The sequence below is a fragment of the Streptomyces sp. NPDC020807 genome (assembly GCF_040641575.1).
Taxonomy (GTDB): domain Bacteria; phylum Actinomycetota; class Actinomycetes; order Streptomycetales; family Streptomycetaceae; genus Streptomyces.
Genome location: NZ_JBFADU010000017.1, coordinates 113499 through 160011, shown reverse-complemented (window position 1 = coordinate 160011; position 46513 = coordinate 113499). Strand labels below are relative to the sequence as shown.

Annotated in this window: 41 protein-coding genes (1 of these 41 running past the window's edge); 18 read left to right on the top strand and 23 right to left on the bottom strand. The window is 72.4% G+C overall.

Features of this window, described 5'->3' with window-relative positions:
• Nucleotides 1-220: 220 nt before the first annotated feature.
• Nucleotides 221-1303, bottom strand: a complete 1083-nt coding sequence (locus AB0G79_RS23675; protein WP_360809529.1) for an NDP-sugar synthase — start codon at nt 1301-1303, stop codon at nt 221-223.
• Nucleotides 1304-1424: 121 nt separating this feature from the next.
• The gene (locus AB0G79_RS23670; protein ID WP_360809527.1) at nt 1425-2909 is read right to left on the bottom strand and encodes a peptidoglycan recognition protein; all 1485 of its coding nucleotides are present in this window, start codon (nt 2907-2909) and stop codon (nt 1425-1427) included.
• Between the two features lie 135 nt (nt 2910-3044).
• Between AB0G79_RS23670 and AB0G79_RS23665 the strand changes: the two genes are divergently transcribed.
• From AB0G79_RS23665 to AB0G79_RS23650, 4 genes are all read left to right on the top strand, one after another.
• Nucleotides 3045-3797 carry a TIGR03089 family protein gene (locus AB0G79_RS23665; protein WP_360809525.1) on the top strand — a complete coding sequence of 251 codons (753 nt, stop codon included), beginning with the start codon at nt 3045-3047 and terminating at the stop codon, nt 3795-3797.
• 177 nt (nt 3798-3974) lie between these two features.
• Nucleotides 3975-5174: an LCP family protein gene (locus AB0G79_RS23660; RefSeq protein WP_360809523.1), complete on the top strand. Its 1200-nt coding sequence runs from the start codon at nt 3975-3977 to the stop codon at nt 5172-5174.
• A 254-nt stretch (nt 5175-5428) separates the two neighbouring features.
• Nucleotides 5429-7222 (top strand): LCP family protein, encoded by a 1794-nt coding sequence (locus AB0G79_RS23655; RefSeq protein ID WP_360809521.1) that lies wholly within the window; start codon nt 5429-5431, stop codon nt 7220-7222.
• A 50-nt stretch (nt 7223-7272) separates the two neighbouring features.
• Nucleotides 7273-9054 carry an LCP family protein gene (locus AB0G79_RS23650; protein WP_360809519.1) on the top strand — a complete coding sequence of 594 codons (1782 nt, stop codon included), beginning with the start codon at nt 7273-7275 and terminating at the stop codon, nt 9052-9054.
• Nucleotides 9055-9138: 84 nt separating this feature from the next.
• Here AB0G79_RS23650 and AB0G79_RS23645 read toward each other — a convergent pair whose 3' ends face one another.
• A complete protein-coding gene (locus AB0G79_RS23645; RefSeq protein WP_360809517.1) occupies nt 9139-10179 on the bottom strand; it encodes a glycosyltransferase family 2 protein in 1041 nt (346 codons plus the stop codon).
• A 225-nt stretch (nt 10180-10404) separates the two neighbouring features.
• Here AB0G79_RS23645 and AB0G79_RS23640 point away from each other — a divergent pair, with 225 nt between their 5' ends.
• Nucleotides 10405-11784: an LCP family protein gene (locus AB0G79_RS23640; RefSeq protein ID WP_360809560.1), complete on the top strand. Its 1380-nt coding sequence runs from the start codon at nt 10405-10407 to the stop codon at nt 11782-11784.
• A 60-nt stretch (nt 11785-11844) separates the two neighbouring features.
• Here AB0G79_RS23640 and AB0G79_RS23635 read toward each other — a convergent pair whose 3' ends face one another.
• The gene (locus AB0G79_RS23635) at nt 11845-12378 is read right to left on the bottom strand and encodes an acyl-CoA thioesterase (RefSeq protein ID WP_360809515.1); all 534 of its coding nucleotides are present in this window, start codon (nt 12376-12378) and stop codon (nt 11845-11847) included.
• Nucleotides 12379-12497: 119 nt separating this feature from the next.
• Between AB0G79_RS23635 and AB0G79_RS23630 the strand changes: the two genes are divergently transcribed.
• Both AB0G79_RS23630 and AB0G79_RS23625 read left to right on the top strand, forming a co-directional pair.
• Nucleotides 12498-13838, top strand: coding sequence for an LCP family protein (locus tag AB0G79_RS23630; RefSeq protein WP_360809513.1), 1341 nt, complete (start codon nt 12498-12500; stop codon nt 13836-13838).
• A gap of 79 nt (nt 13839-13917) precedes the next feature.
• Nucleotides 13918-15243 carry a UDP-glucose/GDP-mannose dehydrogenase family protein gene (locus tag AB0G79_RS23625; RefSeq protein WP_360809511.1) on the top strand — a complete coding sequence of 442 codons (1326 nt, stop codon included), beginning with the start codon at nt 13918-13920 and terminating at the stop codon, nt 15241-15243.
• A 63-nt stretch (nt 15244-15306) separates the two neighbouring features.
• On the opposite strand, the gene AB0G79_RS23620 is transcribed toward AB0G79_RS23625, so the two are convergent.
• The 4 genes from AB0G79_RS23620 to AB0G79_RS23605 all read right to left on the bottom strand — a co-directional run bounded on the left by AB0G79_RS23620 (nt 15307) and on the right by AB0G79_RS23605 (nt 19316).
• A complete protein-coding gene (locus AB0G79_RS23620) occupies nt 15307-16281 on the bottom strand; it encodes a membrane dipeptidase (protein WP_360809509.1) in 975 nt (324 codons plus the stop codon).
• A gap of 145 nt (nt 16282-16426) precedes the next feature.
• Complete coding sequence (locus tag AB0G79_RS23615) at nt 16427-17641, bottom strand: dipeptidase (protein WP_360809507.1); 1215 nt, start codon at nt 17639-17641, stop codon at nt 16427-16429.
• Nucleotides 17638-18135 (bottom strand): 5-(carboxyamino)imidazole ribonucleotide mutase, encoded by a 498-nt coding sequence (gene purE, locus AB0G79_RS23610; protein ID WP_360809558.1) that lies wholly within the window; start codon nt 18133-18135, stop codon nt 17638-17640. The genes AB0G79_RS23615 and purE overlap by 4 nt, the downstream gene beginning before the upstream one ends.
• Nucleotides 18136-18176: 41 nt before the next feature.
• Nucleotides 18177-19316, bottom strand: coding sequence for a 5-(carboxyamino)imidazole ribonucleotide synthase (locus tag AB0G79_RS23605; protein ID WP_360809505.1), 1140 nt, complete (start codon nt 19314-19316; stop codon nt 18177-18179).
• A gap of 186 nt (nt 19317-19502) precedes the next feature.
• On the opposite strand from AB0G79_RS23605, the gene AB0G79_RS23600 reads away from it, so the two are divergent.
• On the top strand, nt 19503-20030 hold the full coding sequence (locus AB0G79_RS23600) for a GtrA family protein (RefSeq protein ID WP_360809503.1): 528 nt from the start codon (nt 19503-19505) through the stop codon (nt 20028-20030).
• A 109-nt stretch (nt 20031-20139) separates the two neighbouring features.
• Here the strand turns inward: AB0G79_RS23600 and AB0G79_RS23595 are convergent, their stop codons facing one another.
• Together AB0G79_RS23595 and AB0G79_RS23590 are read right to left on the bottom strand one after the other, a co-directional pair.
• Nucleotides 20140-21405: an ATP-binding protein gene (locus tag AB0G79_RS23595; RefSeq protein ID WP_360809501.1), complete on the bottom strand. Its 1266-nt coding sequence runs from the start codon at nt 21403-21405 to the stop codon at nt 20140-20142.
• 44 nt (nt 21406-21449) lie between these two features.
• On the bottom strand, nt 21450-22127 hold the full coding sequence (locus AB0G79_RS23590; RefSeq protein WP_360809499.1) for a response regulator transcription factor: 678 nt from the start codon (nt 22125-22127) through the stop codon (nt 21450-21452).
• Between the two features lie 460 nt (nt 22128-22587).
• Here AB0G79_RS23590 and AB0G79_RS23585 point away from each other — a divergent pair, with 460 nt between their 5' ends.
• Nucleotides 22588-24114: an oligopeptide:H+ symporter gene (locus AB0G79_RS23585; RefSeq protein ID WP_360809497.1), complete on the top strand. Its 1527-nt coding sequence runs from the start codon at nt 22588-22590 to the stop codon at nt 24112-24114.
• Between the two features lie 69 nt (nt 24115-24183).
• Here AB0G79_RS23585 and AB0G79_RS23580 read toward each other — a convergent pair whose 3' ends face one another.
• The 6 genes from AB0G79_RS23580 to AB0G79_RS23555 all read right to left on the bottom strand — a co-directional run bounded on the left by AB0G79_RS23580 (nt 24184) and on the right by AB0G79_RS23555 (nt 29585).
• The gene (locus AB0G79_RS23580) at nt 24184-25755 is read right to left on the bottom strand and encodes a hypothetical protein (protein WP_360809495.1); all 1572 of its coding nucleotides are present in this window, start codon (nt 25753-25755) and stop codon (nt 24184-24186) included.
• Between the two features lie 14 nt (nt 25756-25769).
• Nucleotides 25770-26843, bottom strand: a complete 1074-nt coding sequence (locus AB0G79_RS23575; RefSeq protein ID WP_360809556.1) for a hypothetical protein — start codon at nt 26841-26843, stop codon at nt 25770-25772.
• Between the two features lie 92 nt (nt 26844-26935).
• Nucleotides 26936-27802 carry a hypothetical protein gene (locus AB0G79_RS23570; protein WP_360809493.1) on the bottom strand — a complete coding sequence of 289 codons (867 nt, stop codon included), beginning with the start codon at nt 27800-27802 and terminating at the stop codon, nt 26936-26938.
• Nucleotides 27802-28542 (bottom strand): peptidase, encoded by a 741-nt coding sequence (locus tag AB0G79_RS23565; protein ID WP_360809554.1) that lies wholly within the window; start codon nt 28540-28542, stop codon nt 27802-27804. Before AB0G79_RS23565 ends, AB0G79_RS23570 begins: the two co-directional genes overlap by 1 nt.
• Before the next feature lie 119 nt (nt 28543-28661).
• On the bottom strand, nt 28662-29081 hold the full coding sequence (locus AB0G79_RS23560) for an ATP-binding protein (protein ID WP_360809491.1): 420 nt from the start codon (nt 29079-29081) through the stop codon (nt 28662-28664).
• A 129-nt stretch (nt 29082-29210) separates the two neighbouring features.
• Nucleotides 29211-29585 carry an STAS domain-containing protein gene (locus AB0G79_RS23555; RefSeq protein ID WP_360809489.1) on the bottom strand — a complete coding sequence of 125 codons (375 nt, stop codon included), beginning with the start codon at nt 29583-29585 and terminating at the stop codon, nt 29211-29213.
• 249 nt (nt 29586-29834) lie between these two features.
• On the opposite strand from AB0G79_RS23555, the gene AB0G79_RS23550 reads away from it, so the two are divergent.
• Complete coding sequence (locus AB0G79_RS23550; protein WP_360809487.1) at nt 29835-30719, top strand: RNA polymerase sigma factor SigF; 885 nt, start codon at nt 29835-29837, stop codon at nt 30717-30719.
• A 37-nt stretch (nt 30720-30756) separates the two neighbouring features.
• Here the strand turns inward: AB0G79_RS23550 and AB0G79_RS23545 are convergent, their stop codons facing one another.
• On the bottom strand, nt 30757-31470 hold the full coding sequence (locus AB0G79_RS23545) for a hypothetical protein (RefSeq protein WP_360809485.1): 714 nt from the start codon (nt 31468-31470) through the stop codon (nt 30757-30759).
• A 222-nt stretch (nt 31471-31692) separates the two neighbouring features.
• Between AB0G79_RS23545 and AB0G79_RS23540 the strand changes: the two genes are divergently transcribed.
• Both AB0G79_RS23540 and AB0G79_RS23535 read left to right on the top strand, forming a co-directional pair.
• Complete coding sequence (locus tag AB0G79_RS23540; protein WP_360809483.1) at nt 31693-33279, top strand: phospholipase A2; 1587 nt, start codon at nt 31693-31695, stop codon at nt 33277-33279.
• A 111-nt stretch (nt 33280-33390) separates the two neighbouring features.
• Complete coding sequence (locus AB0G79_RS23535) at nt 33391-35421, top strand: S8 family serine peptidase (protein ID WP_360809481.1); 2031 nt, start codon at nt 33391-33393, stop codon at nt 35419-35421.
• 60 nt (nt 35422-35481) lie between these two features.
• Here AB0G79_RS23535 and hutI read toward each other — a convergent pair whose 3' ends face one another.
• The 4 genes from hutI to hutU all read right to left on the bottom strand — a co-directional run bounded on the left by hutI (nt 35482) and on the right by hutU (nt 41055).
• On the bottom strand, nt 35482-36729 hold the full coding sequence (gene hutI / locus AB0G79_RS23530) for an imidazolonepropionase (RefSeq protein ID WP_360809479.1): 1248 nt from the start codon (nt 36727-36729) through the stop codon (nt 35482-35484).
• Nucleotides 36730-36743: 14 nt separating this feature from the next.
• Nucleotides 36744-38084 carry a formimidoylglutamate deiminase gene (locus AB0G79_RS23525; RefSeq protein WP_360809478.1) on the bottom strand — a complete coding sequence of 447 codons (1341 nt, stop codon included), beginning with the start codon at nt 38082-38084 and terminating at the stop codon, nt 36744-36746.
• Nucleotides 38075-39301, bottom strand: a complete 1227-nt coding sequence (locus AB0G79_RS23520; protein WP_360809552.1) for an allantoate amidohydrolase — start codon at nt 39299-39301, stop codon at nt 38075-38077. Before AB0G79_RS23520 ends, AB0G79_RS23525 begins: the two co-directional genes overlap by 10 nt.
• Before the next feature lie 89 nt (nt 39302-39390).
• Nucleotides 39391-41055 carry a urocanate hydratase gene (hutU, locus tag AB0G79_RS23515; RefSeq protein WP_360809476.1) on the bottom strand — a complete coding sequence of 555 codons (1665 nt, stop codon included), beginning with the start codon at nt 41053-41055 and terminating at the stop codon, nt 39391-39393.
• Between the two features lie 105 nt (nt 41056-41160).
• Between hutU and AB0G79_RS23510 the strand changes: the two genes are divergently transcribed.
• From AB0G79_RS23510 to AB0G79_RS23485, 6 genes are all read left to right on the top strand, one after another.
• Nucleotides 41161-42486: a diaminopimelate decarboxylase gene (locus AB0G79_RS23510; protein WP_360809474.1), complete on the top strand. Its 1326-nt coding sequence runs from the start codon at nt 41161-41163 to the stop codon at nt 42484-42486.
• Nucleotides 42487-42518: 32 nt separating this feature from the next.
• Nucleotides 42519-43001 carry an SRPBCC family protein gene (locus AB0G79_RS23505; protein ID WP_360809472.1) on the top strand — a complete coding sequence of 161 codons (483 nt, stop codon included), beginning with the start codon at nt 42519-42521 and terminating at the stop codon, nt 42999-43001.
• A 140-nt stretch (nt 43002-43141) separates the two neighbouring features.
• Nucleotides 43142-43528 carry a hypothetical protein gene (locus AB0G79_RS23500; protein WP_360809470.1) on the top strand — a complete coding sequence of 129 codons (387 nt, stop codon included), beginning with the start codon at nt 43142-43144 and terminating at the stop codon, nt 43526-43528.
• A 68-nt stretch (nt 43529-43596) separates the two neighbouring features.
• Entirely contained in the window at nt 43597-44346 is a 750-nt protein-coding gene (locus AB0G79_RS23495; protein WP_360809550.1) for a transcriptional regulator, read from the top strand.
• A 41-nt stretch (nt 44347-44387) separates the two neighbouring features.
• Nucleotides 44388-44777 carry a roadblock/LC7 domain-containing protein gene (locus AB0G79_RS23490; RefSeq protein WP_360809468.1) on the top strand — a complete coding sequence of 130 codons (390 nt, stop codon included), beginning with the start codon at nt 44388-44390 and terminating at the stop codon, nt 44775-44777.
• A 55-nt stretch (nt 44778-44832) separates the two neighbouring features.
• Nucleotides 44833-45204: a hypothetical protein gene (locus AB0G79_RS23485; RefSeq protein ID WP_360809466.1), complete on the top strand. Its 372-nt coding sequence runs from the start codon at nt 44833-44835 to the stop codon at nt 45202-45204.
• A 44-nt stretch (nt 45205-45248) separates the two neighbouring features.
• Here the strand turns inward: AB0G79_RS23485 and AB0G79_RS23480 are convergent, their stop codons facing one another.
• Both AB0G79_RS23480 and AB0G79_RS23475 read right to left on the bottom strand, forming a co-directional pair.
• A complete protein-coding gene (locus tag AB0G79_RS23480; protein WP_360809464.1) occupies nt 45249-46085 on the bottom strand; it encodes a MurR/RpiR family transcriptional regulator in 837 nt (278 codons plus the stop codon).
• A gap of 359 nt (nt 46086-46444) precedes the next feature.
• Nucleotides 46445-46513: the 3' portion of a cystathionine beta-synthase gene (locus AB0G79_RS23475; RefSeq protein WP_360809462.1), read on the bottom strand. 1314 nt of this gene lie beyond the right edge of the window; 69 of the gene's 1383 nt are visible here — the last part of the coding sequence; the start codon falls outside the window, past its right edge; the stop codon is at nt 46445-46447.

The following is a 46513-nucleotide window of genomic DNA, read 5'->3' as shown; positions in this document are numbered from 1 at the left end:
GGGGGGGGGGGGGGGGGGGGGGGGGGGGGGGGGGGGGGGGGGGGGGGTGGGGGGGGGGGGGGGGGGGGGGGGGGGGGGGGGCGCCTGCGGCGGGCCTTCTCCCCCACCCCGCCCCTTCCCGGAACCGGGGCTCTGCCCCGGACCCCGCGCCTCAAACGCCGGCGGGGCTGGAATTCGCGCCCCGCGCCTCAGACGCCGGCGGGGCTGGGGGTGTGCCCTGTTACTGGTCCGAGGAGAAGCGGACCGAGCCGGCCGGGAGGGTCGCGTCGCACCAGATGCGGACGCCGTCCCGGAGTTCGTTGTCCTCGCCCACCCGGGCGCCGTCGCCTATGACCGCGCCGGTGAGGACCGTGCGCGCGCCGATGTGGGCTCCCGCGCCGACCAGCGAGTCGGTGATCACCGCGCCCGGTTCCACCACCGCGCCCGCCAGGATCGTCGAGCCCGTCACGCGGGCGCCCGCGCCGATCACCGCGTCCGCGCCCACGACCGTACCGCCCGTGAGCTTGGCGTCCGGGGAGACGCGGGCCGTCGGGAGGACCAGGCGGTCGCCGCAGCGGCCCGGGACCGCCGGGGAGGGGGCCCGGCCCAGGACCAGGTCCGCGGAGCCCCGTACGAAGGCCTGCGGAGTGCCCAGGTCCAGCCAGTAGGTGGAGTCGACCATGCCCTGGAGGTGGGCTCCGGAGGAGAGGAGGTCGGGGAAGGTCTCGCGTTCGACGGAGACGGGGCGGCCCGTCGGGATCTCGTCGATGACCGAGCGGCGGAAGACGTACGCGCCCGCGTTGATCTGGTCCGTGACGATCTCCTCCGGCGTCTGGGGCTTCTCCAGGAAGGCCGTCACCCGGCCCGTGGCGTCGGTGGGGACCAGGCCGAAGGCCCTCGGGTCCTCGACGCGGGTGAGGTGGAGGGAGACGTCCGCGCCCGTGCTGGAGTGGGTCTCCACCAGCGCCTCGATGTCCAGGCCCGTCAGGATGTCGCCGTTGAAGATCAGGACCGGCTCGTCGGGGCCCGAGTGGAGGCGCGAGGCGACGTTGCGTATCGCGCCTCCGGTGCCGAGGGGCTCCTCCTCGGTGACGTACTCGATGCTCAGGCCCAGGTCGGAGCCGTCGCCGAAGTGCGGTTCGAAGACCTCCGCCAGGTACGAGGTGGCGAGCACGATGTGCTCGACCCCCGCGGCGCGGGCACGGGCGAGCTGGTGCGTCAGGAAGGGGACGCCCGCCGCCGGGACCATGGGCTTCGGCGTGTTGACCGTGAGGGGTCGCAGCCGCGTGCCCTTGCCACCGACCAGGAGGATCGCTTCTGTCACCTTGTCGTCTCTGCTTCCTGTACGAGGCTTCGGGGCCGGTCCGCTCGCCCGCCCTCGGTCGTCCGTGCGATATGACCGGTCAGTTTATGCGGACGGTTGCCCGGACGACCCCATCAGCCCGTCAGCGCCTCCCCTGGTACTTCGCCGAGCTCGTCCTCGCCGTGCTCAGCTTGTTGTAGAGGCGGGCGCCGGGGCACTCCGTGGCGAATCCGTCACGGTGCCCCGCGATCGTACGGAATTTGACCGACTTGCCCTTCGCGTAGAGGTTTCCGCCGCCGGAGACGAGGGTCGTCGTGCCCTTCGGGTTCACTCCGTGCAGCCCGAGCTTCCACGCGGTCAGCTTGGCCACCGCCGTGACGGCCGCCGCCGGCGGGGCCGACTTGCTGTACGTGCCGAGGACCGCGATCCCCATGCTGTTGGTGTTGAAGCCGAGCGTGTGCGCGCCGAGGACCGGCTTCGCGACGCCGCCCGCCCGGCCCTCGTAGATGTTTCCGCACTTGTCGACGGCGAAGTTGTAGCCGAAGTCCCGCCACCCGCTGCTCTTCACGTGGTAGCGGTAGATCCCGCGCAGGACGGAGGGGGCCTGGCGGCAGGTGTAGTTGTTGCCGGTCGCGCTGTGGTGGACGAAGGCCGCCTTGATCGTCTTCGTGTAGACGAAGCCCTTCTCCCGCAGCTTCTCGTCCGCTCCCCAGCCCTTGCGCGTGATGATCTTGGGGCGCGGGCCGATGTACGGCTTCGCCTGCGCGGTGATCTTCTGGAGCGGGGCCAGGGTCGGCGCCTGGGCCACCGCCTCGGCCGGGGGCCGGGCCACCGGCTCGGCCGGGGCCTTCTCGCGCACCCGCACCGGCGGTCTGGCCGGGGTGCCGTCCTCCGTCGCCTGCTTCGACAGGGCCGGGATCCAGGCCCCGCCGAACTCCGCCCGGTCCGCGTGGGCCGCGCTCGCCGCCGCGCGGGTGGTGGCGGAAGCAGTGGTGGCGGTGGCGGCGGTGGTGGCCGTAGTGGCGGCGGCGGTGGCCCGGCGCTCCGCGCCGCCCGGGTCGACCAGTTCGAGCCGCAGCCCCTCGGGGAGCGTCTCCTCCCCTCGTACCCGGATCTCCACGCCGTCCGAGTCGCCGACCCACAGCGGCGCCGTCGCACCCTTCGTCGGTCCGTCGGCTCCCCCGGCCGCCTCCGCCGTCTCCGGGTCAGCGCCGTGTTCGTCGTTGTGGGTCTCGACGTCCTGCCAGTCCGACCAGGCCTCGCCGCCGGTCGCCCGCGTACGGACCTGGACCGTGCCGTGGAGGGCGGCCGCCGGGTCGTCCCAGACGACCCCGACGAGGGAGAACGGGCTGACGTCCCGTCGGGCCAGACCCCGGTCGCCCGCGCCCGTCCCCTCGACGCCCTCGACGCCGCCGCCGAAGGCGCGTACGGAACCGCGCAGGGGTGCGAGCGGCAGCGACTGCGTGGACCCGGGCAGCAGTTCGGGCCCCGGTGGCAGCGCGGCCGCCGGTGGCGCCGCGGCGAGCTCCGTCGGCACCGAGGCCGCCGCGGGCGCGGCGAGGGAGACCGGGAGGGCGAGCACCGCCGCACAGGTGACGGCGATCGAGGAGGCGAGTGAGGCACGCATGGGCCGATCGTGCGGATCGCGGGGCGGTTCCGCGCGCCGGGATCCGTCGAGGAAACTGACGGTCCGTCGGTCCGATCGGAGGACGACGGCACCGTACGGGGGAACCCGCGCAAGCGCCCGCGTACGCTGTCCGGCGTGAACGCCAGCGACCGCACCCCCGCCGACCTGCTGCGATCCGCGCTCGCCGCGGACCCCGCCCGCCCCTTGGTCACTTTCTACGACGACGCCACCGGTGAGCGCGTGGAATTGTCCGTCGCCACCTTCGCCAATTGGGTGGCCAAGACGGCGAACCTGCTCCAGGGCGAACTGTCCGCCGCCCCCGGCGACCGGCTCGCCCTGCTGCTGCCCGCGCACTGGCAGAGCGCCGTCTGGCTGCTCGCCTGCGCCTCCGTCGGGGTGACGGCGGAGATCGGCGGCGATCCGGGCGACGCCGACCTGGTCGTCGCCGGACCCGACACGCTGGAGGCCGGTCTCGCCTGCTCCGGTGAGCGGATCGCGCTCTCCCTGGCGCCGCTGGGCCGCCGCTTCCCCGCCGCACCCGCCGGGTACGCGGACTACGCGGTCGAGGTGCCGAGCCAGGGCGACCGGTTCGCGCCGTTCGTGCCGGTCGATCCCGAGGCGCCCGCCCTCGTCGTCGACGGTACGGAACGCAGCGGCGCGCAGCTCGTCGAGCAGGCCCGCGTGGAGGCGGCGACGCTCGGGCTCGCACCCGGCTCCCGGCTGCTGTCCGGGCTCGGGTACGACGGGTGGGAGGGGCTCGCGGCCGGTCTGTACGCGCCGCTCGCGGCCGGCGGCTCGGTGGTGCTGTGCCGGAACCTGGGCGAGCTCTCGCCCGAGGGGCTGGAGAAGCGGGTGGAGAGCGAGCGGGTGACGCACACCGTTCTCTGACGCCCGTGCACTGACACCCCCCCTGTCCGCTGCCGCTGCCGCGCTTCTCCGATCTCTGCCCCCGTTCGGCGTAGCACCGCGCCGAGTCCCCGGGTCCCCGCGCCGAGTCCGGTACATGATCGGCGCGGGGGGAGTACCTCCTTCCGCACCAGCCCGCCTCGAAGGACGGACCCAGACGTGACGGCAGCGAAGGACGCGGCGCCCGAGGAGCCGACGGAGCCGGCCGGGCCGACGGGGCCGAGCGGGACGGCCCCGCGGCACTGGCGGCGGTGGCTGCGGTGGGGGTGCCTCGGGGTCTCGGTCGTCGTCCTGGTCGCGGCGGCGGTCGGCTGGTGGTTCTACCGCAAGCTCGACGGCAACATCACCACGGACACGACGGCCGCCGACGAGCTCCAGCGGTACGAGAAGGAGCGCCCGACCGCGGGCGCGACGGCCGCGCAGAACATCCTGCTGATCGGTTCCGACACCCGTACCGGCGAGGGCAACCGCAAGTACGGCAAGGACAAGGGCACCCAGCGGTCCGACACGACGATCCTGCTGCACCTGTCGGCCGGGCGGTCGAGCGCGACGGCCGTCTCCCTCCCCCGCGACCTGATGGTGACGATCCCGTCCTGCCGCAAGCCCGACGGGACGCGGACGCGGGAGCAGTTCGCGCAGTTCAACTGGGCCTTCGAGTTCGGCGGCACGGCCTGCACGATCCGCACCGTCGAGAAGCTGACCGGGATCCGCGTCGACCACCACATGGTGATCGACTTCCGGGGGTTCAAGAAGATGGTCGACGCCGTGGACGGGGTGGAGGTCTGCCTCAAGGAGCCCGTCGACGACCGCGACGCCAAGCTGAAGCTGCCCGCCGGCCGCCAGACCCTCCGCGGCGAGCAGGCGCTCGGCTTCGTACGGGCCCGCAAGTCGATCGGCGACGGCAGCGACACCGAACGCATGGACCGCCAGCAGCAGTTCCTCGGAGCGCTCGTCAACAAGGTGCAGAGCGACGGGGTGCTGCTCAACCCGACCAAGCTCTACCCGGTCCTGGACGCGGCGACCAAGGCGATCACCACCGACCCCGGTCTCGACTCCCTGCGGGACCTGTACGACCTCGCGCGCACGATGCGGGCCATCCCCACGGAGAAGGTGCAGTTCCTGACCGTGCCGCGGCGCCCGTACACGTACGACCCGAATCGGGACGAACTGGTACAACCGGCGGCCAGTCAACTCTTCGCGCAGCTGCGGCAGGACAAGCCGGTCGCGGTCACACCGCACACCGCGGAGGACAAGGCCGGCGGTACCGACGGGAAGCCCGACGACGCGGACACCCCCGTGCCCTCCGCGACGCCCACCTTCACGGGCCGGAACGCGGCCGAAGGGGTCTGCGCGCCGTAACTCCTCGAATGCCCCGGGTAAAGGGCGCCCCAAGGGCGAGGCAGGGACCGATGAGGTTTGGGCAAATTGCCCGGTTGTAAGAGGCGTGGAATTTGTCACTCACGTCGCTCCACGCTGAACTGGGCGGATAGTGTGACGCGATCCGGTGCACCCCGACCGTGTGGTCGTCGCACTCACCAAGGATCGAACGACGAGAGAGCGGCGCCCTTCGGGGGAGGCGCCTCGCGTGGCACCGACGGAGGACTCGAGTAACCGTGGACGCGCACAGCCGTGGACGGGCGGACGAGATCGACCCCGCCGACCAGTGGGTTCTCAACCCGCAGACCGGCAACTACGAACTGCGACTGGACCACTCCGCAGGGCAGTCGGGGCAGCTGTCGGGGGCGTCGGCCGGGCAGACCGTCGGACAGCCCGCCGGACAGTCGGTCGGACAGACGCAGCCCCTGCGGCAGGTGGGGGCCCCGTCCGGCGCTCCCGGGGCCGGCACGGCCACCGAGGCGCCGGTGCCCGGCCAGCGCCGCCGCCGCGTCTCCGAGCCCGGCGACACCGCGCCGCAGCCGCCCGCGAGCCGCCGTCGGCCGAAGGCCGGCGCGTCCCGCAAGAAGAAGGTGCTGCTGTGGACCGGCGGCACGATGGCCTTCGTCCTGGTGGGCGGGGCCGTCGGCGCGTACGCCATATACAGCGAGCTCGACGGCAACATCGGCAGCGTCGACGTCGGTAACGCGGCCGTGCAGACGCCCGGCATGGACGGGCCGCTGAACATCCTCATCATCGGCAACGACGTCCGCACCGGCGCCGGGAACGAGAGCTACGGCAACAAGAGCAACGTCACCGGCCACGCCGACACGACCCTGCTCATGCACGTCTCCGACGACCGCACCAACGCGACGGTCCTGAGCATCCCCCGTGACCTCAAGACCGAGATCCCGGACTGCCCGACGAAGCAGGGCGACACGACGAAGGTCATCCCCGGCTCGGTCGGGAAGACCCGGTTCAACGAGTCCTTCGGCGTGGACGGGCGCGACCCCGGCTGCACCATGCGCACGGTCACGCAGATGACCGGGCTCGGCATCAACCACTTCATGATGGTCGACTTCAACGCGGTCAAGACGCTGTCGGCGGCCGTCGGCGGCGTCGAGGTGTGCCTCAACAAGCCCATCCGCGACAAGAAGTACTCCAAGCTCAACCTGGACGCGGGCACGCACAAGCTCCAGGGCGAGGAGGCGCTGGCCTTCCTGCGCAACCGGCACGGTCTCGGCAACGAGAGCGACCTCGACCGCATCAAGATGCAGCAGCAGTTCGTCGCGTCGATGATGCGGCAGCTGAAGGAAGACACCCTGAACAGCCCGACGCAGCTGCTGGACGTCGCCAAGGCCGCGACCGAGGCGCTCACGGTGGACAGCGGGATCGCCAGCGCGCTGAAGCTGACGAGCCTGGCCAAGGAGATCGGGAAGGTCGACCTCAAGAACATCACCTTCATGACCGTTCCCGTCGTCGACAACCCCGACGAGCCGCCGAACAAGCGGGCGACCGTCGTGCTCGACCCGGCCAAGGCGCCGCAGGTCTTCTCGATGATCCAGGACGACGTCTCCTTCACCGAGGTGAAGCGCAAGGAGAAGGACGAGAAGAAGGCCAAGTCGCAGGCGCAGGCGAAGCTCCTCGAAGGGCCGCGGGCCGCCGCCGCCGCCGTCCGCGTCGACGTCTACAACGGCAGCGGGATCCAGGGGGCGGCCCAGTCGACCATCAACTGGCTGCAGAACACGCAGGGCGTGACCCTCTCGACCAACAAGAGCAACGCCCCCGAGAAGGCGGCGAAGACCACACTGACCTACGCACCGAACCAGGCCGATCAGGCCCGCAAGCTCGCGGACATGATGGGTCTGGCGGCCACGGCCCTCAAGCCTGGCACCACGGCGGCCGGGGAGCGCGAGCCCATGCAGCTCGTCCTCGGCGCCGACTTCAAGGGCGCGGGGGTGCCCGTCAAGACGCCGGCGAAGGCGCCGGACGTCGACAAGGTACAAGCGGACAAGAAGGTGTGCGCCAGTTGACCCGGCAGGGGCGACGCTCGGCGTACCGCTGACTGACGAGGGGACCTGGGGTGGGACAGAACGGCGTACGTGGGGAGGGAACGCGCGGAAGCGTTCCGCAGCCGCATGACCTGGGCTGGGACGACGACCTGTACGGGGCGGGCGAGGCGACGGGAGCGGGGGGCCGCGGTACGTCCACGGCGAGCGTGCCCGCGCCGGCGTCCGGCGCCACGCGCGCCGAGCGCCGCCGCGGTGCCTCGCAGGGCGGGGGGACGAACGGAGGCGGCCCCGAGGCTCCTTCGGGCCACCGCCGGGGCGGCGGCTCGCGCCGCCGGCCGAAGAGCGGCAGGCAGAAGGCGCTGAAGTGGGCGGCGATCGGCACGGCCACGCTCATAGTCGGGACGGCCGGCGCCGGTTACCTGTACTACGAGCACCTCAACGGCAACATCCGCAGCGGGGGGCGCGCGGGTGGCGAGAGCGGCGTGCAGAAGGCCGCGCCGAACGCGCTCGGCGACACCCCGCTGAACATCCTGCTCATAGGCTCCGACAGCCGGGCGGACGAGAAGAACATCGCCCTCGGCGGCGGCCGGAACGACAAGGACCGCAAGCCCCTCGCCGACGTGCAGATGCTGCTCCACGTCTCGGCGGACCGGCAGAACGCCTCCCTCATCTCGATCCCGCGCGACACGGTGGTCCGCATACCCGAGTGCAAGGACAAGGACGGCACGTCGTACCCGGCCACCGACAACCGGCCCATCAACGAGTCGCTCCAGCGCGGCGGCCCCGGCTGCACCCTCACCACCTGGGAGACCCTGACCGGGGTCTACATCGACCACTGGCTGATGGTCGACTTCGCCGGTGTGGTGGCCATGGCGGACGAGGTCGGCGGCGTCCCCGTCTGCGTCAAGACGGGTGTGTACGACAAGTCGACCAAGAAGCAGAAGGGCGGCTCCGGGCTCAAGCTGCCGAAGGGCACGACCGAGGTCAAGGGCGTGCAGGCGCTCCAGTGGCTGCGCACCCGGCACGCGTTCGGCAGCGACCAGAACCGTGCCAAGGCCCAGCACATGTACCTGAACGGCATGCTGAAGAAGCTCCAGTCGCGGAACGCCTGGACCGACACCGCCCAGCTGACGGGTCTGGCCGAGACCGCCACGAGGGCCCTCCAGGTCTCCGACGACCTGGACACCGTGGCGAAGCTCTTCGACCTGTCGATGCAGCTGAAGAACGTGAAGGTCGACCGGCTGACGACCGCCACGGTCCCGACGGACCCCTACCCGCCGAACGCCGCGGCGTGGCTCCAGCTGCGCACCTCCGCCGCCGACAAGATGTGGGCGATGCTCCGCGACGACGTCGCGATGGACAAGAACGGCGACAAGGGCCCGGCCAAGCCGAAGCCGACGGCCTCCACGACGCCCAAGCCGAAGCCGAAGGCCGCCGATCCCGGCTCCTTCGCCGTGACCGTCGTCAACGGCACCAACGGCGACGGCCAGCCGGCCGTCGAGGGCCGGGCCCGCGGCATGGCCGACGCCCTCAAGGCGAAGGGCTTCACGCAGGCCGCCTCCTCGCAGGATTCCGGGAGCCGCAAGGACACGGTCGTCACCTACCCGAAGGCGGACGCCGAGCAGGGCAAGGCGAACGCGCTCTCCGTGACGAAGGCGCTCGGGCTGCCCGACTCGGCCGCGCGGGCCGACGCCAAGGCGACGGGCATCACCCTGATCGTCGGCTCCGACTGGCGCGAGGGCACCGTCTACACGAAGCCCAAGCCGGCCACCGGTGACCTTCCGGACGGCGCCGACGACAAGACGTCCTGCATGGACATCTACTCCGTCTACCGCTGGGACGGCGTGAGCTGACCCCCCCTCCTCCGTACGCGGCGACGGCCGGGCCCCGGAAAGGGGGCCCGGCCGTCGCCGTACGCGAAGGAGTCGAGGGGTCTCTCAGACCGTCTCGGTCTCGCCCTGCCGGATCGCCGGGCGGCGGCTCGCGATGACCTTCTTCGCGAGGGAGCGGGGGCTGGTGAGGAAGCCGTAGCCCCAGGACATGTGCATCGTCGCGAGGGCCACCGGGATCTGGAGGCGGGCCTTCAGGGAGAGGCCCTTGCCGGCGGGGAGGGAGCCGGCGGTGATGGCGGCGAGGTAGCCGGCCGGGATCACGAAGCCGAGGGGGGTGAGGGTCGCGCCGGCCACGAGGCCCGCGGCGATCGCGCAGACCGCCGTCGGCGGGGCCAGGTAGCGGAGGTTGATGGAGCCCTGGTGGTAGCGGGCCACCACGTGCCGCCAGCGGCCGTAGTCCTTGTACTGCTTCGCCAGCGCCTTCACCGAGGGGCGCGGGCGGTACTGGACGCGGAGCTCCGGCGAGAACCAGATGAGGCCGCCGGCCTCGCGGATGCGGAAGTTCAGCTCCCAGTCCTGGGCGCGGATGAACTCCACGTTGTAGCCGTCCTGCCGCTCCAGCGCCTCGCGGCGGAAGACGCCGAGGTAGACCGTCTCCGCCGGGCCGGCCTCGCCGCCCGTGTGGAAGGCCGCGTTGCCGACGCCGATCCTGGAGGTCATCGCGGCGGCGACCGCGTCCTCCCAGGCGTTCTCGCCCTCGGCGTGCATGATGCCGCCGACGTTCATCGCGCCCGTCTCCTCCAGGAGACGGACGGCCGTCGCGATGTAGTTCGGGGAGAGCATGCCGTGTCCGTCGACGCGGACCACGATCGGGTGCCGGGAGGCCTTGATCGCCGCGTTGAGGGCGGCGGGGGTGCGGCCGGTGGGGTTCGGCACCGTGTGGACGCGGACGCGGGGGTCGGACGCGGTCTCGCGTACGAGCTCGGCGGCGATCTCGTCCGTGCGGTCCGTGGACGGACCGAGGGCGATCACCACCTCCATCTCGCCGTCGTACTCCTGCTCCAGGATGTGGCGGACCGAGTCGCGCAGGTGCCGCTCCTCATTGAGGACCGGCATGATCACAGAAACGGGGGGCATGGCGTTCATTGCCCGCCACGTTACCGCGAACGGGGGACAGCGGTGCGCGCCGCATGGGTGGTGGGCCCTTCCGCTGATCGTATGGGCCTACCGTGCTCACGGTCCCCGTCGTCCCGCCCGCGGAGGTGTCCGTCCGTGCCCACACCGCCCCGCACGCCCCGCCCCCTCCACACCGCTCAGCGGCGCCGGCCCGCCCGGCCCGTGCCGGTGCGCCGGCGGCGGCCCCGGTGGGGCATGCGGATGGCGACCGCGCTGTCCGTCGTCGTCCTCGCGGCGGGCGGGATCGGGCACGCGGTGGTGACCGGGCTCGACACCGGGATCACCCGGGTCGACCCCTTCAAGGACATGAAGAACCGCCCGCAGGCCGGGCACGGCATGAACGTCCTCGTCGTCGGCACCGACGGCCGTGACCGGATCACGCAGGAGGAGAAGGAGAAGTACCGGCTCGGCGGCGCCCCCTGCCACTGCACCGACACCGTGATGCTCGTCCACATCTCGGAGGACCGGGAGCGGGCCAGCGTCGTCAGCCTGCCCCGGGACTCGTACGCCGAGATGCCCGAGCACGTCGACGTGAACAGCGGCAGGAAGCACCGGTCCCACCCCGTGAAGCTGAACGCCGCCTATGCCGAGGGCGGGCCCTCGCTGACCGTGCGGACCGTCGAGTCCATGACCGGCGTCAAGATCGACCACTACGTGGAGGTCGACTTCACCAGCTTCATGCGGACCGTCGACGCGGTGGGCGGGGTGCAGATCTGTACGACCCGGCCGCTGAAGGACTCGTACACCGGGCTCGACCTGGCCGCCGGCACGCACGACCTGGACGGCGGGGCCGCCCTGCAGTACGTGCGCTCCCGGCACATCGACGGGGCCGCGGACATCGGGCGCATGCAGCGGCAGCAGCGGTTCCTGGCCGCGCTGATCGACCGGGCGACGAGCGGCGGAGTGCTCCTCAACCCCGTGCGGTTCCGGGGGATGGCCACGGCCATGCTCGGGTCCGTGCGGGCCGACGAGGGGTTCGGTACGGATCAGATGCTGGCGCTCGCCAAGGCGATGCGGGGCTTCACCCCGGCCTCGTCGGAGTTCGTCTCCGTGCCGATCGGCGACATGAGCTTCCCCGTGAAGGGGATCGGGTCGACCGTGAAGTGGGACGCGGCGAAGGCGCAGAAGCTGTTCCAGGCGCTGCGGGAGGACCGGCCGCTCTCCCCGCAGAAGCCCGCGGCGAAGAGCTCCGCGCCGAGGACCGTCGTCGTGGACGTGCCGCCCAAGACCATCCGCGTCCAGGTCCACAACGGGACCAGGACCGACGGGCTCGGCAGGAAGGTGGACGACGCCCTGCGCGCCACCGGCTTCGACACGACCAGGGAGCCGATGACGGGTGCCGGGCAGGAGCACGCGCGGACGGTCGTCGAGTACGACCCGCGCTGGGACCGCTCGGCGAAGTCCCTGGCCGCGGCCCTGCCGGGGTCGGAGCTGCGGGCGGTGGCCGGGCGGGGCGGGACGCTGCGGGTGATCGTGGGCGGGGACTACCGGGGCGTGACGCCGGTCCGGGCCGAGGAGGCGCCCCGGGGCGGACCGTTCGAGGCGGTCACCGGGGACCAGGTGGTCTGCCCGTAGCCCCGTACGAGTCCGCTGGTAGCCCCGTACGTATCCGCTGGTGGCCCCGTACGAAACCGGTCAGTCCTCGTAGCCCTCGGCCGCCCGGCGTTCGCGGAGGTCCTTGATGGCCTGGCGGCGGGCGAGGCGGTGGGTGCGGCGGATCTGGGCCTCCTGGTGGCGGCGCTTGTCCTGTTCCGTCTCGGGGACGACCTGGGGGACCCGGCGGGGCTTGCCGTCGGCATCCACCGCCGCGAAGACCAGGTACGCCGAGCCGACCTGCGTCGCCGGGGTCGTGTCGTTCCAGCGCTCCGCCATGACCCGGACGCCGACCTCCATCGAGGAGCGGCCCGTCCAGTTCACCTGCGCCTTCACGTGCAGCAGGTCCCCGACGCGTACGGGCTCCAGGAAGGCCATCTCGTCCATCGAGGCGGTCACGGCCGGGCCTCCCGAGTGGCGGCCCGCCACCGCGCCCGCCGCGTCGTCGACCAGCTTCATGATCACGCCACCGTGCACCGTACCCAGGAGGTTGGTGTCGTGGCTGGTCATGATGTGGCTGAGAGTCGTGCGGGAGGCCGAGGTGGGCTTGCCCGGGATATCGCCCTGTTCTGTCATGCCCTCCACCATATGCCCGGTCGCGGGCCTGTCCGGTTTGCATCAGCTTGGCAACAGGACCGATGTGATTTTCCACCCGGCCTGTCCTGGGGAAACCCCGGACGGGCACACTGGTCCGCATGAATGACTGGCCCGAAGACGGCGGATACGGCCGCGGCAACGCGAACTCCCAGCCCGAGGGTGCCCGCCGGATGCCCCACGTGCAGCGCCCCCAGCAGCGCCCGCAGCAGCAGCCTCCCCAGTACGGCGACCAGGGGTACGGCCGGCAGCAGTACGGGCAGGGCCAGGGGCGGCAGCAGTACGGCCAGGGCCAGCAGTACGGCCAGGACCAGTCGTACAACCCGAACTTCACGCAGGCCCAGGGCTCCGGCTACGACTCCGGCTACAACACCGGGCAGGTCTACGGCGGCCAGCAGGGCGGCGGTCACGGCGGCGGCTCCGAGCCCGGCTACGCGCCGCAGGGCCCCCGCCGCCCCGCGCCGGACTGGCGCAAGCGCGCCAAGATCGGCTCCATCGTCCTCGTCGTCGGCGTCCTCGCCTGGGGCATCGGCACCTACGCGTGGGCGAGCTCACAGATGCGGAACGAGGTCGACCTCTCCAAGGTCATCGAGCGGCCCTCCGAGGGCGACTGCACGACGTACCTGATCGTCGGCTCGGACAGCCGCGAGGGCATGTCCTCCGAGGAGAAGAAGAAGCTGCACACCGGCTCCGCCGCCGGCAAGCGGACCGACTCGATGATGATCCTCGCGGCCTGCTCCAGCGGGAACACGATGATCTCGCTCCCCCGCGACTCCTGGGTGACGATCCCCTCCTTCGTCGGCTCCGAGTCGGGCAAGCAGTACCCGGCCCGCGGCGGCTCCAAGCTGAACGCCGCGTACGCCATGGACGGCCCCGAACTGCTCGTGCGGACCGTCGAGTTCAACACCGGCCTGCGCATCGACCACTACGCGGAGATCGGCTTCGCCGGCTTCGCGAACATCGTGGACTCGCTCGGCGGCGTCGAGCTCAACATCGAGAAGGGGTTCAAGGACAAGAACTCCGGCGCGAACTTCGAGGCCGGCACGCAGACCCTCAACGGCGAGCAGGCCCTGGCCTTCGTCCGTACCCGGTACGCCTTCGCCGAGTCCGACCTCCAGCGGACGAAGAACCAGCAGAAGTTCCTCTCCGCCCTGGCCAACCAGGCGGCGACCCCGGGCACGATCCTCAACCCGTTCACGCTGTACCCGGTGCTCGGCGCCGGTCTGGACACGCTGATCGTGGACAAGGACATGTCGCTGTACGACCTGGGCCAGATGTTCTTCGCCATGAAGAGCGTCCAGGGCGGCGACGGCAAGTCCATGAACATGCCGATCGCGGGCAGCGCTCCGCAGGGCTCGCTCTCCTGGGACATGCCGAAGGTGAAGCAGCTGGTCGAGCAGATCCGGAACGACGAGAAGGTCACCGTCGAGTCGAACCGCTGATCCGCCGCCCGGCTCGGGGTCGGCGCCCCGCCCGACTATGCTCGGGCAGGCATTCCGCCCGACCTCCCTGGAGTCCCGCATGGCCCTCAAGATCACCGTGATCGGCACCGGCTACCTCGGCGCCACCCACGCCGCGGCCATGGCGGAGCTGGGCTTCGAGGTGCTCGGGTTCGACATCGTGCCCGAGAAGATCGAGCTGCTGTCCTCCGGACGCGTCCCGATGTACGAGCCGGGTCTGGAGGAGCTGCTCGCGAAGCACGTCGCCGGCATCGAGGGGTCGACCGGCCGGCTGCGCTTCACCACCTCCTGGGAGGAGGTCGGCGCCTTCGGCGACGTGCACTTCGTCTGCGTCAACACCCCCCAGAAGCACGGCGAGTACGCCTGCGACATGAGCTACGTCGACGCCGCCTTCTCCTCCCTCGCCGAGGTCGTCCGCGAGGGCGCCCTCGTCGTCGGCAAGTCGACCGTCCCGGTCGGCTCGGCCGAGCGGCTGGCGACCCTGCTGCCCGCGGGCGTCGACCTCGCCTGGAACCCGGAGTTCCTGCGGGAGGGCTTCGCCGTGCAGGACACCCTGCACCCGGACCGGCTCGTGGTCGGCGTGCGCGAGGAGCGCGCCGAGCGGCTGCTGCGCGAGGTGTACGCCGTACCCGTCGCCGAGGGCTCGCCGTTCGTCGTGACCGACTTCCCGACGGCCGAGCTGGTGAAGACCGCCGCCAACTCCTTCCTCGCCACCAAGATCTCCTTCATCAACGCGATGGCCGAGGTCTGCGAGGCCGCCGGCGGCGACGTCGCCAAGCTGGCCGAGGCGATCGGCTACGACGAGCGGATCGGCAGCAAGTTCCTGCGGGCCGGCATCGGCTTCGGCGGCGGCTGCCTGCCCAAGGACATCCGCGCCTTCATGGCCCGCGCGGGCGAGCTCGGCGCCGACCAGGCGCTGACCTTCCTCCGCGAGATCGACTCGATCAACATGCGGCGGCGCGGCCAGATGGTCGAGATGGCCCGCGAGGTCCTCGGCGGGAGCTCCTTCCTCGGCCGCCGGGTCGCCGTCCTCGGCGCCACCTTCAAGCCGGACTCGGACGACGTCCGCGACTCCCCCGCGCTGAACGTGGCCGGCCAGATACACCTCCAGGGCGGCCAGGTCACGGTCTACGACCCCAAGGGCATGGAGAACGCCCGGCGCCTCTTCCCGACCCTCGGGTACGCGGACACCGCCGTCGAGGCGGTGCGCGGCGCGGACGTCGTGCTGCACCTCACCGAGTGGCGCGAGTTCCGCGAGCTCGACCCGGCGGAGCTCGCCCCGGTCGTCGCCTCGCCGGTGATCCTCGACGGGCGCAACGCCCTGGACGGGGCGCTGTGGCGGAAGGCCGGGTGGACGTACCGGGCCATGGGCCGCCCGCGCGCCTGAGACGGGTCGTGACGGAGGGAGGGGGCCGCTCGTGAAGAGCGGCCCCCTCCCTCCGTCGTACCGTCAGGCCGCGGCCGGACGGATGCGGTTCGCCCGCGCCAGGAACTCCGTCTCGCGCAGCGCCCGGGTGGCGTTGGCGTGGGCGAGGCCGACCAGGTCACGGGCCGGCCAGCCCCTGCGGAGCAGCTCGGCGAAGAGCGGCGCGTAGCCGGCGGCCCGTGCGGTGGTGTGCGAGATGCCCGTACAGCCCGGGCCCGCCTCCGTCCGCACGCGGTCGAGGACGTCGGCCGCCTCGGCCGGGTCCCCGGTGACCGTGACCATGAGGACGGCGCCGTTCTCGCCGAGCAGTCCGAGGACGTCGTCCGGCAGGTGCTCCGGCGTCGCCCTGGTCAGCAGGGCCGGGGCCCGGGTGACGGCGAGGGCGCGGCGGACCGTGTCCTGGTCGGCTCCCGAGAGGTCCACGGCCAGGCCGAGCCGGTTCATCTCGCGTATCGCCTCGCGGGCGAAGCGGTCGAAGCGCGGGAGGTTCACGGCCCGGACGCCGAGTGCGTGGTACGCCCGCAGGGTGGCCGCCGAGCCGCCGAGGGCGGGCCAGCCGACCGGGCCGAGCAGGGCGGCGACCCGGCCGCAGTTCCCGGCGTGGGCCATCTCCGAGGTCGTGTGGACCAGCCGCAGGTCCTCGGGGCAGGCGGCGACGAGGGCGCGGATCGTGTCGATCCGGCGCAGGGTGCCGATGACCCCCTCGTCGGCGTCCACGTGGAGGGACCAGAACTGTGCCCCGGCCTCCGGCGCCCGGGCGGGTGGCAGGTCCTCGGGGTCGAGGGACGGCGGCAGATCGGTGTGGCCCTCGACGACGGGCTGCGCGGCCAGCAGGGCGCGGGCGCGGGTCAGTTCGTCGAGCGGAGGCGGGGTGTCGAGCGGGGGCGGGATGCCGGGGGCTTCCCGGGGGTCGGCCGGGGCGACGGCGACGGGGCGATCGAGCGCGCCGACGGCGGCGGGGGCGGCAGAGAGGGGGGGATGATCGTCGAGATCTGCCATGGTCTTACTCCGAACTCGGTGATGCAGTACCGCCCCGCCGAGAGCGGCGGGGCAGTACCGTCCACCGTGCCAGCGGCCGGGGGCCGGGGCGCGGTGGAGTCGACCGTTCGGGTGACGGCTCCGTTACGGAGGGTCCGCGGACGATCTACGCGTCGAGGACGTCGATCGTCGCGTTCGACGGGGCCGTACGGCTCCGCAGGTCACGGGAGACCGCCTCCGCGTCGCCGAGGACGCGGACCGCGTTGGACCAGGTCAGCTTGGCGAGGTCGGGGCGGGACCAGCCGCGGTGCAGGAGCTCCGCGATCAGGTTCGGGTAGCCGGCGACGTCGTCGAGCCCGGCCGGGGAGAAGGCCGTGCCGTCGTAGTCGCCGCCGATGCCGATGTGGTCGACGCCGGCGACCTCGCGCATGTGGTCGAGGTGGTCGGCGACCGTGGCGACGGTGGCGATCGGGCGCGGGTTCTCCGCCTCGAAGGCGCGGTGCAGCCTCATCGCCTCGGCGGTGGTGTCGAGGTGGTCGAAGCCGTGCGCCCGGAGGTTGTCGTCCGCCCGTGCCGTCCACTCGACGGCGGCGGGGAGGATGAACTTCGGCACGAAGGTCGCCATCGCGACGCCGCCGTTGGCGGGCAGCCGCTCCAGGACGTCGTCCGGGATGTTCCGCGGGTGGTCGCAGACCGCGCGGGACGAGGAGTGCGAGAAGATCACCGGCGCGGTCGTGGCGTCGAGCGCGTCCCGCATGGTGGTGGCGGCGACGTGCGAGAGGTCGACGAGCATGCCGCAGCGGTTCATCTCGCGGACGACCTCGCGGCCGAAGGCCGAGAGTCCGCCGACGCCGGGCTCGTCGGTGGCCGAGTCCGCCCAGTCGTTGTTGTCGTTGTGCGTGAGCGTCATGTAGCGGACGCCCAGGGCGTGGAACGCCCGCAGGGTGGCGAGGGAGTTGTTGATCGAGTGGCCGCCCTCGGCGCCCTTGAGCGAGGCGATGCGGCCCTGGCCGCGGGCCGCCTCCATGTCGGCCGCCGTCAGCGCGGGGGCGAGCTCGGAGCCGTACCGCTCCAGGAGCTGGTCGACGATGTCGATCTGTTCCAGGGTGGCGCTGACCGCGTTGTCGCCGGTGAGGGCGCAGGGCACGTACACCGACCAGAACTGGGCGCCGACCGCGCCGGCCCGGAGCCGGGCGAGGTCGGTGTGGAGCACGCCGGTCTGGTCCGCGCCGATGTCGAGGCGGTCCAGGTCGTAGCGGACGTGCTGGCGCAGGGCCCACGGGAGGTCGTTGTGGCCGTCGACGACGGGGTGGCCCGCGAGCAGCTCGCGGGCCTCCTCCAGACGGTCCGCCGCCGCCGTGCCCAGCCGGCCCGTGCTCACTTGGCGAAGCCGAACGACTCGGCGCCCTCGACCTTCGCGCGCAGGCGCTTGCCCTTCTCGGTCGCCTGGGCGTTGAGGTCCTGGAGGAACTCGTCCATACGGGCGAGGAGTTCGGGGTCGTGCGCGGCGAGCATGCGGACCGCGAGCAGGCCCGCGTTCCGCGCGCCGGCGACGGAGACCGTCGCGACCGGGATGCCGGCCGGCATCTGCACGATCGAGTAGAGCGAGTCGACTCCGTCGAGGTACTTCAGCGGCACGGGGACGCCGATGACCGGGAGCGGGGTGACCGAGGCGAGCATGCCGGGCAGGTGGGCGGCGCCGCCCGCGCCCGCGATGATCGCCTTGAGCCCGCGGCCCGCCGCCTGCTCGCCGTACGCGATCATCTCGCGCGGCATCCGGTGCGCGGAGACGACGTCGACCTCGTAGGGGATCTCGAACTCGTCGAGGGCCTGGGCCGCGGCCTCCATGACGGGCCAGTCGGAGTCGGAGCCCATGACGATGCCGACGACGGGCTCGGTGGCGTTGCTCGTGCTGCTCACTCGGTGATCGTTCCTCGCAGGTATCCGGCGGCGTGGTTGGCGCGCTCCAGCACGTCGTCCAGGTCGTCGCCGTAGGTGTTGACGTGGCCCACCTTGCGGCCGGGCTTCACGTCCTTGCCATACATGTGGATCTTGAGCTGCGGGTCCCGTGCCATGCAGTGCAGGTACGCGGAGTACATGTCCGGGTAGTCGCCGCCCAGGACATTGCACATCACGGTCCACCGGGCGCGCGGGCGCGGATCGCCGAGGGGGAGGTCGAGGACCGCGCGGACGTGGTTGGCGAACTGCGAGGTGATCGCGCCGTCCTGGGTCCAGTGCCCGGAGTTGTGCGGGCGCATCGCCAGCTCGTTGACGAGGATGCGGCCGTCCGTGGTCTGGAACAGCTCCACGGCGAGGTGGCCGACGACGCCGAGCTCCTTGGCGATGCGGAGCGCCAGCTCCTGCGCCTGCCCGGCGAGCTCCTCGTCGAGGTCGGGCGCGGGCGCGATCACCGTGTCGCAGACGCCGTCGACCTGGCGGGACTCCACGACGGGGTAGGCGACGGCCTGGCCGTGCGGGGAGCGGACGATGTTCGCCGCGAGCTCGCGGACGAAGTCGACCTTCTCCTCGGCGAGGACGGGGACGCCGGCGCGGAACGGGTCGTGCGCGTCCTCGGGCGTGCGGACGAACCAGACGCCCTTGCCGTCGTAGCCGCCGCGCACGGTCTTGAGGATGATCGGGTACCCGCCGACCTCGGCCGCGAAGGCGTCCGCGTCGGCCGCGTCGGCGACGATGCGGTGCCGGGGGCTGGGCGCGCCGATCTCGTCGAGCTTCGCGCGCATGACCCCCTTGTCCTGCGCGTGCACGAGCGCGTCCGGCCCCGGGCGGACGGGGATGCCGTCCGCTTCGAGGGCCCGCAGGTGCTCCGTGGGGACGTGCTCGTGATCGAAGGTGATCACGTCGCAGCCGCGCGCGAAGTCACGCAGCGTGTCCAGGTCGCGATAGTCGCCGATGACGACCTCGCTCACCACCTGGGCCGCCGAGTCCTGCGGGGTGTCACTGAGCAGCTTGAACTTGATACCGAGGGGAATGCCCGCCTCGTGGGTCATGCGGGCGAGCTGACCGCCGCCGACCATACCGACTACCGGGAACGTCACCCTCTTAGGGTATCCGCACCATCGGGGAACACTCGTCCGGCTGTGGTTTGGCACAAGACAACGGAGGCGGTGGCGGGGTTTCCCCATGGTTTACGAGGTACCCGGGCGGGTGACAGGGGGGCTGGTTAGCATGGTTGGGTTGACGTCGCCCGGACGTCACCCATCCGGACGGGACGACCCACCACCATGAGCGAACCCGGTGCGCTGCGCACGCGACTGAACGGGCTTTTCCGTGAGGTCGCCAAGTTCGGGGCAGTGGGGGCTGTCGGTGTCCTGGTCGACCTCGGGGTGTTCAACCTCGTGCGGCACTTCACGGAGCTGCCGGTCGTGCGCGCGAGCATCGTCGCCACGCTGGTCGCGATCGTCTTCAACTACGTCGGGTTCCGGTACTTCACGTACCGCGACCGGGACAAGAGCGGCCGCGGCAAGGAGATGTCGCTGTTCCTGCTGTTCAGCCTGATCGGCCTGGTGATCCAGAACGGTCTGCTGTACGCGGCGACGTACGGTCTCGGTCTCGACGGGCCGCTGGCGAGCAACTTCTTCAAGTTCTTCGGCATCGGCATCGCGACCCTGTTCCGCTTCTGGTCGTACCGCACCTGGGTCTTCCGCACCGCACCCGTGCCGGAGGCCGTACAGGCCGCCGAATCGTTCCTTGAGCAGCCGCCCCGGCAGGCGACGCGGGCCGCGGTCGACCGCCAGCCCGACCCGGTCTGATCCGGCTCGAACCCGTCTGATCCGGCTCGAACCCGTCTGATCCGGCTCGAACCCGTCTGATCCGGCTCGAACCCGTCTGATCCGGCTCGAACCCGTCTGGTCCGGAGCCTCAGCGCACGGGCCGTTCCCGCTCCGTCACTCCCCTGACCTCGCGGCTCAGGAAGAGCGCGAAGACCGGCGGCTGCTGCTGGAGCAGTTCCAGGCGCCCGCCGTCCGCCTCCGCGAGGTCGCGGGCGACCGCGAGGCCGATGCCGGTGGAGCTGCGGCCGCTCACCGCCCGTTCGAAGATCCGCGCGCCGAGGTCGGCCGGGACGCCCGGGCCCTCGTCGGTGACCTCGATCACCGACTGGTTGCCGGTGACCCGGGTCCGTACCGCGACCGTGCCGCCGCCGTGCATGAGCGAGTTCTCGATCAGGGCGGCCAGCACCTGGGCGACCGCGCCCGGGGTGCCGACGGCCCGCATGCCCTGCTTGCCGGAGCGGACGATGGCGCGGCCCGCGCTGCGGTAGGCCGGGCGCCACTCCTCCAGCTGCTGCTTGACGACCTCGTCGAGGTCGAAGGCGACGGCGGAGCCCGTCCGGGGGTCGCGGGAGTTCGTGAGGAGCCGCTCGACGACGTCGGTGAGCCGCTCGACCTGCGTGAGCGCGATCGTCGCCTCCTCCTTGACCGTCTCCAGGTCGTCGGCGAGCGCGACCTCCTCCAGGCGCATGGAGAGCGCGGTCAGGGGCGTACGGAGCTGGTGGGAGGCGTCGGCGGCGAGGCGGCGCTCGGCGGTGAGCATCCGGCCGATGCGCTCGGCGGAGGCGTCGAGGACGTCGGCGACGCGGTCGAGCTCGGGGACCCCGTACCGCTTGTGCCGGGGCCGGGGGTCTCCGGAGCCGAGCCGTTCGGCGGTCTCCGCGAGGTCGGTGAGCGGCGAGGCCAGCTTGTCCGCCTGGCGTACGGCGAGGAGCACGGCGGCGACGACGGCGAGGAGCGCCACGGCGCCGATGATCAGGAGGGTGCGGCCGACCTCGGCCATGATCGCGGAGCGGGGCTCCTCGACGATCACCGTCTCGCCGCGCTCGCCGACGGCCTCGCCGCTGATGACCTCGCCGGTGGGGCGGGTGCCGATCTCGATCGGGTCCCGGCCGGGGATCATGATGCGCGCGTACCGCTTGGCGCCGCTCTGCTCGGCGAGGATGTCCGGGTTGACCGGCTCCCCGCCGATGAGGCGGCTGTCCACGATGGAGACGATCCGCACCGCCTCCGAGTCCACGCTCTCCCGGGCGCTGCTGGAGATCGTGCGGGTCTCCACGATGACGAGGGAGACGCCGAAGACGGCGATGACGACGAGCACCACGGCGAGCGTGGAGTTGATCAGGCGGCGGCGCATGGTGGGGGACCTACCGGCAAGTGGGGGGGCGGAGGAAGAGGGGCTCAGCTCTTCTCGAAGCGGAAGCCGACTCCCCGCACGGTGGCGATGTAGCGGGGGTTGGCGGCGTCGTCCCCGAGCTTCTTGCGGAGCCAGGAGATGTGCATGTCGAGGGTCTTGGTGGAGGACCACCAGGTGGTGTCCCAGACCTCGCGCATCAGCTGGTCGCGGGTGACGACCCGGCCGGCGTCCCGGACGAGGACCCGGAGCAGGTCGAACTCCTTCGCCGTGAGCTGGAGCTCCTCGTCGCCCATCCACGCGCGGTGCGACTCGACGTCGATCCGCACGCCGTGGGTGGAGGGGGCGACGACCGGCTCGGTGGAGCCGCGCCGGAGGAGGGCCCGGACGCGGGCGAGGAGTTCGGCGAGACGGAAGGGCTTGGTGACGTAGTCGTCGGCGCCCGCGTCGAGTCCGACGACCGTGTCGACCTCGTCGGCCCGGGCGGTCAGGACCAGGATCGGGACCGTGTGGCCTTCGGCGCGCAGCCGCCGGGCGACCTCCAGGCCGTCCATGCCGGGCAGGCCCAGGTCGAGGACGACCAGGTCCACCCCGCCCTGGAGGCCGGTGTCGAGGGCGGTGGGGCCGTCCTCGCGGACCTCGACCTCGTATCCCTCTCTCCGCAGGGCGCGGGCCAGCGGCTCCGAGATGGATGCGTCGTCCTCGGCGAGCAGTACACGGGTCATGGGGTGATGGTAGTCCGCACGGGTGGCGGGCCGGGGCGGGTTCCCCGGCGGCGGCGCCCGGGGCACCGCCTCCGCCGCGGACTGCCGGGTGACCCCTGGGGATCTTGTGGGCATCCTGCTCATGACCTTCGAATGCCCTTCCGTGGTTGCGTTGTTACCTGTGATCCATCTCTCAAGTCCTTCCATATCCGGCACTGTCGTGTCGTATGGTGTCGAGACGTCTGTAGCGGTAATCGGGGACCTATGGCCTGCTTCGTGCGCCGAGGTCCTCTTTCTGCGTGAGGTCGGCATCGCCGAACCTTGAAGACGGTGAACGACCTGTGGGCCGGGTTCCGGGACGCGATGACGCGATTCCCGGGGCGTGGATCCCGGTGGAGTCCGACGGCTCCTCCGGTGCCGGCCTCCCCCACCGGGCGCATCACGCTCACAAGGCGAGCGTCCCGACAGAGCAAGGATCGACATGGCGTCCAGCCTGACGACGGCTTCGACCGGAACCCCTGGGTCCGGTTCTGAGAAGACGTTCTTCGGCCACCCCCGTGGTCTGGCCACCCTCTTCATGACCGAGATGTGGGAGCGCTTCTCCTACTACGGCATGCGGGCCCTTCTGGTGCTCTACCTGGTCTCCGGCGGCGCGGACGCGGCCACCGGCACCCAGGGCGGCGGCCTGGCGATGACCGCGGCCACGGCCACGGCGATCTACTCCGTGTACGTGTCGATGGTCTACCTCATGGCCATGCCCGGCGGCTGGTTCGGCGACCGCGTCTGGGGCGCCCGCAAGACCGTCGCCATCGCCGGTTTCGTGATCATGGCGGGTCACTTCTCGCTCGCGATCCCCGGCCAGGCGATGTTCTTCGTCGGTCTCGCGCTCGTCGCGGCCGGCTCCGGTCTCCTCAAGGCCAACATCTCCACGATGGTCGGCCACCTCTACGACGGCCCGGACGACCCGCGCCGTGACGGTGGCTTCACGCTCTTCTACATCGGCATCAACCTCGGTGCCTTCGTCGCGCCCTTCGTCGTCGGCACCGTCGGCGAGAAGGTCAACTGGCACCTCGGCTTCGCGCTCGCCGCGGTCGGCATGGGCCTCGGTCTCCTCCAGTTCCTCCTGGGCACCAAGAACCTCAGCCCGAAGAGCAACGTCGTCCCGAACCCGCTCTCCCCGGCCGAGCGCAAGAGCATCCTGGTCAAGGTCTCGCTCGTCGCCGTCCTCGCCGCCGCCTTCTACGGCGTCGTCGTGGCCCTGGGCATGTACACCCTGAACTGGGCGCTCGTCCCGATCACCCTCGCGGGTCTGATCATCCCGGTCGCCGTTCTCGTCCGCATCAAGCGCGACAAGGACCTCGACAAGACCGAGCAGTCGAAGATGACCGGCTACATCTGGTTCTTCGTCGCCGCCGCCGTCTTCTGGATGATCTACGACCAGGGTGGCTCGACCCTGTCGCTCTTCGCCGACGGCAAGACCGCCGACACCGTCTTCGGCTTCGGCTTCCCGGCCACCTGGTACCAGTCGCTGAACCCGCTCTTCGTGATGGCGCTCGCGCCGGTCTTCGCGTGGCTGTGGCTGTGGCTCGCCCGCAAGAACCAGGAGCCGAACACCATCGTGAAGTTCGCGATGGGCCTGGTCCTCGTCGGCGCGTCCTTCTTCGTCTTCATCGTCCCGATGAACATGGCCGGCGACGGCACGAAGGTCTCCCCGATGTGGCTGGTCTCGATCTACATGATCCAGACCATCGGTGAGCTGTGCCTCTCCCCGGTCGGCCTCTCGGTCACCACGAAGATGGCGCCGCAGAAGTACGCCTCCCAGATGATGGGCGTCTGGTTCCTCGCCGTCACCGCCGGTGACTGCACGACCGGTCTGCTCTCCCTCGCCGGTGTCGACCTCAACGGCACAGGGATCATCGCGATGGAAGCCGGCTTGGCGGTCCTCGCGGGCTTCGCGGTCTTCATGTACCGCAAGAAGGTCCAGTCGCTCATGGGCAGCGTCCACTGACGCCCGTGTGACACGCGCGAAGGCCGCCGCACCGGTTCGGTGCGGCGGCCTTCGCCGTTTCCGCGGCCCTTACCGCCGCAGGCGCGCCCACGGGGTGAAGGTGAACACCGCGCCGCCGAGCAGGATGACCGTGCCCGCGACGAGGGCGAGGGCGCGCAGGGCGCCGTCACCGCCGGAGCTGCCGGTCTCGGCGAGGTTCCCGCCGGTGTCGGAGGACCCGCCGGAGCCGGTGGTGCCGCCCGAGCCGGTGGTGCTGCCCTGGGTGGTCGTGGAGCCGGTCGTGGTGGCGCCGGTCGTGCCGCCCGCCTGCTTGCTCGTGTCGAGCGTCAGGGAGACGGGGGCTGTGCCCTTGACGGTGCAGGGGACCTTGAGCTCCTGCCCCGCGAGGTTGACCGTGATGGTCAGGGTCCCGGGTGAGAGCGTCGCCTTCCCGGTCGCGCCGGGGCGGTACGTCCCCGTCATGTCCTCCAGGTTGACCGGGGCGCCCGTCTTGAGCGCGGTGCCGTTGGGCTTGCCCGTGACCGTGACCGTGCCGCTGTCCGCCCCGCCGACCGTGATCGCCATCGAGGGCGTGAGGGCGCCCTTGTCGAGGTCGGCCGGGCTGTCCATGACGCCCTTGCCGGTCTTCACGGTGAGGTCGTAGACACCGCCGTTCTTCTTGGCGTTGATCGTCACCTTGGACTTGATGTCGCCCGAGGTGCCCATCGTGCAGCCGTAGGTGACGACGACCTCCTTGCCCGGGAAGTCGGTCCGGCCGCCGCTGCCGCCGCCGGTCGCGGTGCCGCCCGCGGTGGCCGTGGAGCCGCCTCCGGAGGTGCTCGTGGCGCTCCCCGAGCTGCTCGTCGACCCGCCCGTGCTGCCCGTGCCGGTCGCCGAGCCGCCGGACGTCGTGGTGGTGCTGCTCGCCGAGCCGCCGGAGGTGGTGGTCGTGCTGCTGCCCGCCGAGCCGCCGGACGTCGTCGTGCTCGTACCGCCCGAGGTCGTGCTCGTACCCCCCGACGTGGTCGTCGTGCTCGTACCGCCCGAGGTCGTCGTCGTACCGCCCGAGGTCGTCGTACCGCCCGAGGTCGTCGTACCGCCCGAGGTCGTCGTGCCGCCCGAGGTCGAGCCCGTGCCGTCCGTGACCTTGATCTTCGCGGCGACCGGGACCTGCTCCTTCGGCGTGCACTTCGTGTCCGTCGAGATCGGCCAGTTGACGTTGATGTTGTACGCCCCTGGCGTCAGGGTGACCTCGCCCGCCTTGGTCAGCTTCACCTTGCCGCGCATCTCGGACAGCGGCATCGGGCTGTTCTTCGGCACAGGCGGGTTCTTGCGCGGCCCCACCATCTCGACGGTGCCGCTCGCCGCGCCGCCCAGCGTCACGACGCCGGTCGGCTGCACGCTGTCCGCCTTGAGGTCGAGCTTGTCGGGGTTCTTCGACGCGCCCTGGATCATCTTCCAGACGACCTCGACCTCGTCGCCGACCTTCGCCTCCGCCGGCGCCGTGAGCTCCACCTTCGTCGTGCCCTCGATGGGCGGAAGCTGGGCGATCGGCGGCGGGACGCACTCCGTCTTGTACGAGACCTCGGCGGCCTGCGCGGGGCCGGCGGCATACAGGATTCCCGCGCCGCCGAGCATCAGCGCGACGCCGGCCGCGCTCATCCTCCGTTGCGTACTCACGCCTGTCCTTTCGTCGTCGGGCTGCTGCTCTCTGGCGCTGACGGTGCGGAGTCAGGGCTGAACCACGGCAGGACCGTGGTCGGTTCGCCGTCCGGGTCCGCCGGGACTCCCCCGGCCGCCGGGGCGGCGGCGGGAAGGGCGGACACGGACGGACGTGCACGGGTCCGTGCACGGGTACGGGTGGAGGTGCGGGCACGGGTACGAGTGCGGGCACGCGTGCGCGTACGGGCGCCGGTCGCGGGTCTGACCCGGTCCACGACGGCCATGCCGATGCGGAACAGGGCGGCCGGGACGACCACGGCGAGCAGCAGCCAGAAGAGCGTCACGCCCCAGGGCCTGCCGACCCCCCACGGCTGCTCGACCAGGACCTTGCCCGCGTAGCGGACGGAGACCTGGTAGTCGCCGTGGGCGCCCGCGGAGAGTTCGGCGGGGAGCCGGACGAGCGCCTTCTTGCCGGGGGCGATCGTGCCGGTCCACTGGCGTTCCTCGTACTGCGGCGCGAAGACGCCGTGGCTCGTGCCGACCTCGAAGACCGGGTCCTTGACGGGCGCCGAGCCGAGGTTGCCGACGGTGAAGACGATCTCCCGGCGCGGGGGCGCGCCGAACCAGACGAGGAGGCCGCTGGAGCCGTCGAGCCGGACGGCGGCGAGGACGGCGAGGCGGCCGTTGCCGGAGACCTCGGGGAGGGGGGCGGTGGGGTGCCCGGCGACCACGAAGGCCTTGTCGACGGCGTCCTGCTGGCCGGTGAGTCCGGCGACGTGCACCACGCACGGACAGGGCTTGGGCGGTTCGGAGACGGGGAGCTTCGCGCTGAAGCCGCCCCGGGAGTCGACCGTGGCGGCCCGTCCGTCGCCGTTGGCGCAGGCGTTGGTGCCGCCGATGACGCCGGCCTCGGGGGTCGCCTGGCCGCAGACCAGGAGCATCAGGAGCGCGCCGGGCTTCCAGCCGCTGCCGCTGACGGTGAGCGTGCCGCCCTTGCCGCCCTCGGTCGCGGAGAGCTCGACGACGGGCCCGGGGGCCGCTGTCGCGGGGACCGCGGGCAGCAGGGCGAGGGCGAGCACGGCGATCAGGGCCGCGGCCGTCCGCGGCCACCCCGTCCGTGACCACCCCGTCCGCGTCGTCCACGTCGGCCGCGTCACCGGCCTCGTCCGCCTCGTCCGCCTCATGTTCTCGCTCCCGCCGACGCTCGCTGGGTACGGGCCCTGCCACGCCGCGCCCGTACCCCGTACGCCCCGGCCCCGGCCGCCGCGAGGAGCACCCCGGCCGTGCCCGCGAGCGCCGGGCCGGAGGCGAAGGCGGCCTCGGCGCGGGCTGTGGCGGGGGTGGCGCCGGGGGCGGCGGCGGTCAGCAGGACGGTGACGGAGTCGAGGGCGGGCGGGTCGGGCCAGGGTTCGGTACGGGTCGCGCGCTCGCCGGGGCGCAGGGTGAGGGGCAGGGCGCGCTCGGGGCGGTCGAGGACCGTGCCGAGGAGGCCCTCGGCGCGGACCGCGAGGGTCGGCGAGGCGAGGACGGTGCTGCCGCGGTTGACCAGGGTGTAGCGGAGGGCGCGGGCGGCCCGGTCGACGCTCACGTCCTCGACGGTGAGCGCGGCCAGGCGCGGGCCGCTGACCCGCAGGCGCAGCGAGACGCTCACCTCGCGGCCGTCGGCAGCCGCGCGGACGGTGCCCTCGTGGTCGCCGGGCGGGGTGTCCGCGGTGACGGTCACGGCGAAGGGCACGTCGGCGCGGGTCCTGGCGGGCACGGTCACCGTCCGCGCGGCGAAGGCCACCGGGGTGCCGTGGCCCGTGAGGCGGACGGTGAGCGGGGCCGCGCCGGGGTTGGACAGGGACAGCGTGTCCTGGAGGACGCTGCCCACGGGGCCCTCCAGGTAGGCGTACGGCCGTCCGGCGGCGGGCTCCGCCGTCCACGCCCGAGCGGCGGGGGGCGCCGCCGCGACCGCGCCCAGGAGGGCGGCCGCGACGGCGGCGAGGGCGTGGGCCGGGAACCGCGCCCTCCGCCCGGGCCCCGGGCGGGTCGCAGCCGCGCGCATCAGCGTGCCGTGCGCCGCGTGAGCCAGAGGACTCCGGCGGCGCCGGTCAGCACGACGGTGCCGCCGAGGGTCCCGAGGGCCATGGCGGAGTCCAGCGGGCCGGTCTTGGGGAGCTCGTTCGAGCCCGAGCCCGAACCGGACCCGCTGCCCGAACCGGACCCGCTGCCCGAACCGGAGCCGCTCCCGGAACCGGACCCGCTGCCCGAGCCCGAGCCGCCGCCCGCGACGCCGGTCACGTCGAGTTCGAGCGAGGGCTTGGGGTTGTTCTTCGGTGTGCAGACGGCCGCGTCCATGCCGAGGGCGTTGACCGTGAGGACGCCGGCCGTGAAGGTGACCTTGCCGTTCTTCTTCGGCGTGTACGTGCCGGTGAGGGTCCCGATCTTGATCGGGGTGTCCTTCGGGATGGCGGCGCTGTTCGGCACGCCGGTGACCTTGAGCCTGCCCGAGTCGGCGCCGCCGAGCACGAGTTCGGCGCGCGGCTTCATGACGCCCTTGGCCAGCTCGATCGGGCTTCCCGAGACGCCCTTCTCGAAGGACATCGTGATCGTGTAGCCGCTGCCGCTCTTGACGGCCTTGACGTCGACGGGCGAGACGGCGCTGTTGGGCCCGATCTTCGTCTCGCAGGCGTAGCTCACGTCGACCACGGCCGCGTGCGCTCCCGGCGCCCCGATCAGCACGGTCGCGCCCGCCACCGCGGCCGCGGCCGCGAGGCCGGCGGTCGTTCTCCCCCGGTTCGTCACCTTGGACACCCCGAACACCCCTCACCGCAACATAACTGACGGTCTTTCAGATTGGCCGTCAAGGTACGCCGGGGGCCCTGAGGAGGGAAGCCGGTGGAGCGGGTGAAGTTGTGAAAGTCCTATACGGGTGCGGCCAGTTCGGCCCAGACGGTCTTGCCGGGGGCACCCGGGACCCGCTCGATGCCCCAGTCGAGGCAGAGCCGCCGCACGATGAACATGCCGTGCCCGCCGGGCCGTCCGGCCCGGTGCGGGGTGCGGGGCGCGGGGTTCCCCGCCCCCCGGTCGGTGACTTCGAGACGGACGACCTGGTGCCTCCGTACGACGCGAAGGCTCTCGGGCCCCTCGGCGTGCAGGCAGGCGTTGGTGACGAGTTCGGAGACGACGAGCAGGACGTCCTCGGCGGCCGCCCTGCGGTCGGCGGTGGCCGCCGGGAGCCAGCCCCACTCGTGCAGCGCCGAGCGCGTGAAGTCGCGGGCGAGCGGGACGGTGCCGCTGGTCTCGCCGAGGGCGAGCGTACGGGCGTCGGAAGGATGGTCCATCAGCGCTTCACCTCACCGATCGACGAGACAGAGGGGGCGGACGTGTGGGTCCTGGGGGTGCGGGCCCCGGGGGGCTCGCGGAGCGCGGAGAGGGCGCGGGCGGGGGTGCCCGTCCGGACGCGGCCCTCGTCAGCCGGGCGGGAGCGCCGTCGCGAGCGTCTCGTGCAGCGTGAAGACGGCGTCCGCGCCGGTGATCCGGAAGACCCGGGCGACCGCGGGGCGCATCCCGACGAGATGGACCCCGCCGCCCGCGGCGTCGGCCCGCAGCCGGGCGCCGAGCAGCACGTTGAGTCCGGTCGAGTCGCAGAAGTCGAGCGCCGAGCAGTCGACGACGAGCCGCGAGCGGCCCGCGTCGAGCGCGGCCTCCAGGGGTGTCCGCAGGAGCGCCGCGGTGTGGTGGTCGAGCTCACCCGCCGGTACGAGGAGTTCGCTCTCCGCGTCCAGGGTCCTGGCCTCGACCCGCAGCCGCGCGGGCTGCCCGCTGTCGATGTGCTCGCGGTCCATGGACGTCCCTCTCCCTCGCTCTCACGGATGCCGACTGACGCGTCCCGACCCTACAAGCGGGGCCCGCCTCGGCGCACATGCCGTCCCCCACAAACCATCCCAAAGCGGAATATTGGTACTTGCAACCATCGCCGTTGACCAGGTAGGGCTAGAAGGGAACACCGCGCTGGACCCCCCACAGCGCGTCCGACACGACCGGCCTCGGAGGCGCCGCACACCGCAGCGGAAGCACCACGAAGGAGACGAACCATGTCACCCCGGCTCGACGCCCCGCACACCCCCCACGCGCCGTCGACGATCCCGCACCTCCCCCCGACGACCCCGTCCCTCCCCCTGACGGGGCCGGACGGGACCGCCCCCGGACCCGACGACGCGCGGGCGCTCTCCAAGGAGCTCTTCGCCCGCCTCGCCGTACTGGAGGAGGGCACCCACGAACACGCGTACGTCCGCAACACCCTCGTCGAACTCAACCTGGCCCTGGTGAGGTTCGCCGCCGCCCGGTTCCGCAGCCGCAGCGAGCCGATGGAGGACATCGTCCAGGTCGGCACGATCGGGCTCATCAAGTCCATCGACCGGTTCGAGCTGTCCCGCGGGGTCGAGTTCCCCACCTTCGCGATGCCGACGATCATCGGCGAGATCAAGCGCTTCTTCCGGGACACCTCCTGGTCCGTGCACGTGCCCCGCAGGCTCCAGGAGCTGCGGATCGACCTGGCCAAGGCGGGTGACACGCTGACCCAGCGCCTCGACCGCGCCCCGACCGTCGCCGAACTGGCGGAGGAGCTCGGGATCACCCCGGACGAGGTCGTCGAGGGCATGGCCGCGGGGAACGCGTACACCGCGGCCTCGCTCGACGCCACGACCGACGAGGACGACACCGGCAACGGCGAGCGGGCGCTCGCCGACCGGATCGGCTACGAGGACCACGGCCTCACCGGGATCGAGTACATCGCCTCCCTCAAGCCGATGATCGCCTCGCTGCCCGCCCGCGAACGGCTGATCCTCTCCCTTCGCTTCGTCTCCGGGATGACCCAGTCCGAGATCGGCGCCGAGCTCGGCATCTCCCAGATGCACGTCTCCCGGCTGCTCTCCCGCACCCTGGCCCGGCTCCGCCGGGGACTCACCGTCGAGGAGTGACCTGGGGCCTGTCCGACCCTGATCCGCCGGACACGCCCTAGCCGCGCTTGACCTCCGTGATCCGCAGGTCCGGGTCGGCCACCGCCCCGAAGGGCTCGATCACCGGCCCTTCGGGGCCGCCGACGATCTCCAGGGCCGCCTGGGAGTCGATCCGCAGGTCCACGCGAACGACGGGGGCGCCTCCCCGGGCGGGCATGGCGTGGACGCGGGAGGCCGGGTAGTCCAGCTTCAGGAGCGCGGCGCGCAGCGCCTGCGCGTCGGCGACGCCCTTGCCGCCCAGGCCCTCCCGGATGCGGTCCGCGTGCCTGCCGGTGATGCACCGGATCTCGGCGTCGAGCGGGACCTCCGTGTAGTCGCGTGGTTCGAGCGGGGAGTTGTAGTCCACGGGAGGCCCCTCGGACGAGTCCGGGTCGGGGCCGATGCCGTCCTGGGTGGGCGGCGGATTGTCGGGGCCGTAGCCGCCGTCCACGAGCTCCGCGTCGGACTCGGGGAACTCCGACGGGCGGCCGGGCGGGGTCACCCGGCACTCGTTGTTGATCGCACGGACGACCTTGGTGAAGCGCCTGAGGGAGGCGGTGTCCTGCGCGGTGGCCGTGGCGCTCGGGCTCGCCGTGGCGCCGACCGGACGGACGGTGCCTCCCGCGGAGCCCGGCGTCGCGCCCGTACCGGTCGTCTGGGAACCGCACCCGACCAGGGCGAGAGAGGCGAGGCCGGCGGCGGCGAGGGCGGTGGTGATGCGGTGGATTCTCATGCCCTCATCCTGTTCGGCGGCCTCCGACGGCCACATGAGTACGGGTACTCAAGTCACCCCCCTACGGGGGTAACACCCTTGCGCCTAGGGGCCCCTGAGTGGTCATCGGGGGCATTGCAGGGCTTGTCACGGCGTCCATAAAGTCCGGGCAATCGATCACAACGGATCGGTCCAGACGGGAGAGAAACCGTGCGAAGAAGTGTTGTCCCTGTAGTCGCCGCCGTGTCACTGGCGCTCCTGCTCCCCCAGGCCCCCACGGCCTCGGCCACGGAGGAACCGCCGGCCCAGCCGCAGACCACGGGCGTCATCAGCGAGGTCGGCCCGGGTACGTACCAGTCGGACGACGACCAGTTCCAGCTCACCGAGAACGACGTCCCGATCAGCCTCATGGGCCGCACCCACATCGTCTCCGGCGCCGGCGCCGGGGTGGCGCAGGCCCTGGACGCGCCGACCACCCGCAGCGACCTCGGCGTCTTCGGTCCGAGCTGGCAGGCCCAGTTCCTCGGCGGCCAGCTCAACCGCCAGCTGTCGCAGGGCTCCGGCTTCGTCACCACCAAGGACCTCGACCTCAACGACTCGGTCCGGTACAACCTGACCGACTCCCTCGCTCGCCCCGACGGGGGCAGCACCACCACGTACACCGCCGCCGACGGCTCCACGATCGTCGTGAACAGCGTCTGGGACGACCTCCTCGGCCAGATGGCCACGACGGCCACCGAGACGCAGAACGTCGACCTCACCGTGGCCCCCACCGGCGACGACGCGCCGGTCACCGCCGCCGGCACCGCGTACGCCGCCGCCGACCTCAAGCCGAAGGTCACCTGGAAGCAGGTCGGCACCGGCGCCGACAACTGGCGCGTGAGCGGCGTCGGTTCCACGGCGACCAAGATGAGCACGGTCTCCTACGACACCGCGGGCCGCGTCAAGCAGATCAACGAGCCCGCCCGCGGCGAGACCGCCGCCCAGACGGTGAAGGTCACCTACGCGACCGTCACCACCGCCTCCGGCAGCACCCTCGGCGACGTGGCCGGCCAGGTCAAGGACATCAGCGTCACCTCCGGCGCGACCGTCGAGACCCTCGCCCGGTACTCGTACGACGGCGCGGGCCTCCTGACGAAGGTCAGCAACCCGGCCGCCGGCGCGGACCTCAACACCTACACGTACGACGGCATCGACCGCGTCACCTCCCTCACCTCCGAGGACGGCGCCCGCTGGGAGCTGGCCTACGCCGGCGAGGCGGTCGCACCGAGCGCGACCGAGACCACGGGCACGGTCCCGGTGCCCGGCAGCACGGCCACCGGATCGCCGAGCCAGGACCAGCCCGAGGGCGTCGCCCCGGCGGCCGAGGACTTCTCCGGCTCCGAGATCAACGACCCGTACGCGTACCCGAGCCAGTGCTCCACCGCCTACACCTGGATGCGCTACTCGCGCTCCGGCTGCTCGACGAAGGTCGCGCACTACGGCTGGCGCAACCCCTTCTGGACCAAGACGCCGACCGGCACCTCGGTCCGCGGCATCTACTACGACCACTGCACCACCGCGCCCGACAAGCCGCTCGGCTACGACTTCCGCGCGGCCTGCGACTCGCACGACTACGGCTACGGCACGATCGGCAACGCCTACAAGGGCTACCGCTACTACCTGGACAAGTACAAGGGCTGGCAGGCCGACGCCGAGTTCTGGAACCTGCTCTACAACAAGACCTGCCCGAAGTACTGGACCACCGGCGCCTGCCGCAAGATCGCGAACGTCTACTACGGCTTCGTAGCGGTCATCGGCCGCGCGAAGAACGGTGCCTACGCGACCTGATCGCAGGCAGCACCACACCCCCGCAGTAAGGAATCCGGGGGCGGAAGGCGAGACGCATGACTGACATGCCGCCAACCGCCCCCATTCTTTTGCCCACTTGGGAGACAAGTCATGAAAAGTCCCGCATGGAGAGCGGCCCTCGGTGCCGCGGCAGCCCTCCTCCTCGCCGCCACACCCGCCACCACCGCCCTCGCCGACGACCTCACGCCGACCGCCGACGGACCGGTCCCCGCGGCCCTCTTCGACCAGGCCGCCGCCGACGGGACCGTACGCGTCAACGTCGTGACGCAAGCGCGCACCGACCTCGCCTCCGCCGACGACGCGGGCACGACCGTCGTCTCGTACGACACGCTCCCGATGGTCACCCTGCGCGTCACCACCGCGGGACTCCAGGAGCTCAACGCCAAGGCCGGCGTCGTCCGCGTCACCGAGGACGTCCCCTCGCCGCCCAGCCTGAACGAGTCGACCGTCAAGATAGGCAGCGACAAGACCGCCGCCGCCGGGAAGACCGGGGCCGGGACCGCCGTCGCCGTCCTCGACACCGGCGTCGCGACCCACCACCCCTTCCTCGGCAACCGCGTCACCACCGAGGCCTGCTTCTCCGTCAACGACGACACCTACAACGCCACCAGCCTCTGCCCCAACGGCGCGAACGTCCAGGAGGGCGCGGGCAGCGCCGACGCCGACGCCGGCCCCTGCGCGACCCTGGGGACCGCCTGCTCGCACGGCACCCACGTCGCCGGCATCGTCGCCGGAAACGGCACGGGGATCACCGGGTCGCCCACCCGGGGCGTCGCCCCCGGCGCCCAGATCATCGCCCTCCAGGTCTTCTCGAAGGTCGACAACGAGGAGTACTGCGGCGCGGGCAACGCCCCCTGCGTCCTCAGCTTCACCAGCTCCCAGATCAAGGCCCTGGAGAAGGTCCAGGCCCTGAAGAGGGCCGGCACGAACGTGGTCGCCGCCAACATGAGCCTCGGAGCCGGGCGTTACACCGCCGCCTGCGCCGCCGACCCGCGCAAGCCGGTCATCGACAGCCTGCTCTCCGAGGGCGTCGCGACCGTCGTCGCCGCCGGGAACAGCGGCTTCACCGACGCCGTCGCCGCCCCCGGCTGCGTCTCCTCCGCGATCACCGTCGGCTCCACCACCGACGACGACCAGCTGTCCTCCTTCTCCAACCGGGGCCCGCTCCTCGACGTCCTCGCACCCGGCACGAGCATCGTCTCCTCCGTCCCCGGCGGCGCGTACGGCAGCAAGAACGGCACCTCGATGGCCGCCCCGCACGTCGCGGGCGCCCTCGCCGTCCTCCGCCAGGCCCACCCGACCAAGACGGTCGCGGAGCTGGAGACCCTGCTGAAGTCGAGCGGGACCCCGATCACGTACACCGGCGCGACCACCCCGCGCATCGACGTCAACGCCGCCGTGACCGGCGGCACCGTCGCCCCGCAGCCCGACCCGGCGCTCCCCAACTGGGACAACTGGAACACGGTCCCGATCCCGGACCCCGGCGTCGCCGAGTCGTCGATCGAGGTCACCCGCGACCGCCTCGCCCCGGCCCGGCTCCTGGTGGAGGTCGACGTCAGCCACTCGTGGACCGGTGACCTCGACATCGACCTCGTCTACCCGGACGGCGCCACCACGCCACTGCGCCGCGCCTCCGCCACCGACAACGTCGGCGAGATCTACCAGACGTACGAGGTCGACGCGAGCGCCCACCAGGCCAAGGGCATCTGGAAGCTCCGCGTCAACGACAAGTCGGCCGGCTCCAGCGGTCACATCGTCGGATGGACCCTGCACTTCCCCTGGTTCGCCGACTGGACCGAGCGTCCGATCGCCGACCTCGGCTCGGCCGAGTCCCCGGTGGTCGTCGGCAGCAAGCTCGGCGGCAACGCCCCCACGAACACCCGGGTCGTCGTCGACGTCCACCACGTGTGGCGAGGTGACCTGAAGCTGGAGCTCGTCGCTCCGGACGGCCGGGCCTACCTGCTGCGGGCGGCGGCGCCGAAGGACAGCGGCACCGAGATCCACGAGACGTACGTGGTCGACGCGAGCGCGTCGCCGACGCGGGGCACGTGGAAGCTGCGCGCCACCGACACGGCGGCGGACGGAGCGGGATCCATCATCGGCTGGACCCTGACCTTCTGACGCCCGTTCACGGCGAAGGGCCGGTACGTCCCCCGGGACGGACCGGCCCTCGCGCGTGTCCTACGCGACCCGGGTGCCCGCGCGCCAGACCTCCGCGACGAGCGGCACGCCCGGGCGGTACGCCAGGTGGACGTGGGAGGGGGCGTTCAGGACGGTGAGGTCGGCGCGGGCGCCGGGGGCGACGCGGCCGACGTCGGTACGGCGCAGGGCGGCGGCGCCGCCCGCCGTGGCGGACCAGATCGCCTCGTCGGGGGTCATGCCCATGTCCCGTACCGCGAGGGCGACGCAGAAGGGGACGGAGGAGGTGAAGGACGAGCCGGGGTTGCAGTCCGTGGACAGGGCCACGGTCACGCCCGCGTCGAGGAGGCGGCGGGCGTTCGGCCACTGGGCGCGGGTGGAGAACTCGGCGCCGGGGAGGAGCGTGGCGACCGTGTTGCCCGAGGCGAGGGCGTCGACGTCCGCGTCCGTGAGGTGGGTGCAGTGGTCTGCGCTGGCCGCGTCGAGCTCGACGGCGAGCTGGACGCCGGGGCCGTACGTCAGCTGGTTGGCGTGGACGCGGGGGTGCAGGCCCCTGGCCTTGCCGGCGGTGAGGATCGCGCGGGCCTGGTCGCCGTCGAAGGCGCCCTTCTCGCAGAAGACGTCGACCCAGCGGGCGTACGGGGCGCAGGCGTCGAGCATCTCGCCGGTGACGAGCTCCACGTACGCGGCCGGGTCGTCGGCGTAGTCCGGGGAGACGATGTGGGCGCCGAGGTAGGTGACCTCGTCGGTGTGCTCGGCGGCGATGCGCAGGGCGCGGGCCTCGTCCTCGACGGTGAGGCCGTAGCCGGACTTGGTCTCGAAGGTGGTGGTGCCCTGGGCGAGGGCCTCCGCCATGTAGCGGGCCACGTTGGCGGAGAGGGCCTCGTCGGTGGCGGCGCGGGTGGCGGCGACGGTGGTGCGGATGCCGCCGGCCTTGTAGGGCTGGCCGGACATGCGGGCGTTGAACTCGGCGGTGCGGTCGCCCGCGAAGACGAGGTGCGAGTGGGAGTCGACGAAGCCGGGGATCACGGCCCGTCCGGCGGCGTCGACCCGGTTGTCAGTGGCGGGTGCTTTGCTGGATTCACCGACCCAGACGACGCGGTCGCCGTCGATGACGACGGCCGCGTCCTGGATCAGTCCGAGAGGCGAACCATCACCGAGGGAGGGGTCGTTGGTGACGAGGCTGGCGATGTTGACGATGGCGGTGGCCGTCGTCGCCACGGCGCTGTTCGCGCTCGTGGGGCCGGAGGTCGCGGCGGTGCTGTTCGTCGTCGCGGGGCCGGTGTTCATGAGGGGTGTCTCCTTCAGCCGCGCAGGGCGGCGATCGAGTCCTGCAGGGCCTGCCCGGCGTCCGGTACGGAGTGGTGGACCCCGTCCCGCACGACGTGCCGGCCACCGACGACCGTGTGCCGGACGTCCGCGGCCGACGCTGCGAATACCGCCGTCTCGGCTGCCAGACGCGGCACCGGTCCCGCTGTCCTGACCGTGTCGAGGGCGATCGTCGTGAAGTCGGCGAGCGCCCCGGTCTCCAGGGTGCCCGCGTCGGCCCAGCCGAGCGCCGCGTGACCGTCGGCCGTGGCCGCGCGGAGCAGCGCGGCGGCGGTCCAGTGGCCGCGGGTGCGGGTGCGCAGGCGCTCGTTCAGCTCCATGGCGCGTGCCTCCTCGAGGAGGTCGACGACGGCGTGGCTGTCGCTGCCGAGCGAGAGGGGGGAGCCGGCGCGCTGGAGGGCGACGGCGGGGCCGATGCCGTCGGCGAGGTCGCGTTCGGTCGTGGGGCACATGCAGGTGCCGGTGGCTGACGAGCCGACGAGGGCGATGTCCGCGTCCGTCATGTGGGTGTTGTGGACGCCCGTGGTGCGGGGGCCGAGGACGCCGTGCTCGGCGAGGAGCTGGGTCGGGGTCATGCCGTGGGCGGCGAGGCAGGCGTCGTTCTCGGCGGTCTGCTCCGAGAGGTGGACGTGCAGGGGCGCGTTCCGCTCGGCGGCCCACCGGGCGACGGTGGACAGCTGGTCGGCGGGGACCGCGCGGACGGAGTGGATCGCCGCGCCGACACGGACGCCGTCGCGCTCCTTGAGGGCGGAGACCCGCTCGGCCCAGGCCTCGGCGGTGCCGTCGGTGAAGCGGAGCTGGTGGCGCTCGGGTGCGGCGCCGAAGCCGGAGGAGAGGTAGGCGGTGTCGAGGAGGGTGATGCGGATGCCGGCCTCGGTGGCGGCCGCGATGAGGGCCTCGCCCATGGCGTTGGGGTCGGCGTACGGGCTGCCGCCGGGGGCGTGGTGGAGGTAGTGGAACTCGCCGACGGAGGTGATGCCGGCGAGCGCCATCTCCGCGTACACCGCGCGGGCGAGGGCGAAGTAGCTGTCGGGGGTGAGGCGTTGGGCGACGGTGTACATCACCTCGCGCCAGGTCCAGAAGGTGCCCGAGCCGACCTGGACGGTGCCGCGCAGGGCCCGGTGGAAGGCGTGCGAGTGGGCGTTGGCGAGGCCGGGGATCGTGAGGCCGCGGAGGACGACGGCGCCCGGGGGCGGGGTCTCCGTCCCCGTGCGGACGGCGCCGATCCGGCCGTCCTCGGTCACGTCGAGGACCACGCCCGGCTCGACGTTCGTGTCGAGCCAGGCGTGCTCCAGCCAGTACGTCGTCAGCGGCACGCCAGGCCCTCCAGTACGTCGGCGAGTGCGATGACCCCGGCGACGCAGTCGTCCTCGGCCGCGGATTCGGCCGGGGAGTGCGAGACGCCCGTGGGGTTGCGTACGAACAGCATGGCGGTCGGGATCGACTCGGAGAGGATTCCGGCGTCGTGTCCCGCGCCCGTGCCGAGGACGGGGACCTTGCCGGTCGTGCCCCAGGGGCGGCCGGAGGCTCCGGAGTCGCCCAGGATGCGGGAGAGCTCGTCGCGCAGGGTGTGCGAGAAGTCCACGACGGGGGTGAAGGACTCCCGGGTCACGGCGAGGTCGATGCCGTGGCGGTCGGCGTAGTCGCGGGCCGCGGCCTCGACGCCGGCGATGACCTTGTCGAGGGAGCCCTGGTCGGCGGCGCGGGCGTCGAGCCAGCCGCGGACCATCGACGGGATCGCGTTGACGCCGTTCGGCTCGACGGCGATCTTGCCGAAGGTGGCGACGGCACCGGCGAGTTCGGCCTCGCGGCGGGCGGCGAGGACGGTCTCCGCGTAGGTGAGCATCGGGTCGCGGCGGTCGACGAGCCGGGTGGTTCCGGCGTGGTTGGCCTCGCCGGCGAAGTCGTACCGCCAGCGGCCGTGCGGCCAGATCGCCGAGGCGAGACCGACGGCGTCGCCGGAGAGGTCGAGGGCGCGGCCCTGCTCGACGTGCAGCTCGACGAAGGCGCCGACGCGGGCGAGCCGCTCGGGGTCCGGGCCGATCGCCGACGGGTCGTGGCCGGCCGCCTCCATGGCCTGCGGCAGGGTGATGCCGTCCGCGTCGCGGAGCTCGTACGCCTGCTCCTTCGTCAGGCGTCCGGCGGTGAGGCGGGAGCCGACGCAGGCGAGGCCGAAGCGGGCGCCCTCCTCGTCGCCGAAGTTGACGATGGCGAGGGGCCGCCTGAAGGAGACGCCGCGCTTGCGGAGCTCGTCGAGGGCGGCGAAGGCGGAGACGACGCCGAGGGGGCCGTCGAAGGCGCCGCCGTCGGGGACGGAGTCCAGGTGGGAGCCGGTGACGACGGCGTCGCCCGCGGCGGGGTCGCCGAGCCAGGCCCACTGGTTGCCGTTGCGGTCGGTCTCGACGTCCATGCGGCGGGCCTCGGCCTGCATCCGGAACCAGAGCCGGCAGTCGGCGTCGGCGGCGGTCCAGGCGTAGCGGCGGTAGCCGCCGGAGTCGGCGTTGCGGCCGATGGGGGCGAGGCTGCGCCACATGGCGTGGAAGGACGGGGAGGAGGGGGCGACCGGCACGGCCGGGGAGGTGGTCTCCCCGGCCGTGCCGTCCGTGCCGTCGGGGGCCGGGGTCACGCGGAGTCACCCTCGCGCATCGGGACGCGGACGCCCTTCTCGTCGGCGACGCGCTCGGCGATGTCGTAGCCCGCGTCGACGTGGCGGATGACGCCCATGCCCGGGTCGTTGGTGAGCACGCGGCGGATCTTCTCGCCGGCGAGCTTGGTGCCGTCGGCGACGGAGACCTGGCCGGCGTGGATGGAGCGGCCCATGCCGACGCCGCCGCCGTGGTGGATGGAGACCCAGGAGGCGCCGGAGGCGACGTTCACCATGGCGTTGAGCAGCGGCCAGTCGGCGATGGCGTCGGAGCCGTCGAGCATGGCCTCGGTCTCGCGGTACGGGGAGGCCACCGAGCCGCAGTCGAGGTGGTCGCGGCCGATCGCGAGCGGGGCGGCGAGGGTGCCGTTGCCGACCATGTCGTTGAACATGTCGCCGGCCTTGTCGCGCTCGCCCTGGCCGAGCCAGCAGATGCGGGCGGGCAGGCCCTGGAAGTGGACGCGCTCGCCGGCCATCTTGATCCAGCGGTGCAGCGACTCGTTCTCCGGGAAGAGGTCGAGGATCGCCTTGTCCGTCTTGTGGATGTCGCTCGCCTCGCCGGAGAGGGCCGCCCAGCGGAACGGGCCCTTGCCCTCGCAGAAGAGGGGGCGGATGTAGGCGGGGACGAAGCCGGGGAAGGCGAAGGCGCGGTCGTAGCCGGCGAGCTGGGCCTCGCCGCGGATCGAGTTGCCGTAGTCGAAGACCTCGGCGCCCGCGTCCATGAAGCCGACCATGGCCTCGACGTGCTTGGCCATCGACTCGCGGGAGCGCGTGGTGAAGCCCGCCGGGTCCTTCGCCGCCGCGTCGGCCATGTCGTCGAAGGCGACGCCGATCGGAAGGTAGGACAGCGGGTCGTGGGCGGAGGTCTGGTCCGTCACGATGTCGATCGGGGCGCCCTCGGCGAGCATCTGCGGGAGCAGCTCGGCGGCGTTGCCGAGGAGGCCGATGGAGAGCGGGCGGCGGGCGTCGCGGGCCTCGACGGCGAGCTGGAGGGCGTGGGCGAGGTTGTCGGCCTTCACGTCCAGGTAGCGGTGCTCGATGCGGCGCTCGATGGCGCGCGGGTCGACGTCGACGCAGATGGCGACGCCGTCGTTCATCGTCACGGCGAGGGGCTGGGCGCCGCCCATGCCGCCGAGGCCGGCGGTGAGGGTGATGGTGCCGGCGAGGGTGCCGTTGAACTTCTTCGCGGCGACGGCGGCGAAGGTCTCGTACGTGCCCTGGAGGATGCCCTGGGTGCCGATGTAGATCCAGGAGCCGGCCGTCATCTGGCCGTACATGGTGAGGCCGAGGTGCTCCAGGCGGCGGAACTCCTCCCAGTTGGCCCAGTCGCCGACCAGGTTGGAGTTGGCGAGGAGGACGCGCGGGGCCCACTCGTGCGTCTGCATGACGCCGACGGGGCGGCCGGACTGGACGAGCATCGTCTCGTCCTGCTTGAGGGTGCGCAGGGTGCGGACCATGGCGTCGAAGGAGCGCCAGTCGCGGGCGGCCTTGCCGGTGCCGCCGTAGACGACGAGCTTGTCGGGGTGCTCGGCGACCTCGGGGTCGAGGTTGTTCTGGAGCATCCGGAGGGCGGCTTCCTGCTGCCATCCCAGGGCGCTCAGTTCCGTACCACGCGCGGCTCGTACGGGGCGGGGTCCTGACATGGGGGTGCCTCCTCGAATGTCGTTCAGATATTCACATCCTGACGCGATGAATATCTGTAGTCAACAGGGGCCGCTTCACCCGAACCGGTGAGCCCGGGTGATGGGATGGCCCCCATGGCCTCCTACCGTCGTGATCTCGCCGTCCGAGCCTCCGTCGACCAAGGACTCCTCTCCCCCACCGAGCCCGTCGTCGCGCTCCTCGACACCACCGGCATCCGCGCCTCCGCCGCCGCCCTGACCAGCGCTTTCGCCGCCGTCACCGATGCCACCGTCCTCCACGCCTTCGCCGTCAAGGCCGCCCCGCTCGTCCCGGTCCTGCGCCTCCTCCACGACGCCGGACTCGGCGTCGAGGTCGCCAGCCCCGGCGAGCTCGCCCTCGCCCGCGCCGCCGGGATCCCGCCCACCCACACCGTCCTCGACTCCCCCGCCAAGACCCCCGCCGACCTCCGCCAGGCCCTCGCCCTCGGCATCGCCGTCAACGCCGACAACCTCCAGGAGCTCGGCCGCCTCGACGCCCTCATGGCCTCCGCCCCCACCGCCTCCCGCCTCGGCCTGAGAGTGAACCCGCAGGTCGGAGCCGGCTCCATCGGCGCGCTCTCCACCGCGACCGCCACCTCCAAGTTCGGCGTCGCCCTCCGCGACGACGGCGCCCGCGACACCGTCGTCCGCGCCTTCCTCGACCGCCCCTGGCTCACCCGCCTGCACACCCACACCGGCTCCCAGGGCGTCCCCCTCGCCCTGATGGCCGAGGGCGTCGCGGAGACGTACGCCCTCGCCGAGGAGATCAACCGCAAGGCGGGACGGCAGCAGATCGACACGATCGACATCGGCGGCGGCCTCCCGGTCAACTTCGACTCCGACGAGGAGACCCCCACCTACGCCGAGTACGCCCGGCTGCTCGCCGACACCGCCCCCGGACTCCTCGACGGCCGCTACCGCCTCGTCACCGAGTTCGGCCGCTCCCTGCTCGCCAAGCACGGCACGGTCCTCGCCCGGGTGGAGTACACGAAGACCTCCGGCGGACGCCCCATCGCCGTCACCCACGCGGGCGTCCAGCTCGCCACCCGTACCGTCTACGCCCCCGACTCCTGGCCGCTGCGGATCCTCGCGTACGACGCCGAGGGCCGCCCCCGCGCCGGCGAGACCACCGTCCAGGACGTGGCCGGCCCCGCCTGCTTCGCCGGCGACCTCCTCGCCACCGGCCGCGCGCTGCCGCTCCTGCGCCCCGGCGACGTCGTCGCCGTCCCCGACACCGGCGCGTACTACTTCGCCCACCACTACGCCTACAACACCCTCCCCCGCCCCGCGGTCCACGGCTTCACCCTCGGCGAGGACGGGGCCGTGGCCTTCTCGACCGTCCGCAGGGCGCAGACCCTCGACGAGCTCGTCCAGGAGGCGGGCGGCGCAGAGGCGGACGCCCTCCTCCGGTAGCGGGAGACGGGCGCCCCGGCTTCGATGACAACATGACCAGTACGGGTACGGGCTCCACCACCTCCGTCGTCGTCGAGCGCCGGGTCGCCGCCTCCCCCGGGCGCGTCTGGGAGGCGATCACCGACCTCCGGGACATGCCTCGCGTCCTCTCCGGCGTCCAGCGCGTCGAGGTCCTCACCCCCGGCGGCTTCGACGTCGGAACCCGCTGGCGCGAGACCCGGCGGATGCTCGGCAAGGAGGCCACCGAGGAGATGACGGTGACCGAGTGCGAGCCGCCCGACCGGTACGTGACCGTCGCCGAGTCGCACGGCATGCGGTACGTCTCCGAGCTCACCCTCACCCCCGCGGGCGAGGGCGCCACCCGCCTGCGGATGACGTTCTCCGCCCGGCCCGCCGGCGGCCGCGCCCCCGGCTTCGCCGCCCGGCTGCTCGCCCGCTTCGGAGCGAAAGCGGTCGCGAAAGCGCTCACGAAGGACCTGTCCGAGATCGCGAACGCCGTCGAATCGCGCGCCTGAGCGAACGACCTCGGTCAATTCCTGGCGTCCGTCGGCATGTTCCGATGGAAAATGCCAGAACACCCCCCGAACACCAATGCGTTGAGTAACGTCACGGACACCGCCGTTCGTCCGCGCGCCGCATCGGGAGGGGAGTCCGCATGCCCGGAATCGACGAGTGCCTGATGGAGGCCATGACCCTGCCCGGTGCCCGAGGAGCCTCCCTGGTCGACTGGACCAGCGGACTCGCCCTCGGCACGGCGGGCGAGTCACCGGTCGGCGACCACGAGACGACCGCCGCGGAGACCGCCGAACTTGCCCGCTCCGCAGCCGAGTTCGACTCCTTCACCAAGGGCGACGGAGACCCCGGACCACCCGTCGAGGACCTCATCGTCACCACCCGCGGCGGCTACCACGTCCTCCGCTTCGTCGAGACCTCCTTCGACAGCAGCGTCTTCCTCCACCTCTGGCTCGACCGCGACACCGGCAACCTCGCCCTCGCCCGGATACGCCTCCAGGACCTCGCCGAAAGGCTGGTCCTCGGATGAACGGCACCGCCATAGCCACCAACGCCACCGCCACCACGGCCACCGCCCCCGCCACACCGGTCTCCCCGATGCTGGTCCGCCTCGCCGCCGAGAGGGCCACCGGCGCCCTGCTCCGCGACCACGGCACGCTCTACCTCGTCGACGGCCGCGTCGTGCACGCCGAATCCCCCGCCGCCCCCGGCGTCGACGTCCTCCTCACCACCGGCGGACGCCTCCCCCGCGAGAACTGGGACGAGGCCGTCGACCGCGCCGGCGCCCACCGCGCCGTCGGCCGCTTCCTCGTCGACAGCGGCCGCCTCCACGACGGCGAACTGGAGATCTGCCACCTCGGCGCCGTCTTCGACGCCGCCTTCTTCGCCCTCTCCCCCACCAGCGGACCCACCCGCTTCCGCTACGGGGTCGGGCACTGGTTCGGCACCGTCCGCCCCGTCTCCGCCGAGGCCGTCGAGCGCGAGACCGTCCGCCGCCGCGAACTCCTCGACGCCGTCTGGCCGTACGCCTCCGTCGACACCGCCCCGGTCGTCCCGCGCCCCGCCGCCCCCGGCCAGACCGTCGGCTCCCGCCAGCGCGCCCTGCTCGCCGCCGCCGACGGGGAACGCACCCCGGCCGAACTCGCCCGCCTGCTCGGCCGCCCCGCCTTCCACACGCTCCTCGACGTCCGGCGGCTCGCCGCGGCCGGACTCGTCGAGACCCCGCCCGCACCCGAGGCCGCACCCGCGCCCGTACCCACCCACCTGCCCCCGGAGTACGCGCGGGCGACGGACCCCGACATCGCGCTGCTGCGCCGGCTCCGTGACGCCCTGGAGGCACACCTGTGATGAGGCGTGCCCTGCGCCTGCGCGCCGAAAGGAAACAGCTCATGACGGCAGAAACCGAGGTACTCGGCGAACTCAGACGACTGCGCGCGCGGCTTCCCCAGCTGACCGGGGCGCTCGCCGCCAGCGCCGACGGCCTCGTCCTCGCCCACGACACCGCCGACGGCGAGGCGGAGAGCGTGGCCGCCCTCACGGCGGCGGCGCTCGGCGTCGGCCAGCGGCTGACCGACACCACCGGCCAGGGCCGCTTCCGCGAACTCCTCGTCCGCGGCGAGAACGGCTACGTGGCGACGTACGCGGCCGGCGGCTCCGCCGTCCTGACCCTGCTCGCCGAACCCCGGATCAACGTCGGCCGGCTCCACCTGGAGGCGCGCAGATCCAGCGCGCGGATAGGCGAGCTGGTGGACGGCGCACTGGACCTGAACCGCCTCTGATCACCTGCCCACCGAAAACCGGCACACGGAAAAGACCGAGAAGGAAGACGACACCATGGCGAACACCGAGACGTCCCTCAAGGAAGCCTCCACCATCGACGGCGCGATCGGCGCGGCCCTCGTCGACTACACCAGCGGCATGGCGCTCGGCACGATCGGCGGCGGCAAGGAGCTCGACCTGAACGTGGCGGCGGCGGCCAACACCGACGTCGTACGCGCCAAGGTCAAGGCGATGGAACACCTCGGCCTGAACGACGAGATCGAGGACATCCTCATCACCCTCGGCAAGCACTACCACCTGATCCGGCTGCTCAAGGGACGCAACACCAACGGCCTCTTCCTCTATCTGGCCCTCGACAAGGAACGGGCCAACCTGGCGATGGCCCGCCACCAGCTGAAGAGGATCGAGACCGAACTCGAGGTCTGACGGGCCCCGTCCGCCGGGCCCCGTCCGCCGGGCCCCCGTCGGGCCTATTCGACGAACAACCCCCGAGCCACCGCCTTGGCATCGAACTCCTCCAGGCGCGCCTGCGCGTCGGGGAGTTCGTCGGCCATCGCCTCCAGGAGGACGCGCCCGAGCATCATCGGCGCGCAGGCGGTGTCGAAGGCGAGCCCGGTGCCGACGGCGGCCGGGATCAGCACGTCACTGTGGGCGGCGACGGGCGCGAAGGCCGAGTCGGCGACGGCGACGACCTGGAGCCCCGCCGCCCGCGCGTACTCCAGGGCCTCGACGACCTCCCTGGGGTGCCGGGGCAGCGCGAAACAGAGCAGCGCCGTCGCCCCGGCCCGCACGGCCGCGTCGACGCGGTCCGTGAGCATCGATCCGCCCTCGTCGAGGAGCCGGACGTCCGGGTGGACCTTGGCGGCGAAGTAGGCGAAGCCGCGCGCCTGCGAGGAGGCGGCCCGCAGGCCGAGCACGAGCAGCGGCCGCGAACCGGCGAGCAGCCGCCCGGCGCGCTCGACGGGCGCGGGATCGGCGAGCAGCCCGGCGAGGTGTCGGAGGTTCTCGATCTCGGCCAGCACGGCCTGCTGGTACTCGTTCTCCTGCGCCTCCTGCGGTTCGGCCTCGGGCGGCGCGACCTCCCGCAGGTGCTTGCGGAGCGCGGGATACCCGTCGAAGCCGAGCGCGACGGCGAACCGCGTGACGGACGGCTGGCTGACCCCGGCGAGCTCGGCCAGCTCCACGCTCGACAGGAACGGCACGTCGGCGGCCCGCCGCACCATGCAGTGCGCGATCCGCCGCTGGGTCGGCGTCAGCCGATGCCCCTCGAACAGCGCCTGCAGCCGCCCGGCCGGGCTGTCGCTCATGCCGTCCCCTCACCTATTCAGCCGCCAGAAACCCTGCATAAGGATATGCAGAGCGGTGACGGGAGGGAAAGGGAAGAGCGGCGCGAGGGAGTAGCGCGGGGACCGCCGCACCCCCTGGAAGGGGGGCGGGACGACGGCGGTCCCCGCGAGGGACGCGGGCCCGGGTCAGGGCCGGCCTCCACGTCCGCGACGTCTGAGGAAACCCGGGAGCCGCTCCGGAAGTCCGTGACGCCGACACCCACCAATGTGCCGGACTCGTGTTAAGCGGGTGCTGCGCGAACGTGTCGCGTACGTACCGGTTGCGCGAAGGGCCCGCCCCTCGCGCGAAAGGGCCCGCCGGTCGGCGGGCCCCACGGGTCCTACTTGCCGCCGCCGGCCAGGAAGGCCAGCAGGTCCTGGCGGCTGACGACGCCGGTCGGCTTGCCCTC

Excerpts from the sequence above, each read along its gene's own strand:
- AB0G79_RS23535 (WP_360809481.1), top strand. The coding sequence starts at position 33,391 with ATGAAAAGTCCCGCATGGAGAGCGGCCCTCGGTGCCGCGGCAGCCCTC.
- AB0G79_RS23595 (WP_360809501.1), bottom strand. The coding sequence starts at position 21,405 with ATGCGCCGCCGCCTGATCAACTCCACGCTCGCCGTGGTGCTCGTCGTC.
- AB0G79_RS23485 (WP_360809466.1), top strand. The coding sequence starts at position 44,833 with ATGGCGAACACCGAGACGTCCCTCAAGGAAGCCTCCACCATCGACGGC.
- AB0G79_RS23520 (WP_360809552.1), bottom strand. The coding sequence starts at position 39,301 with ATGTGGCGCAGCCTCGCCCCCATCGGCCGCAACGCCGACTCCGGCGGC.
- AB0G79_RS23505 (WP_360809472.1), top strand. The coding sequence starts at position 42,519 with ATGACCAGTACGGGTACGGGCTCCACCACCTCCGTCGTCGTCGAGCGC.
- AB0G79_RS23635 (WP_360809515.1), bottom strand. The coding sequence starts at position 12,378 with ATGACAGAACAGGGCGATATCCCGGGCAAGCCCACCTCGGCCTCCCGC.
- hutU (WP_360809476.1), bottom strand. The coding sequence starts at position 41,055 with ATGTCAGGACCCCGCCCCGTACGAGCCGCGCGTGGTACGGAACTGAGC.
- purE (WP_360809558.1), bottom strand. The coding sequence starts at position 18,135 with ATGGGCTCCGACTCCGACTGGCCCGTCATGGAGGCCGCGGCCCAGGCC.
- AB0G79_RS23480 (WP_360809464.1), bottom strand. The coding sequence starts at position 46,085 with ATGAGCGACAGCCCGGCCGGGCGGCTGCAGGCGCTGTTCGAGGGGCAT.
- AB0G79_RS23590 (WP_360809499.1), bottom strand. The coding sequence starts at position 22,127 with ATGACCCGTGTACTGCTCGCCGAGGACGACGCATCCATCTCGGAGCCG.
- AB0G79_RS23620 (WP_360809509.1), bottom strand. The coding sequence starts at position 16,281 with ATGGCAGATCTCGACGATCATCCCCCCCTCTCTGCCGCCCCCGCCGCC.
- AB0G79_RS23580 (WP_360809495.1), bottom strand. The coding sequence starts at position 25,755 with ATGAGCGCGGCCGGCGTCGCGCTGATGCTCGGCGGCGCGGGAATCCTG.
- AB0G79_RS23495 (WP_360809550.1), top strand. The coding sequence starts at position 43,597 with ATGCTGGTCCGCCTCGCCGCCGAGAGGGCCACCGGCGCCCTGCTCCGC.
- AB0G79_RS23640 (WP_360809560.1), top strand. The coding sequence starts at position 10,405 with ATGCGGATGGCGACCGCGCTGTCCGTCGTCGTCCTCGCGGCGGGCGGG.
- AB0G79_RS23560 (WP_360809491.1), bottom strand. The coding sequence starts at position 29,081 with ATGGACCATCCTTCCGACGCCCGTACGCTCGCCCTCGGCGAGACCAGC.
- AB0G79_RS23500 (WP_360809470.1), top strand. The coding sequence starts at position 43,142 with ATGCCCGGAATCGACGAGTGCCTGATGGAGGCCATGACCCTGCCCGGT.
- AB0G79_RS23490 (WP_360809468.1), top strand. The coding sequence starts at position 44,388 with ATGACGGCAGAAACCGAGGTACTCGGCGAACTCAGACGACTGCGCGCG.
- AB0G79_RS23645 (WP_360809517.1), bottom strand. The coding sequence starts at position 10,179 with ATGAACGCCATGCCCCCCGTTTCTGTGATCATGCCGGTCCTCAATGAG.
- AB0G79_RS23625 (WP_360809511.1), top strand. The coding sequence starts at position 13,918 with ATGGCCCTCAAGATCACCGTGATCGGCACCGGCTACCTCGGCGCCACC.
- AB0G79_RS23630 (WP_360809513.1), top strand. The coding sequence starts at position 12,498 with ATGAATGACTGGCCCGAAGACGGCGGATACGGCCGCGGCAACGCGAAC.
- AB0G79_RS23570 (WP_360809493.1), bottom strand. The coding sequence starts at position 27,802 with ATGCGCGCGGCTGCGACCCGCCCGGGGCCCGGGCGGAGGGCGCGGTTC.
- hutI (WP_360809479.1), bottom strand. The coding sequence starts at position 36,729 with ATGAACACCGGCCCCGCGACGACGAACAGCACCGCCGCGACCTCCGGC.
- AB0G79_RS23510 (WP_360809474.1), top strand. The coding sequence starts at position 41,161 with ATGGCCCCCATGGCCTCCTACCGTCGTGATCTCGCCGTCCGAGCCTCC.
- AB0G79_RS23555 (WP_360809489.1), bottom strand. The coding sequence starts at position 29,585 with ATGGACCGCGAGCACATCGACAGCGGGCAGCCCGCGCGGCTGCGGGTC.
- AB0G79_RS23585 (WP_360809497.1), top strand. The coding sequence starts at position 22,588 with ATGGCGTCCAGCCTGACGACGGCTTCGACCGGAACCCCTGGGTCCGGT.
- AB0G79_RS23600 (WP_360809503.1), top strand. The coding sequence starts at position 19,503 with ATGAGCGAACCCGGTGCGCTGCGCACGCGACTGAACGGGCTTTTCCGT.
- AB0G79_RS23550 (WP_360809487.1), top strand. The coding sequence starts at position 29,835 with ATGTCACCCCGGCTCGACGCCCCGCACACCCCCCACGCGCCGTCGACG.
- AB0G79_RS23545 (WP_360809485.1), bottom strand. The coding sequence starts at position 31,470 with ATGAGAATCCACCGCATCACCACCGCCCTCGCCGCCGCCGGCCTCGCC.
- AB0G79_RS23670 (WP_360809527.1), bottom strand. The coding sequence starts at position 2,909 with ATGCGTGCCTCACTCGCCTCCTCGATCGCCGTCACCTGTGCGGCGGTG.